This is a genomic window from Clostridium sulfidigenes (genome assembly GCF_000732635.1).
GTDB lineage: Bacteria > Bacillota > Clostridia > Clostridiales > Clostridiaceae > Clostridium_J > Clostridium_J sulfidigenes.
In genome coordinates this window covers 1-57,671 of the sequence record NZ_JPMD01000024.1, presented here as the reverse complement: position 1 = coordinate 57,671, position 57,671 = coordinate 1, and the positions used below count along the sequence as shown (strand labels likewise).

Annotated in this window: 49 protein-coding genes, 3 pseudogenes, 1 riboswitch and 1 other annotated feature (1 of these 54 running past the window's edge); of the genes and pseudogenes, 12 read left to right on the top strand and 40 right to left on the bottom strand. The window is 29.8% G+C overall.

Features of this window, described 5'->3' with window-relative positions; all coding sequences use genetic code 11:
• The 11 genes from purM to IO99_RS09845 form a co-directional block, all read right to left on the bottom strand.
• A protein-coding gene (purM, locus tag IO99_RS09895) for a phosphoribosylformylglycinamidine cyclo-ligase (protein ID WP_035132924.1) crosses the window boundary here: on the bottom strand, positions 1-111 show its 5' end (the start). The gene continues 888 nt to the left of window position 1, outside the view; the window shows 111 of its 999 coding nt (coding positions 1-111); it begins with the start codon at positions 109-111; its stop codon lies off the left edge, out of view.
• 16 nt (positions 112-127) lie between these two features.
• The gene (purF, locus tag IO99_RS09890) at positions 128-1,552 is read right to left on the bottom strand and encodes an amidophosphoribosyltransferase (RefSeq protein ID WP_035132922.1); all 1,425 of its coding nucleotides are present in this window, start codon (positions 1,550-1,552) and stop codon (positions 128-130) included.
• Positions 1,553-1,591: 39 nt separating this feature from the next.
• The gene (gene purC / locus IO99_RS09885) at positions 1,592-2,293 is read right to left on the bottom strand and encodes a phosphoribosylaminoimidazolesuccinocarboxamide synthase (RefSeq protein WP_035132920.1); all 702 of its coding nucleotides are present in this window, start codon (positions 2,291-2,293) and stop codon (positions 1,592-1,594) included.
• A complete protein-coding gene (gene purE, locus IO99_RS09880; protein ID WP_035132918.1) occupies positions 2,293-2,772 on the bottom strand; it encodes a 5-(carboxyamino)imidazole ribonucleotide mutase in 480 nt (159 codons plus the stop codon). The genes purC and purE overlap by 1 nt, the downstream gene beginning before the upstream one ends.
• A gap of 26 nt (positions 2,773-2,798) precedes the next feature.
• On the bottom strand, positions 2,799-6,569 hold the full coding sequence (locus IO99_RS09875) for a phosphoribosylformylglycinamidine synthase (RefSeq protein WP_035132916.1): 3,771 nt from the start codon (positions 6,567-6,569) through the stop codon (positions 2,799-2,801).
• A gap of 257 nt (positions 6,570-6,826) precedes the next feature.
• Positions 6,827-7,774, bottom strand: coding sequence for an ROK family protein (locus tag IO99_RS09870; protein ID WP_035132913.1), 948 nt, complete (start codon positions 7,772-7,774; stop codon positions 6,827-6,829).
• 95 nt (positions 7,775-7,869) lie between these two features.
• Complete coding sequence (locus IO99_RS09865; protein WP_051824039.1) at positions 7,870-8,628, bottom strand: YdcF family protein; 759 nt, start codon at positions 8,626-8,628, stop codon at positions 7,870-7,872.
• Positions 8,621-9,094 carry a VanZ family protein gene (locus IO99_RS09860; RefSeq protein WP_198028579.1) on the bottom strand — a complete coding sequence of 158 codons (474 nt, stop codon included), beginning with the start codon at positions 9,092-9,094 and terminating at the stop codon, positions 8,621-8,623. The genes IO99_RS09865 and IO99_RS09860 overlap by 8 nt, the downstream gene beginning before the upstream one ends.
• A 3-nt stretch (positions 9,095-9,097) precedes the next feature.
• On the bottom strand, positions 9,098-10,495 hold the full coding sequence (locus IO99_RS09855; RefSeq protein ID WP_035132911.1) for a Sapep family Mn(2+)-dependent dipeptidase: 1,398 nt from the start codon (positions 10,493-10,495) through the stop codon (positions 9,098-9,100).
• 586 nt (positions 10,496-11,081) lie between these two features.
• Positions 11,082-12,731: a carbon starvation CstA family protein gene (locus IO99_RS09850; protein ID WP_035132909.1), complete on the bottom strand. Its 1,650-nt coding sequence runs from the start codon at positions 12,729-12,731 to the stop codon at positions 11,082-11,084.
• Between the two features lie 93 nt (positions 12,732-12,824).
• Entirely contained in the window at positions 12,825-13,337 is a 513-nt protein-coding gene (locus tag IO99_RS09845) for a DUF8052 family protein (RefSeq protein WP_035132907.1), read from the bottom strand.
• A 286-nt stretch (positions 13,338-13,623) separates the two neighbouring features.
• Here IO99_RS09845 and IO99_RS09840 point away from each other — a divergent pair, with 286 nt between their 5' ends.
• The 3 genes from IO99_RS09840 to IO99_RS18395 all read left to right on the top strand — a co-directional run bounded on the left by IO99_RS09840 (position 13,624) and on the right by IO99_RS18395 (position 17,646).
• Complete coding sequence (locus tag IO99_RS09840; protein ID WP_035132905.1) at positions 13,624-14,859, top strand: aminopeptidase; 1,236 nt, start codon at positions 13,624-13,626, stop codon at positions 14,857-14,859.
• A gap of 244 nt (positions 14,860-15,103) precedes the next feature.
• On the top strand, positions 15,104-15,808 hold the full coding sequence (locus IO99_RS09835; RefSeq protein WP_035132903.1) for a response regulator transcription factor: 705 nt from the start codon (positions 15,104-15,106) through the stop codon (positions 15,806-15,808).
• Positions 15,809-15,822: 14 nt separating this feature from the next.
• The gene (locus IO99_RS18395) at positions 15,823-17,646 is read left to right on the top strand and encodes a sensor histidine kinase (protein ID WP_051824037.1); all 1,824 of its coding nucleotides are present in this window, start codon (positions 15,823-15,825) and stop codon (positions 17,644-17,646) included.
• Between the two features lie 60 nt (positions 17,647-17,706).
• Here IO99_RS18395 and IO99_RS09825 read toward each other — a convergent pair whose 3' ends face one another.
• Entirely contained in the window at positions 17,707-18,204 is a 498-nt protein-coding gene (locus IO99_RS09825; protein ID WP_035132902.1) for a metal-dependent transcriptional regulator, read from the bottom strand.
• Between the two features lie 316 nt (positions 18,205-18,520).
• Here IO99_RS09825 and IO99_RS09820 point away from each other — a divergent pair, with 316 nt between their 5' ends.
• Together IO99_RS09820 and feoB are read left to right on the top strand one after the other, a co-directional pair.
• Positions 18,521-18,787: a FeoA family protein gene (locus IO99_RS09820; protein ID WP_035132901.1), complete on the top strand. Its 267-nt coding sequence runs from the start codon at positions 18,521-18,523 to the stop codon at positions 18,785-18,787.
• Between the two features lie 209 nt (positions 18,788-18,996).
• Positions 18,997-21,156 (top strand): ferrous iron transport protein B, encoded by a 2,160-nt coding sequence (gene feoB, locus IO99_RS09815; protein WP_035132900.1) that lies wholly within the window; start codon positions 18,997-18,999, stop codon positions 21,154-21,156.
• Positions 21,157-21,217: 61 nt separating this feature from the next.
• On the opposite strand, the gene IO99_RS09810 is transcribed toward feoB, so the two are convergent.
• From IO99_RS09810 to IO99_RS09715, 21 genes and pseudogenes are all read right to left on the bottom strand, one after another.
• The gene (locus IO99_RS09810; protein WP_035132899.1) at positions 21,218-21,844 is read right to left on the bottom strand and encodes a DUF3793 family protein; all 627 of its coding nucleotides are present in this window, start codon (positions 21,842-21,844) and stop codon (positions 21,218-21,220) included.
• Positions 21,845-21,857: 13 nt separating this feature from the next.
• Positions 21,858-22,271, bottom strand: a complete 414-nt coding sequence (locus tag IO99_RS09805) for a flavodoxin (RefSeq protein WP_035132897.1) — start codon at positions 22,269-22,271, stop codon at positions 21,858-21,860.
• 265 nt (positions 22,272-22,536) lie between these two features.
• On the bottom strand, positions 22,537-24,147 hold the full coding sequence (locus IO99_RS09800; RefSeq protein WP_035132895.1) for a CTP synthase: 1,611 nt from the start codon (positions 24,145-24,147) through the stop codon (positions 22,537-22,539).
• A 392-nt stretch (positions 24,148-24,539) separates the two neighbouring features.
• Entirely contained in the window at positions 24,540-25,547 is a 1,008-nt protein-coding gene (asnA, locus tag IO99_RS09795) for an aspartate--ammonia ligase (protein WP_278245240.1), read from the bottom strand.
• 124 nt (positions 25,548-25,671) lie between these two features.
• Positions 25,672-25,937: a binding site (T-box leader), on the bottom strand.
• A 119-nt stretch (positions 25,938-26,056) separates the two neighbouring features.
• Positions 26,057-27,748 carry a peptide ABC transporter substrate-binding protein gene (locus IO99_RS09790; protein ID WP_035132893.1) on the bottom strand — a complete coding sequence of 564 codons (1,692 nt, stop codon included), beginning with the start codon at positions 27,746-27,748 and terminating at the stop codon, positions 26,057-26,059.
• 34 nt (positions 27,749-27,782) lie between these two features.
• Positions 27,783-28,760 carry an ABC transporter ATP-binding protein gene (locus IO99_RS09785; RefSeq protein ID WP_035132892.1) on the bottom strand — a complete coding sequence of 326 codons (978 nt, stop codon included), beginning with the start codon at positions 28,758-28,760 and terminating at the stop codon, positions 27,783-27,785.
• Positions 28,753-29,769 (bottom strand): ABC transporter ATP-binding protein, encoded by a 1,017-nt coding sequence (locus tag IO99_RS09780; RefSeq protein WP_035132891.1) that lies wholly within the window; start codon positions 29,767-29,769, stop codon positions 28,753-28,755. Before IO99_RS09780 ends, IO99_RS09785 begins: the two co-directional genes overlap by 8 nt.
• A gap of 11 nt (positions 29,770-29,780) precedes the next feature.
• Positions 29,781-30,718: pseudogene (locus IO99_RS09775) on the bottom strand (ABC transporter permease).
• A gap of 11 nt (positions 30,719-30,729) precedes the next feature.
• A pseudogene (locus IO99_RS09770) lies at positions 30,730-31,660 on the bottom strand (ABC transporter permease).
• Between the two features lie 312 nt (positions 31,661-31,972).
• A complete protein-coding gene (locus IO99_RS09765; RefSeq protein WP_035132890.1) occupies positions 31,973-33,217 on the bottom strand; it encodes a metal-dependent hydrolase family protein in 1,245 nt (414 codons plus the stop codon).
• 215 nt (positions 33,218-33,432) lie between these two features.
• Positions 33,433-34,299: an SDR family oxidoreductase gene (locus IO99_RS09760; protein ID WP_035132888.1), complete on the bottom strand. Its 867-nt coding sequence runs from the start codon at positions 34,297-34,299 to the stop codon at positions 33,433-33,435.
• Positions 34,300-34,364: 65 nt separating this feature from the next.
• Entirely contained in the window at positions 34,365-34,568 is a 204-nt protein-coding gene (locus IO99_RS09755; RefSeq protein WP_035132886.1) for a heavy-metal-associated domain-containing protein, read from the bottom strand.
• 164 nt (positions 34,569-34,732) lie between these two features.
• The gene (locus tag IO99_RS09750; protein WP_035132884.1) at positions 34,733-34,921 is read right to left on the bottom strand and encodes a DUF1858 domain-containing protein; all 189 of its coding nucleotides are present in this window, start codon (positions 34,919-34,921) and stop codon (positions 34,733-34,735) included.
• Positions 34,922-35,033: 112 nt separating this feature from the next.
• Positions 35,034-35,924, bottom strand: a complete 891-nt coding sequence (gene rocF / locus IO99_RS09745; RefSeq protein ID WP_035132882.1) for an arginase — start codon at positions 35,922-35,924, stop codon at positions 35,034-35,036.
• Between the two features lie 613 nt (positions 35,925-36,537).
• On the bottom strand, positions 36,538-36,822 hold the full coding sequence (locus IO99_RS09740) for a putative quinol monooxygenase (protein WP_035132880.1): 285 nt from the start codon (positions 36,820-36,822) through the stop codon (positions 36,538-36,540).
• 236 nt (positions 36,823-37,058) lie between these two features.
• Positions 37,059-37,994 (bottom strand): carbamate kinase, encoded by a 936-nt coding sequence (gene arcC, locus IO99_RS09735; protein ID WP_035132878.1) that lies wholly within the window; start codon positions 37,992-37,994, stop codon positions 37,059-37,061.
• Between the two features lie 148 nt (positions 37,995-38,142).
• Positions 38,143-39,138, bottom strand: coding sequence for an ornithine carbamoyltransferase (gene argF / locus IO99_RS09730; protein WP_035132877.1), 996 nt, complete (start codon positions 39,136-39,138; stop codon positions 38,143-38,145).
• Positions 39,139-39,298: 160 nt separating this feature from the next.
• The gene (gene arcA, locus IO99_RS09725; RefSeq protein WP_198028581.1) at positions 39,299-40,531 is read right to left on the bottom strand and encodes an arginine deiminase; all 1,233 of its coding nucleotides are present in this window, start codon (positions 40,529-40,531) and stop codon (positions 39,299-39,301) included.
• Between the two features lie 128 nt (positions 40,532-40,659).
• The gene (locus IO99_RS09720; RefSeq protein WP_198028578.1) at positions 40,660-41,553 is read right to left on the bottom strand and encodes a class I SAM-dependent methyltransferase; all 894 of its coding nucleotides are present in this window, start codon (positions 41,551-41,553) and stop codon (positions 40,660-40,662) included.
• Between the two features lie 94 nt (positions 41,554-41,647).
• Entirely contained in the window at positions 41,648-41,851 is a 204-nt protein-coding gene (locus IO99_RS18390) for a MerR family transcriptional regulator (RefSeq protein WP_051824035.1), read from the bottom strand.
• A gap of 262 nt (positions 41,852-42,113) precedes the next feature.
• Positions 42,114-43,139, bottom strand: a complete 1,026-nt coding sequence (locus IO99_RS09715) for a threonine aldolase family protein (RefSeq protein ID WP_035132875.1) — start codon at positions 43,137-43,139, stop codon at positions 42,114-42,116.
• A gap of 238 nt (positions 43,140-43,377) precedes the next feature.
• Between IO99_RS09715 and IO99_RS09710 the strand changes: the two genes are divergently transcribed.
• The 4 genes from IO99_RS09710 (at position 43,378) to IO99_RS09695 (ending at position 47,060) form a co-directional block, all read left to right on the top strand.
• Positions 43,378-44,238, top strand: a complete 861-nt coding sequence (locus IO99_RS09710; protein ID WP_156964328.1) for a metallophosphoesterase — start codon at positions 43,378-43,380, stop codon at positions 44,236-44,238.
• Positions 44,239-44,367: 129 nt separating this feature from the next.
• Positions 44,368-45,831: a UDP-N-acetylmuramoyl-L-alanyl-D-glutamate--2,6-diaminopimelate ligase gene (locus IO99_RS09705; RefSeq protein ID WP_035132872.1), complete on the top strand. Its 1,464-nt coding sequence runs from the start codon at positions 44,368-44,370 to the stop codon at positions 45,829-45,831.
• Positions 45,832-45,940: 109 nt separating this feature from the next.
• On the top strand, positions 45,941-46,732 hold the full coding sequence (locus tag IO99_RS09700; RefSeq protein WP_035132870.1) for an SDR family NAD(P)-dependent oxidoreductase: 792 nt from the start codon (positions 45,941-45,943) through the stop codon (positions 46,730-46,732).
• 22 nt (positions 46,733-46,754) lie between these two features.
• On the top strand, positions 46,755-47,060 hold the full coding sequence (locus IO99_RS09695) for a hypothetical protein (RefSeq protein WP_035132868.1): 306 nt from the start codon (positions 46,755-46,757) through the stop codon (positions 47,058-47,060).
• Positions 47,061-47,137: 77 nt separating this feature from the next.
• Here the strand turns inward: IO99_RS09695 and IO99_RS09690 are convergent, their stop codons facing one another.
• A complete protein-coding gene (locus IO99_RS09690) occupies positions 47,138-48,619 on the bottom strand; it encodes a nicotinate phosphoribosyltransferase (protein WP_035132866.1) in 1,482 nt (493 codons plus the stop codon).
• A 159-nt stretch (positions 48,620-48,778) separates the two neighbouring features.
• Entirely contained in the window at positions 48,779-49,234 is a 456-nt protein-coding gene (locus tag IO99_RS09685; protein ID WP_035132864.1) for a hypothetical protein, read from the bottom strand.
• Positions 49,235-49,589: 355 nt separating this feature from the next.
• Here IO99_RS09685 and IO99_RS09680 point away from each other — a divergent pair, with 355 nt between their 5' ends.
• The gene (locus IO99_RS09680) at positions 49,590-50,483 is read left to right on the top strand and encodes a D-alanine--D-alanine ligase (protein ID WP_035132862.1); all 894 of its coding nucleotides are present in this window, start codon (positions 49,590-49,592) and stop codon (positions 50,481-50,483) included.
• Between the two features lie 66 nt (positions 50,484-50,549).
• Here the strand turns inward: IO99_RS09680 and IO99_RS09675 are convergent, their stop codons facing one another.
• From IO99_RS09675 to IO99_RS09660, 4 genes are all read right to left on the bottom strand, one after another.
• Positions 50,550-51,239: a radical SAM protein gene (locus tag IO99_RS09675; protein WP_035132860.1), complete on the bottom strand. Its 690-nt coding sequence runs from the start codon at positions 51,237-51,239 to the stop codon at positions 50,550-50,552.
• A gap of 1 nt (position 51,240) precedes the next feature.
• Positions 51,241-51,801 (bottom strand): ECF transporter S component, encoded by a 561-nt coding sequence (locus IO99_RS09670; protein ID WP_035132858.1) that lies wholly within the window; start codon positions 51,799-51,801, stop codon positions 51,241-51,243.
• Between the two features lie 19 nt (positions 51,802-51,820).
• Positions 51,821-52,801: a nucleoside hydrolase gene (locus IO99_RS09665; RefSeq protein WP_035132856.1), complete on the bottom strand. Its 981-nt coding sequence runs from the start codon at positions 52,799-52,801 to the stop codon at positions 51,821-51,823.
• Positions 52,802-52,918: 117 nt separating this feature from the next.
• Positions 52,919-52,963: riboswitch (PreQ1 riboswitch) on the bottom strand.
• A gap of 90 nt (positions 52,964-53,053) precedes the next feature.
• Positions 53,054-53,659, bottom strand: a complete 606-nt coding sequence (locus IO99_RS09660) for a DUF445 domain-containing protein (protein WP_035132854.1) — start codon at positions 53,657-53,659, stop codon at positions 53,054-53,056.
• Positions 53,660-53,877: 218 nt separating this feature from the next.
• On the opposite strand from IO99_RS09660, the gene IO99_RS09655 reads away from it, so the two are divergent.
• Positions 53,878-55,341 (top strand): aminotransferase-like domain-containing protein, encoded by a 1,464-nt coding sequence (locus IO99_RS09655; RefSeq protein ID WP_035132852.1) that lies wholly within the window; start codon positions 53,878-53,880, stop codon positions 55,339-55,341.
• Between the two features lie 150 nt (positions 55,342-55,491).
• Positions 55,492-56,653: pseudogene (alr, locus tag IO99_RS09650) on the top strand (alanine racemase).
• A gap of 94 nt (positions 56,654-56,747) precedes the next feature.
• On the opposite strand, the gene IO99_RS09645 reads toward alr, so the two are convergent.
• Positions 56,748-57,341 (bottom strand): GNAT family N-acetyltransferase, encoded by a 594-nt coding sequence (locus IO99_RS09645; protein WP_035132850.1) that lies wholly within the window; start codon positions 57,339-57,341, stop codon positions 56,748-56,750.
• Positions 57,342-57,671 lie beyond the last annotated feature (330 nt).

Here is a 57,671-nt window from a genome sequence, read left to right as displayed (position 1 = left end):
AATCCCATTTAAAACCGATGAAGTTAAAGTTCTTGCTGTATATTCCTTCATAAGTTTTACCGCTTTATAACCTTCTTCTATATTAACCCCTGCATCTTTATATGTTATCATTCTATATCACTCCTTACTAAAATTTAACTGGTGCTGATATTGGATACTCTCCATCAAAACATCCACAACAAAATCCATGGTCACTATCAAGACATTCTAATAAGTTTTCTTTTGAAAGATAGACTAGACTATCTGCTCCAATAACTTCACCTATTTCTTTTTCATTCATTTTCTCACCTATAAGCTGACTTCTGTAAGGTATATCTATACCATAATAACAGGGATATTTAACCATAGGAGAGCAAACTCTAAAATGAACTTCTGAAGCCCCAGCTTCCTTAAGCATAGTTACCAATCTCTTACTTGTGGTTCCACGTACTATAGAATCATCTATTAAAACCACTCTTTTACCAAAAACATTTTCTTTTATCACATTAAGCTTTACATTTACAGAAGCTTCTCTCTCTTCTTGCGTTGGGGCTATAAAAGTTCTACCAATGTACTTATTCTTAATAAGTGCCATATCTATAGGTATACCTGATGCCTTTGCATATCCCATTGCAGCTGACATTCCTGAATCTGGTACACCAACTACTATATCAGCTTCCACAGGTGCCACTTCATAAAGCTTAATTCCTGCTTTATATCTAGAATTATTAACACTAATTCCATCTATAACACTATCTGGTCTTGCAAAATATATATATTCAAAAGAACAGGTGGCAAGCTTAGATTTTTCACCAAACTTTATGGATTTTACACCTTCTTCATTAATTACAACTACTTCACCAGGCTCAACATCTCTTATAAATTCAGCACCTGTAGCATTAAGTGCACAACTTTCTGATGCTAATACATAACTTTCATTTATTTTACCAAGGCATAGTGGTCTAATTCCATAAGGGTCTCTGACTCCTATTAACTCATTTTCAGTTAATATTACAATAGCAAAGGAACCTTTTATTGCTTGCATAGAATCAATTACACTTTGAAGTATACCTTTCTTAGCACCTCTAGAAATAAGGTTTATAATTACCTCAGTATCAGTAGATGTTTGAAACATACACCCTGATTCTTCTAACAGTTCTTTAATGATATCAGCATTAGTTAAATTTCCATTGTGAGCTATTGCAATGTTTCCTAGCTTAAATTTACCCATAAGTGGTTGAGCATTTTTTAATGAACTTCCGCCTGCTGTAGAATATCTTACATGCCCAATTGCACCATATCCCTTTAATTCCTTTAGGGTTTTCTTACTAAATATTTCAGATACAAGACCCATATCCTTATGGCAATTCATATCGCTTCCATCAAAAGTTGCTATTCCTGCGCTTTCTTGACCTCTATGTTGAAGGGCATAAAGACCATAGTATGTCCTTTTTGCCACATCTAAATTATCCTTTTTACTATATATACCATATACCCCACACTCATCATGAAATTTATCTTCATCATAACACTCATATCCATCGTAACTAGAAGCCTTAAACTTAAAATCCATTACTGTTTCCTCCTAAATAATACTCTTGCCAATGATTAATTACTTAATTCTTTCAAGCACCTTTGTATATCCTTCTACTAAATCTCCTAGCTCTCTTCTAAATCTATCTTTATCAAGCTTTTCTCCTGTTTTAAGATCCCATAATCTACATGTATCTGGAGAAACTTCATCTGCTAGTAATATTTGTCCATTAAGTTTTCCAAATTCCAATTTAAAATCTACTAATTTTATATCTTGATTCAAGAAAAATTCAGTAAGTATTTTATTTACTTTAGAAGCTTGGTCATATATATAATCTAGTTCCTCTTTTGTAACTATTCCTAAGGCCATAGCATGATAGTCATTCATTAAAGGGTCTCCTAAATCATCATTTTTATAACTAATTTCAAGTACTGTATTCTTAAGCTCTGTACCCTCTTCAACCCCATATCTTTTAGCCATACTTCCAGCAGCTATATTTCTAACTATAACTTCTAGTGGAATTATATCTACCTTCTTACATATTTGTTCTCTATCACTAATTTTTTCAACAAAGTGAGTCTTTATTCCTTTTTCTTTTAACATTTCAAAGATTATGGAACTGATAGTATTATTTAGTATTCCCTTTGAAGCTATTGATGCCTTCTTCTCACCATTAAAAGCTGTTGCATCATCCTTGTAGTAAACTAGTACTTCATCTTCCTTTTCAGTTTTAAATATTCTCTTTGCTTTTCCTTCATAAATAAAATTTTTCATATCCATTATAATTCTACCCCCGCTTCATTTTCTTTTATAAAATTTTCTTTCATATTTTTTCTATATTCCTTTAACTTATCTTTAATTTCTGGGTACTTTACTGAAAGCATTTGTACTGCCATCATTCCACCGTTATAACTATTATTTATTCCTACAGTAGCCACTGGAATTGATTTTGGCATCTGTACTATTGAATAAAGAGAGTCCACGCCATTTATAGCTGCATTTATTGGAACCCCTATTACTGGTATAATAGTTTTTGAAGCTATAACTCCTGGAAGATGAGCTGCTAACCCTGCTCCAGCTATAATTGCTTCACAGCCTTCTTCCTCTAACTTTTTTAAAACCTCTGTTAATTTTTCTGGTACTCTATGGGCTGACAACACATGAGCTTCGAAAGGGATATTAAATTCTCTTAAGCATTTCGCTGCACCTCTCATTACCTCTGTGTCTGATTTACTTCCAAATATAATTGCTACCTTCATTTTGTTCTCCTCCACATCTACAAATCTTATTTAAAATACTTAACTCCACTCTGGAAGATTTTCATATCATGTTCACCTAATACATTTTTAATAACACCATTTCCTACTCTCTCGCTATGAGCCATCTTTCCAAATACTCTTCCATCTATACTTGTGATTCCTTCAATTGCATATACAGATCCATTTGGATTAAAGTTTATATCATAGGTTGGATTACCGCTATTATCTACATACTGAGTTGTAACCTGACCATTTTTAAATAATTCTCTTACCACATTTTCATTAGCAACAAATCTTCCTTCACCATGAGAAATTGGAACTTTATAAATTTCACCTTCATTACACTCACTAAGCCATGGTGATTTATTACTCACTATTTTAGTATTTACCATTGTACTTTGGTGACTTCCAATTAAATTATGGGTTAAAGTTGGGCTATCTTCAGCAATATCTCTTATTTCTCCATAAGGTACAAGTCCTAGTTTTATAAGAGCTTGGAATCCATTGCAAATTCCTAGCATCAAACCATCTCTATTGTTTAATAACTCCATAACAGCATTTTTAACTCTTTCATTTCTAAATATGGCATTTATAAACTTACCTGAACCATCTGGCTCATCTCCCGCTGAAAATCCTCCGGGTAACATAATTATTTGAGATTCTTTTATATTTTTCTCCATATTCAATATAGATTGCCCTATATGTTCAGGAGATAAATTATTAAATATAACAGTTTCAACCAATGCTCCTGCTTTTAAGAAAGCCCTCTCACAATCATATTCACAGTTTGTTCCAGGGAAAATCGGAATAAGCACCTTAGGTTTTGCAATCTTAATCATTGGTGATACTTTTAAATTTTCATCTCTTTTGCTTCTATCAAATAAAATTTCGTCCTTCATTTCAAGATGATTTATTTTATCTTTTCCGTAGTTTTTATTGAAAATTTCTTCAAGGCCATCTTCATATGAACTAGCTAACTTATTTAAGTTAATTTTTTCATTTACTCTTACTATTGCATGTTCTTCTATTGTATCTCCAAGATAAATTATGTTTTCATTATCCATATTAAAATTCTGGTTAACTTCTAGTATGATAGATCCATACCCAAATCCTTGAAGCTGCTCCATAGATACTTTCTCATTTAACTCAATACCTATGTTATTTCCAAAGCACATTTTAGAAATAGCTTCTATGGCACCACCATAATTTACACTTCCACTTGATAAAATTTTCCTTGATTTTATTAGTTCACTTACCAATCTATAGTTATTATTTAACACTTTAAAATCTGGAGTAAAATCTTCCTTTATAGGAGCATTTACAACTATAACTTTACTTCCAACTTTCTTAAAGTCATTACTTATTGTATTGTCTATGTTTCCTGTAGTTACAGCAAAACTTATTAATGTAGGCGGAACCTTTAGGTCTTTAAATGTTCCAGACATACTATCCTTGCCACCTATTGCTGCTATTTCTAAATTGTGCTGTGCATATAGTCCTCCAAGTAATGCTGCAAATGGTTTTCCCCACTTTTTAGGGTCATCTCCTAACTTTTCAAAATACTCTTGGAAAGAAAGGTAAATTCCATTTATATCTCCACCTAAAGCTACTAGTTTAGTAACACTCTCTACCACTGCATATAATGCTCCATGGAAGGGACTCCATTTCGAAATTTTAGGATTAAAACCATGTGCCATTAAAGCTGTAGTAGTAGTCTCTCCATTTTCCACTGGTATCTTAAATACCATCCCATCCACTTGAGTTCTTTGAGTTTCTCCACCATATGGCATTAATACTGTATTTCCTCCTATGGTGGAGTCAAATATATTCATAAGACCCCTTTGTGACATCACATTTAAGTCCTTAGACAATTCTTCAAAAGCTTCCTTTAATGATAACTTAGTATTTTTCTTATGAAAGTAGTTATCTTCTTCTTTTGGTGCAGTAACCTGAACCTTACCATAAGTACTAGCACCGTTTGTATCTAAGAAATCTCTCTTTAGATTAACTATTTCTGTTCCTTGCCATGTAATAATCATGGATTTTTCTTCAGTTACAATTGCCACTACTGTAGCTTCTAAATTTTCTTCCTCACAAAGAGTTATAAATTTCTTTACATCTTTTTGTGAAACTACTACAGCCATTCTTTCTTGTGACTCTGATATAGCTAATTCAGTTCCATCTAAACCTTCATATTTTTTCTTAACATTATCTAAGTTAATTTTAATTCCATCAGCAAGTTCTCCAATTGCTACTGAAACTCCACCAGCGCCAAAATCATTACATCTCTTTATCAATGTTGTAACTTCATTTTTTCTAAATAATCTCTGGATTTTTCTCTCTGTAGGTGCATTCCCCTTTTGAACTTCTGAACTACAGTTGTCAATGGATTTTTCATTGTGCTCCTTAGATGATCCTGAGGCTCCACCAATTCCATCTCTTCCTGTTCTTCCTCCAAGTAATATTACTACATCTCCTGGAGTTGGTACTTCTCTAATAACATTTTTTGCAGGAGCTGCTCCAATCACTGCTCCCACTTCCATTCTCTTAGCTACATACCCTTCATCATAAATTTCTCTTACATATCCTGTAGCAAGTCCAATTTGATTTCCATAGCTACTATATCCTTTTGCTGCTTCCTTCGTAATCTTTCTTTGTGGAAGCTTCCCTACTAAAGTTTCCTCTATCGCTTTTCTTGGGTCTCCAGAACCAGTAATTCTCATAGCTCCAAATACATAACTTCTACCTGATAGTGGATCTCTTATAGCTCCTCCAAGACAAGTTGAGGCGCCTCCAAAAGGTTCAATTTCTGTTGGATGATTATGCGTTTCGTTTTTAAACATTAGAAGATACTTTTCTAGCTTACCATTGACATCCACATCGATAACTATACTACATGCATTTATCTCTTCAGATTGATCTAATTTTTCAAGTTTTCCATCTTTTCTTAGCTTCTTCATAGCTATAACTGCCATATCCATCAAAGTTATTGGCTTTTCTCTATCTTTATATACTTCTCTTCTGTAGTTCTTATATACTTCGAACCCCCTTTTAACAGGCTCCATATACTTTCCTTCCTCAAAATCTACATCTGTTAATACTCTTTGAAAAGTAGTATGTCTACAGTGATCTGACCAATAAGTATCTAATACTTTAATTTCTGTAATTGTAGGATTTCTATCTTCTCTTTTAAAGTAATCTTTTATAAGAACTATATCTCCAATACTTAAAGATAACCCTCTTTCCTTTAAAAAATCCTGCAATTCACTTTCTTTCATATTTATAAATCCATCTATTATCTCTACCTCTGATGGCAATTGTTGCTCTTCCATTATAATTTCTTTTTTCTTTAGTGAACTTTCCTTAGAATCTACAGAATTTATATAATAATTCTTTATTTTTCTAAGTTCTTCTTGGGTAACCTCTCCATATAAAGCTATTACTTTCGCTGTCTTAACTTGTGGAACTTCCTTTTGTGTAATTAATTGAATACATTGAGCTGCTGAATCAGCCCTTTGATCATACTGACCTTCATGGTATTCAACTACAAAGTAATTACTTCCTTCTAAATCTATATTTTCCTCATATATATTGTCGGTATTCTTTTCACTTAATACCGTATATTTTATTGATTCTAACTCTTCATTTGTAATACCACAAATGTCATATTTATTTATTAACCTTATATCATTTATGCTTTTTATTGATAATAAGTTTTTAACTTCTCTTAATAATTCTTGTGCATCCTTATTAAATTCTGATTTTTTTTCAACATAAATGGTGAATATTTTATTCATTTAACGTATCCCCCTTTAATATATACGAACATTACATAATATAATACATTTATTATTCGTCTTTATTTATATAATAATACAAACTTCAAAAAAAATAAACCTTTATTTGAAAATTTCATATTTTTTTTATATGTGCTATACATATAATTCAATTTTAGATTTTTTCGAAATATTTTATGAATAAATTGTGAACGAAATTAAAAGCACCTATGGAATACTATTTATATCCATAAATGCTTTTATTAAATATATATTTTTTATCTATATTTACACAGAGAAGCTGCTCCTATAATACCACCATCATTTCCAATGTCAGATAATAAAATTTTTCCTACATCCATACCTTTATAATAAGTTTTTTGAGATACTTTTTCCCTTAACATAGAAATAAGATACTCTCCTGCAGCTGATAAACCACCTCCTATGACAAATACTTCAGGATCTATTATAGAAATAATATTCATAATTCCTATAGCTAAATAATTTGTCATTCTACCAATTACTTTACAAGCTACCTTGTCTCCTGCCTTAGCTTGGTCAAATATAACTTTTCCATCAATACTATTTAAATTACCTTTAACTTCAGTGATAATAGCTGAATCATTTCCTTCTTCAATCAGTTTTCTTGCATGCTTTATTATAGCTGTAGATGAGGAAAAAGTTTCTAAACATCCATTTCTCCCACAATTGCAATTATAATAATTTTCCCCCACTATCATATGCCCAATTTCAGAGCCTATTCCGTGGAACCCATCATATACATGTCCATTAATTATTATGCCTCCACCAATACCGGTTCCTAAGGTTAGTAAAACTCCCGTATGATAGCCTTTCATAGCTCCAACTACCAATTCAGCTACTCCAGCTACAGTAGCATCATTACCTACGAAAACTGGAATACTTAATTTCTCCTCAATAGCACTCTTAATATCTACATTGTTCCACCTGAGATTTACACAATCAATTATGATTTGGCTTTTAGGATCCACTATTCCAGGTATACCTATTCCTATACCTTGTATATGAGATTTAGGTATATTATTAACATTTATAGTCTTAGAAATCAAAGCTATTATATCTTCAATAATGTCATTGAATTCATTTTCCCTTTTAGTAGGAATTGAATCTTTGTATATTAACTTATTTTCACTATCTACAATACCAATCCCTACGTTAGTTCCTCCTAAATCTATTCCTATATACATATAAATCTCCTCCTATAGATCCTAATATACATATTATTAAATTAATTACGTTAATATTTATCAATAATAAAATCAACATACAGTACTATTTAACTTTATTTTATATAATGATAAATTAACTCCTTTATATAAGCAAAACTTTCTCTTACATAAAAATTCAATGATGTAACTATTTCATTTTTAGCACTATAACAATATATCTTTAATCCCGTATTAATTCCTATGTACTTAGCTCTAAACATGTGGAATCTATTGGTTATTAAGGTAACACTTATATTGTCCTTTTCTTTACTTTTATTCTCCATTATTATTTTTGAAAACTTAAAATTCTCATAGGTATTAGTAGACTTTTCTTCCATTATAATATTATTCTCATCTACTCCATTACTTACTAAATATCTCTTCATAGCAAGAGCTTCAGTGATATCCTCATCTTTACCCATGCCCCCACTAACTATAATAGGTATATTATCATGGATTTTATTATATTCTATAGCTTTATCTAGCCTAAAACGTAAAGATTTAGATATTTGTTCCTTATTTATTCCAGCGCCTAATACTAAAACATAATCTGTAATACGGTTATCCTCAATAGTGCCAGTATATATAATTAATCCTTCCAATACAAAAAAAATTATAAGACCTATAGAAACAAGTGCAGTTAATATTTTTCCCCAGGAATTTTCTAAAAGATTATTTTTTAAAATCCAATGAGTTATATAACTCAATATAGCTACTATTAACCAGAACCCTGCAAAGGCTATACGGAAGTTAAATATCTTTAAAATACAATAATATATAATAGCAAACCATCCTATGTACACAAACATGTGGTATAATTTAAACTTATTCATAAAATTGTCCTCTTTTCACTATTTTTATATGGGTAGCTATATAGTTTACTATAAAGAATGTAACTACACCACTAAAATCAATTAGTACATCTCTTACTTCAGAGCTCCTACCTACAATAAAACTCTGCAAGAACTCATCGCTTAAAGCTACTAATACACAAGATAATAGAATAAAAGAGTTATTTTTCTTCTTATTGAAAGCTCCACAAGTAACGGTAACTAAACCACCCAAAATGAAATATTCTGTAAAATGAGCTCCCTTCCTAACTATCACAGTCAATACTTCTTCCTTAGATTCATCTAATTTAAAAATACTTAATATAACATTTACTATTCTAGAGCTAGAACTTGAAGATTCCACCGCTGGTTGAGATGACATATAAAATATAAAACTAATCCAGAAAATAGTTATAAGCAATAGTATGTTTTTTTTCTTAATATCCTCCACCTCTTTCAACAATTTCAAATTTTATTTCAATAGTTCATATATAGCCCTAGCATATATTTCTACTAAATCCATAAATTCATCCAAAGTAATAAACTCATCAACTGCATAATCTAACCCCTCATTTCTAGGAAGTATAGGTCCAAAGGATACCAGGTTACTCAAGACTCTTGCATAGGTTCCTTTTGAACTTACGTAAGGCTGTGATTCTTCATCACCAGTAACTTCTCTATAAGCCTTCATAAGTTTTTTTACTACAAAGCTATCCTTAGAAAAGGAAACTGACCTTAGATGACTTAGATTTTTTATTTTAAGAGAAGAATACTTAAAACCATCTTTAACTAATTCTAATACATCACTATATACATATGATATAGGATAGTTGATATTAACCTTTATATCAACTCTATCACTAGTTAAATTTATGGTGCTCACATTAAAAGTAAAGTTACCAGAATCTTCATCTTGTAATTTACAATTTATTTTTTCTCCATTGTATGAAGTAGAAATTAATCTATTATATTCATGAACAAATTCTCTTTTATCAATAAACTCTTCAAAATTCTCAAGGAACTTAAGTCCATAGGATATTGCATTTACTCCTTTATCCGGATTGTTACTATCAGCTTCCTTACCTATAAATTCTATATTCATAAGTTTATTTTGACTTATAGTTTCATATTTTATGTTTTGAAGTTTTGAAAACTTTTTTAGCTCCGTTTCAATTTTATCTTTAAATATATCTTCACAACTAAGTATAATACTAACTTTAGACGGTACAGTATCTATACTTTGTCCTCCAACTATTTGTACTATATTGATAGGCGCATCAAAGCCACCTGAAAATTCCATATGAAGATCGAAATTTATTATACCCTTTTCTCCATATATTACAGGAAATACACCGTCTGGAGTAAACCCTATATCTGGAGCTACTTCATATTCCTTATAATAGTTTATGCTTTTTATTCCAGTCTCCTTATCCGCCCCCACAATCATTCTAATTTTTTTTCCTTCTGGAATTAAATCTTCATCTTTTAAGAATTTCATAGCGTATAGACAAGCTATTAAAGGTGCCTTTGCCTTTACAATACCTCGTCCATATATCTTACCATCATAAATTTCTCCTGAAAATGGGGGTTTTGTCCACCCTGCTCCTTCTTCGTTCACATCTACATGACATAAAACACCAATTGTATAATCACCACATCCAGCATCTACTTGACCACAGTATCCGCAAAAGCTTTGACTTTTAAATCCCATATCTTTAGCTTTGTCTAACACAAACCTAAGACTCTTGTGAACTTCTTCCCCGAAAGGCATATTAGGCTTTTTATGAGAAGCCACACTTCTTATTTTTACTAATTCTATTAAATCTTTTATAATCTGCTCTTTATTTTCATCTATATGTTCCTTAAACATAAATAACTTTAGAAGTTTGTACTAATAAGTACTGTACTTACTAAAGTTCACCTCCTTATATTTGGAAAACTTTTATACCTTAAATAAACTGAGTTCTTAGCTTCTCCAAAGCTTAGAAATCGTTATCCAGGGACGTAACAGCTCTTAACTCCACTCTAAAAAAGAAGGAGTATTAGAACTGATAGTCATCGGATTAACTGAGTTCTTAGCTTCTCCGAAGCTTAGAAATCGTTATCCAGGGGCGTACCAGCTCTTAACTCCACTCTAAAAAGTGGGAGTATTAGAGCTGATAGTCATCGGATAAATCCATTGTAAACTTATTCATTCCATTAATGAATTGTGTTAGTAATTTGTCGTTATATATCCTATTAAATTCATTATTCATATTTATTTATAACATAAATATTCTCCATATGAAATACTCTTATGCAACCTTTACGTAATTTGACAACAAAATTTTATTATATATTTATATCGTCACATAATAAATATTCTATTATACCATAACAAAAGAGTCTATTAATTAATTTATAAATAGGCTCTTTTATTATAGATATTACTTTTTATTTTCTATAAAATATGCTAACTACTTTAATATAGTCTTATTAACATTTTTCTTTGAATTTTTATTTCGTACTAATGTGTTATACGCTTCAATTATTAAAACTATAGCAAGAATTAATAGTATTAGTGCAATTATACCTAATATATAATTCGGAGTTGATGAGAAAATATAATCTTTAATTAATAGACCTAAAGCAGCTAATGTTACAATAAACATTAATACCATGGGGATAATTGTTACTAAAGCTTTCTTTCCACTCTTAGTAAGCCATGCTGTTATGGCTAAAAGTGCAAGAGCTGCTAAAAGTTGATTAGCGGACCCGAATATTGGCCATATCTTATTATATCCATAAAGGATTAAACCAAAGGAAGATAAAACAGTTATTCCAGTTGATATATACATATTTTTACTAATAATATTCTTTTTACCCCCTTTTCCCTCACATAACTCTTGTAAAATATATCTTCCAATCCTAGTAGCTGTATCTAAGCTTGTAAGAGCAAAAGCTGAAAAGCATAAAGTAACAAACACTATACCTACTTGTTGAGGTATTCCGAATCCACTCATAAAATTAGCAACACCATTTGCAAATATAACAGCAGGTGTACCTTCTGCTTTGGTTACATAGCCTACAGCTATGAGAGCTATAACAGCTACTATACCTTCAATTAACATAGAACCATATCCTATAAGTTTAGCATCCGGCTCTTCTTTATCAATCTGTTTAGATGTGGTGCTTGAGCTCACAAGAGAATGGAAACCTGAAATAGCACCACAAGCAACAGTTACAAACAAGAATGGGAATAGAGTTTTTCCACCCATATTAAAACCATTAAAAGCAGCTAATTCCATAGCAGGTCTTTTTATTACTATTCCAAGCAGAGCACCTATAATGATTCCGTATAGTAGGAATGAGCATAAATAATCTCTTGGTTGTAATAATAACCAAACAGGTAATGTAGATGCTAAGAAAATATATATTAGTAATAATATTTGCCATCCAAGCTTTGACAACTTAATAATTGGAAATATATATCCTATATAAATACAAAATAATAATAGCACTATCCCTATTACTGAAGCTACTGATAACTTAGCACCTTTTTTATAAACACTAAATCCAAAAACTACTGCTAATATAATAAATAGCATAGATGCTGTTCCAGCTTGAGCACCCATCAAATTTTCTGGAATAGCAGGATCAAAAGCAAAGGTAGATGCACAAATATCTGTAAAGGCTGCTACTACCAATACAATTGTGACCCATCCAAATATATTAAATAATTTTTTCCCTTTCTCTCCAATGTTTACTTTAATAACTTCACCTATTGTTTTCCCATCATGCCTCACAGATGCAACTAATGATCCAAAATCATGAACTCCACCTATAAAGATACTTCCTATGATTATCCACAATAATACAGGTAACCATCCAAATATAGCTGCTTGGATAGGTCCTGTGATTGGACCTGCTCCAGCTATAGATGAAAAATGGTGTCCTAGTAATACCTTTGAATTTGTTGGACAATAGTCTACATCATCCCTTAGTGTATGTGCTGGAGTTTTTCTTTTGGGTTCAATCCCAAATTTTTTAGCAAGAAAGGCTCCATAAGTCACATATGCTACAATAAATATAGCTATGCAAATTAATAATAAAGCTAATGAATTCATATCAAAACCCCTTTATATTTAAAACAAGGTCATAAAATTATAAACCTTATTTTTAACTAAGTTATATTAAACAAAGAAAATGCCCATTATAGATTAAATTATATTAATCTTATCAAAGGATAAACTGTCAACTATATCTATTGATATTTTATTATGATATATTTTACCATTATTCAAATCTACTGCAATAAGCCTTAAAATACTCCAACCATAGAAACTCATTCTATAATTCTTAGTATAATTAAATCTTTTAATTTTTCTCATAATATCTTCATCATTTATGTTTTTTGTCACAAGTATTCCAGTTATGTAGGTAGTTTTATGATTCTTGTGTGGATTAACTAGACTTAACGTGCATTTCTTAAGATAATTTATAAAATCATCTAAAAATTTCTCATCAACTCTATCTTCACTTACTACCAAACAATGTTCATTACACTCATATTCATCAATTATTTTATTTCTAGAAATAAAGTTTCTTCCAAATTTCATATTCCAAACTCCATAAATATCTATCCTTTTATTCATTAGACTCTTATTTATTTCTAGATGGAAATTATTAGAAAATACTTTTGCAAGATGATTTAAATAAATTAATTTATCCATATATCCTCCTAAAATATGTTATACTTATTTTTATGCTCATTTTTGTTGATTTATAATAACTATGAAAAATAAATGTAAATACTTCGAAATTATATTTTTTTTAATCATTTCTAGTTATAATCTATGATATTTTTTTCGTATACGGATAACATAAAAACCTACAGTATAAAATAACTTTATATAGAAATTTAATAATTTTACATATATAATAAAAATAAATTAAGAATTTACTTTATTAGAATAATTTTAAATTATTACGCAATTATTAAAGAGAGGATCTGAGTATATGAAAATAAATGATGAGTTATTAAGAAAATATGCAAAGCTTAGTGTATCAATTGGTGTAAACGTACAGCCTAATCAAATTCTTGTTATAAAATCACCTGTAGAATGCGTTAATTTCACGAGAATGATTGTTGATGAGGCCTATAAAATTGGTGCAAAAGAAGTTGTTGTTCATTGGAGTGATGAAGAATGTGCTAAACTCAAATATCTCAACTCCCCTATAGATGTTTTTGAATCATATCCAGATTGGATGAAAGAATCCATGCTCACCTATGCTAAAGAAGGAGCTTGCTTTTTAAGTATAAGTGCATCAAATCCTGAACTACTAAAAGATGTAGATCCTAAAAAAATTGCAGCTGCACAAAAATCTTCTAGCATAGCTACAAGAGAATTTAGCGAAAGACTTATGAGTAATAAAAATTCTTGGTCTATAATAGCTCTACCAACTAAAGGTTGGGCAACTAAAGTATTCCCTAACCTTTCTGAGGATGAAGCAATAAATAAACTATGGGAAAACATATTTAATATAGTACGTGTGGATCAAGAAAATCCAGTTAAAGCTTGGGAGTATCACAAGAAAAATTTAATTGAAAAAATAAACTACCTTAATGAGAAAAGCTTTAAATGTCTTCACTACACCAACTCTCTAGGTACAGACTTAAATTTAGAGCTTGTGGATAATCACCTATGGATAGGTGGTGCAGAATACACTCCAGAGGGTATAGAATTTATTGCAAATATGCCTACAGAGGAGATCTTTTCAATGCCAAAGAAAACAGGAGTTAATGGTAAGGTCTTTAGCTCAAAACCTCTAAACTATGGAGGCAACCTAATTAATAACTTCTCTCTCACCTTTAAAGATGGTAGAGTTGTTGATTTTGAAGCTAAAGAAGGCTATGAGTCCTTAAAGTCATTAATTGAAACCGATGAAGGATCTCATTTCCTTGGAGAAGTTGCTTTAGTTCCATTTAACTCCCCTATTTCAAATTCCAATATAGTTTTCTTTAACACTCTATATGACGAAAATGCTTCATGTCACTTAGCCTTAGGTAAAGCATATAACTTATGTGTGAAAGATGGATCAAACAAAACTACTGAAGAAGTGTTAGCTCTAGGCGGCAATGACTCTTTGACTCATGTTGACTTCATGATAGGAACTTCTGATTTAAATATTACTGGAATTGGCTTTGATGATTCAAAAACTCCTATTTTTATAGATGGTAATTGGGCTATATAACTGTTAAATATCACTATATAAATATAAATTTGATTTTATTTTTATTTTTTTAGTATCAACTTCAATGTATAACTTATAGATAATTTATTAAGTTAAAATTATCTATAAGTTATTCTTTTTTTTAGTTAAAAGTATAGTTATTATAATTAGTAATAAAGTTTTAATACTTTTTGTGTAATTATGTTGTAAAATATTAATTGTAAATCATAAAAATGTTTAGAAATAAAAGGTGGTGCTCAATAGTATGTCAAATTTCAATATTTTAGTAGTAGATGATGAAGTTGAAATATGTAATGCTATAGAAATATATTTAAAACGCGAAGGATTAAACGTGTTAAAGGCCTATGATGGAATTGAAGCTCTTCAGATTTTAGAAGAAGAAAAGATTCATTTAATATTATTAGATGTAATGATGCCAAAACTTGATGGTATAAAAACATGTTTAAAAATTAGAGAAAATAGAAATATACCCATAATAATTCTATCTGCTAAATCTGAAAATCTTGATAAGATTATTGGATTAAATAGTGGTGCTGATGATTATATAACTAAACCTTTTAATCATCTTGAACTTATAGCTAGAGTTAAATCTCAATTAAGAAGATATGAAAAACCTCTTGATATAGAAAATGTAAATTTAAAAGATAAAATTGTAATTAAAGACTTAATTATTGATACAACCCTAAAATCTGTAACCCTAAGGGGTGAACCTGTGAAACTGACAGCTACAGAATATGGAATATTACTATTACTAGCTTCTAATACCGGTAAAGTTTTTTCTATAAAAGAAATATATGAAAATGTATGGAAAGCTCCATTTTACCATAGTGAGAATACAGTAACTGTTCACATTAGAAGAATGCGTGAAAAAATTGAAATTAATTCTAAAGATCCAGAATATATAAAAGTTGTCTGGGGAGTCGGATATAAAATTGAAAATCATAGTTAAAGGAGGGTTAAAACTTGAATTCTACTATAAAAAAATTAATTAAAAAATGGATTAATGCCTCTAACGAAAATATAAATTTAATTGAAATACTGATAGTTTTTATTATAGGTATAACTGTTCTTCCAAAATTTCTTCAAATAACTCTATATGATTATGATAATTATACCAATAGATATAGTTTTTATGGAACTGCTATTATTAACGAAAAAACTTTTAAGAATGAAATGCTACAAAATGATGTCATCAGTTTCAGAGAAAATTTACTAAGTGTTACAGAAGGATTTTCAAAAATTCTCTATTGTAAAACTGATGAAGATGCAAAAGTTATACAAAACTCCTTAGAAGCTTCTCTTACTGGTGATATTGGAGTTTTACTGATTGATAAAACTAATAATAGGTGGTTTTCTAATAGAACTTGGTTTTCAGATTATCCCTTCAATGAACTTCCACCTAAAGATGCATTAATAAAGTTATCTAAAGAAGATGATGTGATAGTTTATAGTTCTAATAATTTATCCCATTATTCAGCTCCACAAGGTTACTATAATGGTGCATATACCTCTCCTAATGCTGAATTAGAGGAACTTTACTTTATTCGTGGTGCTAAATATAGTAGTATGGCAAACTCAATAAGACTTAGATTTTATTTTTCTATTCCTTTATTAATCATATTTATAATTATAATAATTAAACACTTTTTTTGTATTAAAACCTTTGGAATAAAGGAATATGTAAATAATTTTAACAATCTACTTATTTTTAGGTTAATAAAATCTATTAATATTTTTTTTGTAAGTATTAAGGATGTATTTAGAAACTTATTTTTCGATACTACACTATTAGGACTTTTAATATTTTGGGTAATATATTTACCACTATCCTATGTGTTTAATTCTAATGATTACTTTTTTTACTTCAACAGGAATCTTAATAGTTTTCTTATAAAATCAACTTTCTTTATTACTATAGCAAGTACATGTGTTAGATATTTAGAAAGCATATATAATAAGAATAACTTAATCAAATATCTTAAAAAAATTGAAGATGGAGATATGGATGTAGATATAAATGCTAAAAATCTTGGTAATTTATCCAACTTAGCAATGGAAATAAACAATTTAAAAGTAAGCTATAACAAGAAAGTTGAAGAAGGAATTCGAAGTGAGAAGTTAAAAACTGAACTTATAACTAATGTATCTCACGATTTAAAAACTCCACTAACTTCTATAGTAAATTATGTAGATATACTTAAAGATGAATCCCTTGATAAAAGCGAAATAAAAGATTATGTTACCATTCTAGACAATAAATCAACTAAACTAAAAAAGCTTGTTGAAGACTTATTTGAAATGTCAAAAATGAACTCTGGACAAATTATTTTAAATAAAAGTGATGTAGATATTGTAGAACTAATTCATCAGAGCCTAGGAGAACTAAGTTTTTTAGGCGAAAATAAGAATCTTGCCTTTAAAGTAATTGCAATTAAAGATTGTCACCTACACCTAGATGGTGCTAGAATTTCAAGAGTTATGGATAACTTAATATGCAATGCTATAAAATATTCACTTGAAAACTCTAGGATTTATCTTGAAGTTATAGAATGTGAAAAGGAATGTGAGATAATAGTAAAAAATATATCAAAATATGATTTAGATTTTAATGAAGATGATATTCTTGAACGATTTGTTAGAGGCGATAAATCTAGAAATTCTACAATAGATGGTTCTGGTTTAGGTCTTGCTATTTCTAAAACTATTATAGAACTCCATAAAGGCACTCTTAAAGTGAAATGTGACGGAGACTTATTCAAGGTAATAATTAAACTTCCTAAATCTTAAAATATATAATTAGATAAACTTTACAAAGCTACCTTAAAGCTATAGCGTTTAGGTAGCTTTTTATATTTTCTCAATATCTTCATTTTTGTAGTACTTTTCTCTAAATGTTCTATACTCATCTAAAATATTTTTATTATCTTCTATAAAGCAATTAAATATATTCAAATTCTCTACAGTATCACTACCTATCACATGCTCAATTAACTCTGTTTCTATGAGTATATCACTATCAGAGCCTAAAAATTTCAAAAATCTTTCTATTGTATTATGTCTGCATAAAAGATATTTACCTACCTTTATACCAAGAGCAGTAAGTCTTATAATTCCATACTTTTCATAATCAATCAAACCTAACTTGCCAAGCTTCTGCATCATCTTAGAGGCTGAAGAATCCCTAACATTTAACATTGCAGACAGCTTATTAAGTCTTATATAATCCTCACCCTCCATAGTGCATCTATAAAGCATTTCTACATAATCTTCCATGGATGCAGTGATTAATCTATCATCAAATAGCTTCTGCTCATATGCTCTAACTGTATAAAACTTTTTATCCACTTACTTTATCCTCCATATTCTATAAATTATATTTTGTTCCTTAACAAATTTTCGACCTTCCATTTCTATTACATATTTATTTAGATTATAAACACTAAAATATAAATAATTAAAAACTATTAAATATTTCTACTTTATTTTTTAATAGTATTTTTAAAATAGTATCATGAATATATAAATAATCATATGTTAGAGTAGGGAAAGATTTTTTCCCTACTCTAACTAGTTAAATATATGATTAATTAAAAATAATTAGAAGTACTATAACTTACTTAATTAATTATAAATACAAAAAGTTTAAAAGGAGATTAACAGTATGAATAAAAATTCAAATGTTTATATAGAGTCATCTAAAATATTACCCTTAACAGATTTATCTATGGGCAAAAAATGCAAAGTAAAAACCCTTACCTCTAGTGGATCTATAAGACGCAGAATGCTTGATCTTGGACTTATATCAAATACAGAAATAGAAGTTCTTAATCAAAGTCCTTCTGGTGATCCTGTAGCTTATTTGATTCGTGGAGCAGTAATAGCAATTCGTAAGGAAGATGCTTCTAACATATTAGTTGAAGCACTTTAATGTGGTAAGCCTACTAAAGCATTTCATTATAAGAATAAAAATATATTAGTTTTATTCTTATTTGTAAAACATTATAGGCTTCAGATAGAATAGTAACTTCATCTGAAGCCTATTACTAGACATTACGTAATACAATCTATGCTTACCCTAAACTTTTCATAATTATATAAGATTAAATAATACAATAATTTATTATAGGAGGTTTTTTAATGGGATTAACTAATCAATCTACCGGAGTTAGCGCTCTAGAAAAAGAACTTAATATAGATCGTGCTTCCCCCTCAGATAAAATAATTGCTCTAGCTGGTAATCCCAATGTAGGCAAGAGCACAATTTTTAATAGCTTAACTGGACTTAACCAACACACTGGAAATTGGCCTGGAAAGACAGTATCCAATGCACAAGGTAGATATACTCACAAGGATAAATCCTTTATACTAGTTGATATACCTGGGACCTACTCCCTTATGGCTAATTCTGTAGAAGAAGAGGTTGCTAGAGACTTTATCTGTTTCGGTAATCCTGATGCCACTATAGTTATCCTTGATGCTACTTGTCTAGAAAGAAACTTAAACTTAGCACTTCAAACTATAGAAATAACTAACAATGTAGTAATATGTGTAAACCTACTAGATGAAGCTAAAAGAAAAGGAATTAATGTAGACTTAACAAAACTTTCCTTACTTCTCGGTGTTCCTACTGTAGGTACTAGCGCTACCACAGGATATGGTCTTAAAGAATTAATGGATATAGTATATAATCTCACAAATAATGAAGTGCCTATAAATCCTATTAAAATTAAGTATGATAAAGTTTTAGAAGATTCTATCTCACTAATAGAACCAGAAGTAAAAATAGCTCTAAAAAATATAGATTCTAAAATTAACCCTAGATGGATTTCTTTAAAATTATTAGAAAATGACCCTAGTCTAATTCAATCCTTGAATAAATATTTAAATATTAACATGTTTAATAATGAAATAATTAAAGAAAAGTTACTAGAAGCAACTAACCTTTTAACTACTTATAACATAACGGGAGAACATTTTAGGGATATATTAGTAACTACTTTAGTAAGTAAAGCCGAAAAAATCAGCATGAAAGTGGTTACAAAAGAGAATTATAAATATAATATTACTGATAGAAAAATTGATAGAATTCTTACATCTAAAATATATGGAATACCTATAATGATTTTACTTTTATGTGTTGTTTTTTGGATAACAATTACAGGTGCTAATTACCCTTCATCCCTTTTATCTACTGCACTCTTCTGGATTGAAGATAAACTTAGTGTATTTTTACTAGGTTTAGGTGCACCCTGGTGGCTAGAAGGTGTTCTAATAAAAGGAATTTACAGAACCTTAGCCTGGGTTATTGCTGTAATGCTTCCTCCAATGGCTATTTTTTTTCCATTATTCACACTTCTTGAAGATTTAGGATATTTACCTAGAATAGCTTTTAATTTAGATAACTTCTTTAAAAAAAGCTGTGCATGCGGAAAACAAGCTCTTACTATGTGCATGGGATTTGGCTGTAATGCAGCAGGAATAATTGGATGCAGAATTATAGACTCCCCTCGAGAAAGGCTAATTGCAATTATTACAAATAATTTTGTTCCTTGTAATGGACGTTTTCCAACTTTAATTGCTATAATCACCATGTTCTTTGCTGGCACTTTTGTTGGACCATCACAATCTATTATATCTTCATTAATTCTAACATGTGTAATCCTATTAGGAGTATTTATGACCTTAATGATTTCCAAAATTCTATCTAAAACTATACTTAAAGGAGTACCATCATCCTTTACTCTAGAACTTCCCCCTTATAGAAAACCACAAGTGGGTAAAATAATAATCCGCTCTATATTGGATAGAACTCTATTCGTTTTAGGTAGAGCAGTCGTTGTAGCAGCACCTGCTGGATTAGTTCTTTGGATAATGGCTAATATTACAATTGGAAACTTTAGTCTACTGGCTCATTGTGCTAATTTTTTAAATCCCTTCGCCAATTTAATAGGCTTAGATGGTTATATATTAATGGCATTTATACTTGGTTTTCCTGCTAATGAAATTGTAATTCCTATTATTATTATGAGCTATACAGCCACTGGAAGTTTATTGGAATTTGATAGTCTAATTCAACTAAGACAGCTTCTGACTTCAAATGGCTGGACATGGCTCACAGCATTAAATGTAATGTTATTTTCTTTAATGCACTGGCCATGTAGTACAACTTGTTTAACTATAAAAAAGGAAACTCAAAGCTTTAAATGGACCGCCATTTCCTTTGCAATTCCTACCATAACAGGTATTGTAATTTGTTTTACGATAACAACTCTAGTTCGATTTCTAGGCCTTGCTTAAACATTTAAATAAAAAAACAGAGTTTACACACTCTGTTTTTTTATTCATCGCTACTTTTGCCTTACCCATAAAAACTAAAATTATTTTCTATACTTTGCACTAAAGTACTTCCTTCAATTCCTTTAAATATAGAATTTACTGTATATTCCTTAACCTGATCATAAGATTGAAAAATTCTTTGAGCTGATATACAGTCATTATACACTTTCCAATATCCACACAATAAACACTTCTTATCATTACAGTTCATAAAATCTTTCACGTCATTAATTGGTATTCCTAAAAAAATACCTAATTCATGTGGACAGTTAAATTCTTTATATCTATTTTTTAACACATTTAAATATTCTACAATAGTTCCATTTTCTGAATAGCCTAGACCTATTAAAAACTCTTTATTTTCTTCTTTACCTATATATTTTTCAAGTAAACTCTGATTATAAATTAATACTACAATTGAATCATCAGATTCTCTTAGCTCTATAAAGTCAAGACCTATACTTTGAATAAATGCTTTTCCCATTGAACCCCAGTTACTATATAAATCTCTATTATATTTTTTAAAAGTAATAGTAGCAGCTGGTTTAACCTTTGCAATCACCAATGAAGTACTATAAACTAAAAAGTTTTTAATATATTCTTCACCATTCATAGATTCTAACTTATTATAAAATTCTAAACATGTCATTTTCATTACCTACCTATAAAAGTATTATTTTTTTACCAAAATCTATACATTCATCTTCATCTTCTGGTTCGCCACAAATTATTAAACAGTCCTCTTTTATTTCGCATCCATAAGAAAGCATTCTATCTTCCCAATCTCTCATCCACTTTCCATCACCCCAACCATAGGATCCAAATAAAACTACTTTCTTTTTAGATATTTTTGAAGATACCTCTTCAATAAAAGGTTCAAACTCAGATTCTTCTAATACTTCATCTCCCATAGATGGGCATCCTAGTATTATTATATCTTCATCATCAAAGATGCCACTGTTAGCATTAGCAACATTGATTACTTCTGCATTTTTCCCTTCTTCTCTGATTCCTTTAGCAATTAATTCTGCCATTTTCTCTGTATTACCTGTACCTGACCAATAAACTATTTTCATAACACATCCTCCTTAATTGAAAATTATTCTCAATTAAATAATATCGAATCTTCACATTATTGTCAATAGTTTTTGATAATTATTCTCAATTGAATTGTAACAAATAAATCATAATCCTATTATACTTGTATATGTATGGTTTTATACTTATTAAAGCTCTTTAAATAAATAATAAAAGGCATCTTTCTATTGAACTGCTATCAAATTTATAGATATTAGTTAATATTCTAGAAAAATGCTTCTTATATTATTTATATTATTTATATTATTTACTTTCCTTATCTCTAATTGCAGCTCTTATAAATCCTTTGAATAAAGGATGAGGATTATTAAGTCTTGATTTCAATTCTGGATGAAATTGCACTGATACATACCACGGATGATCTTTTATTTCAACAATTTCTACCAATCTATCATCGGGACTTGTCCCAGTGATATTCATACCTTTCTCAACTATTTCTTCTCTAAACTTATTATTAAATTCATACCTATGTCTATGTCTTTCATTTACCAATATTTCATCATATTCACTAGCCACTATTGAATTTTGGTCTAGTTTACATGGATATAAACCAAGTCTCATAGTACCACCTAAGTTTTCAATTTCTTGTTGATCTGCCATTAAATCTATTACTGGATATTTGGTATTTGGGTCAATCTCAGAACTATTAGCTCCTTCATATCCAAGTACATTTCTAGCAAACTCTATAACTGAACATTGCATACCTAAACATATTCCAAATAAGGGTTTTTTATTCTCCCTTGCCCATCTTACAGCTTCAATCTTGCCTTCTATTCCTCTATCTCCAAATCCCCCTGGTACTAATATCCCATTCACATCTGAAAAAATTTCATCCGAGTTATCTCTTGCTACCTCTTCTGCATTTATCCATTTCATTTCTATTATGCAATCATTAGCATATCCACCATGACTTAAAGCCTCAACTACAGAGATATACGCATCATGTAGTTCTACATATTTACCAACTAAAGCAATCTTAATTTTCTCATTTAAATTTTTAATTTTATTAACCATACTAATCCATTGTGAATTATCAATATCCGTACATTCTAGATTTAATCTTTCACATACTAACCTATCTAGACCTTCCTTATGTAACATTAAAGGTACTTCATATAAGTGCTCTGCATCTAGATTTTGTATTACATTTTTACCTTCTAAATTACAAAATAAACCTATTTTTGCCTTCAATTCATCTGATATTTCCTTTTCAGCTCTACAAACTATTATGTCTGGTTGAATTCCTATACTTCTTAATTCCTTAACTGAATGTTGAGTTGGCTTTGTTTTTAATTCACCAGCTTTTCCTAGATAAGGTACTAAAGTCACATGTATAAAACACACATTTTCCTTACCTACTTCATACTGAATTTGTCTTATAGCTTCCAAAAATGGTAAGGATTCAATATCTCCTACAGTACCACCAATTTCAGTTATTACTACATCTACTGACTTTTCCTTTGTTACCCTACATATTCTTTCTTTTATCTCATTAGTTATATGAGGTATTACTTGAACAGTTCCACCTAAATACTCTCCTCTTCTTTCTTTAGATATGACTGACCAATAAATTTTACCGGTAGTAACATTGCTACTTTTGCTTAAATTTTCGTCAATAAATCTTTCATAATGTCCTAAGTCTAAATCAGTTTCAGCACCATCATCAGTAACAAATACTTCTCCATGTTGATATGGACTCATTGTTCCTGGATCTACATTTAGGTATGGATCAAACTTCTGTATTGTAACATTTAATCCCCTATTTTTTAAAAGTCTACCTAAAGATGCTGCTGTAATACCCTTTCCTAAGGATGAAACTACTCCACCTGTTACAAAAATATACTTACTATTCATGTTATCTTCTCCCATACAATTTATTTTTATATTTTATTAATTTACTATTGACTTTTAATCTATACATTTGTATAATAAGAATTACCCCATAAATAATATGGGGTAGTCTGTACTTTTAACATAGAATTTATATTACCACACTTCCATATATATGGCTAGTGTTTTTTGTCATTTTATATATTTAACTTAATAATTAAAAATATAGATTATTGTTAGTATAAATCTAACTAATTTACATATTAATATGTGAGGCTATCTTAGAATAATAAAATAATATTCTAAGATAGCCTCACTTTTAACTATTTTTAAATTAATACGCACTTTAATAATTAAATTTATCATGATTCATTTCTTTATCATATAAAAATTAAATATACAAATCCACTTATGAATTAAAGTAAATTTATATTATTTTCCTTACAAATTTTTATATTTTTTTCATCCCATGTAGTAGCTTGAACTTCCCCAATATGAGCTTTGTTTAAAAAAAACATGCATATTCTTGATTGACCTATTCCTCCTCCAATTGTATATGGAAGTTCTCCTGCTAATAATCTCTTATGAAAATCTAGACATCTTCTGTTATCATTACCTGATACTGTTAATTGATAATCAAGGGCTTTTTCATCTACTCTTATTCCCATTGATGAAAGTTCTACAGCCCTATCTAATAAAGGATACCAAAATAATATATCTCCATTTAAATTCCAATCATCATAATCTGGACTCCTACCATCATGCTTTTCTCCCGATTTTAACGCTCCACCTATTTTCATTATAAATACAGCGCCAAACTCCCTACAAATTTCATCTTCTCTTTCCTTAGAAGTAAAGTTTGGATAAATGTCTTCTAGCTCCTGGGTAGTTATAAAATGTATTTCATTTGGTAAAGGATTTTCTACCTTCATTAAATTTTTATCAACAAATTCTTGAGTTTTCTTAAATACCTTATAGATTTTTCTTACAATATCTTTTAAATATTCTTCATTTCTATCTTCTTTTTTTATTACCTTTTCCCAATCCCATTGGTCTACATAAACTGAATGTAAATTGTCTAGCTCTTCATCTCTTCTTATAGCATTCATATCTGTATATAATCCATCTCCAACTTGGAAATTGTATCTATGAAGACTCATTCTTTTCCATTTTGCTAAGGAGTGTACTATTTCAACATTTTCTCCTGTAGCCAGCAAGTCAAATACTACCGGTCTCTCAACTCCATTTAAATTATCATTTAATCCACTTTGAGAGTCTACAAACAGTGGAGCTGAAACTCTAGTCAAGCTAAGACTTTCTGATAAAGTCCTTTCAAAAAAATCTTTTATCTTCTTTATGTGTACTTCTGTTTCAATTAATGTGGCATTAGATTTATATCCTTTCGGAATAACAATTCCTTCTATCTTCATAATAATTCCTCCTTAGATTTTAAGTTTAAAGTTAAAGAGTTGATAAAGTTTTATGGGCCCATACTTTATCTTTTTTATTTATATATAATAAAAAAACTCTCATCCCTATATAAAAATATAAAAGGACGAGAGTACTACTCACGCGTTACCACCTTAATTCATTGCTACTTTTCAATAACAATCTCTTCAAGTACGTCAATTAATGCAAATTGATTATACTCTAGCACTATATCGGGTGCAGATCCGGTACTGCCTACTGGTTGTTATCTTTCGGAGCACTGCTCAGAGATGTTATTCAAATCAACTTACTCTTCCCCCTCTCAGCTTATGGGGAATTCTCTGTAAAGATACATTAATTTTACTTCTTCTCTTCAACGCTTTCTACATTTCATTTTTTTAAATAATATCACAATTAATTTATTTTGTAAAGTACTTTTAAAATGCTATCTCAAAATTTCTTTTGAGATAGCATTTTGATTTTAAAGTTCTTTTTATTTATTTAACTACTCTACATAAGCATCTCTAAATTCCATTTGTCCTAATGGTGATTTATAGGTTCCTTTAACATTTTTGTCTATACATAATACATTTGTATAATAGTATAGTGGTATAATTGGTGATTCATCCATTAAAATATCTTCTGCTTTGTGTAATAATTCTGTTCTCTTAGCGTCATCTAACTCTACTTTAGCTTGAGCTATTAACTTATCATATTCTTTATTTGAATATCCTGCATTATTTTGTCCGTTACCAGTTGTCCACATATCTAAGAATGTCATCGGATCATTATAATCTGCTATCCATCCATGTCTAGCCATAGAATATTGGAAATTATTCCTTGTATCTTGGAATACTGCCCACTCTTCATTTTTCAACTCTACATTAATTCCAAGATTTGTTTTCCACATATCTTGTACTGCTTGAGCTATATTTTGATGACCTTGATCTGTATTAAAAGTAAATGTTATTGTTGGTGCTCCTTCTCCATTTGGATATCCAGCTTCTTCTAGCAATTTCTTAGCTTCTTCAATATTTGCACCCTTTGATGAATAATCCTTTTGAAACTCTTCTCCTATTGAATCAAGAATACCTGCTGGAACATAGCTAGTTGCTGGTGCTTGACCACCTTGAGCTACCTTATCAACTATTAGTTGTCTATCTATAGCTAGTGATAAAGCTTTTCTGAACTTAGGATTGCTTAATGCTTCAGCTGCTTTTGGGTCTACATCCTTAGCTTTGTCTGATACATTTATTACATAGAAGTAAGTTCCTAAATAAGGATATATTTTTGCTGTTCCTTCATCTAGTAATGTAGGAATTTCAGCCTGAGGTGGTGATTCTATTACATCTATTTCCCCACTCTTAAAGGCATTTAAATAAGTTATTTGATCATCTATTAATTTTACTTCTAATGTTTCAAGTTTTACATTTTTAGCATCCCAATAATTTTCATTTTTTACAAATGTAATACTTTCTTTTTCTTTCCATTCAGACATCTTAAATGGTCCATTAGATATATATGTGTCTGGCTTTAATGTCCACTTTTCTTCATTTCCTTCTATAATATCTTTTCTAACTGGGAAATAAGTTGGAAAAGCTGCCAATGATAAGAAATATGGAACTGGAGCTTCAAGAGTTACTTCTAAGGTGTTATCATCTATAACCTTTACACCTACATCCTCTGCTGTAGCAACCTTACCTCCTACTTTTTCCTGATTATAGTATGCAGCTCCATTTTTTATATAGAAAAGTTGATATGCATATTCTGCTGCCACTTTAGGATTTAATGCTCTCTTCCATGCATATTCAAAGTCCCCAGCTACTACCGGTTTTCCATCTGACCATTTAGCATCCTTCCTTATATGGAAAGTATATACAGTTCCATCGTCAGATACTTCATACTTTTCAGCAGTACCTGGTACTATTTTAGAATTTTCATCCTCTCTCATTAACCCTTCAAAAGCATTGTGAATTATTGTTGAACCATCTACTGCTGAATTTAGTTGTGGATCAATAGTTTTAGGATCTGCACCTAAATTATATACTATTTTTTGTTCTACTGTTTCTTCTACCACAGGCGTATTGCCATCACCAGGTTTTTCTCCTTCATTTTCTTTAGTCTTAGTACATCCTAAAAGTAATGTACCTGTCATTATTGCAGTCATTATCAGTGCCATTATTCTAGTTTTCTTCATTCATTGACCTCCTTATTAAATTAATTAATTTATTTTAAAATAAATGACAAGCTACGCAATGGCCAGGAGATACTTCCTTTAAAATCGGCTCCTCTTCACCACAGATTTGTTTTGCATATTTACATCTAGATTTAAATCTACATCCTGGTGGAGGATCAATTGGAGATGGAATATCTCCCTCTAAAATTATTCTTTGTCTTCTTTTAGCTTCATCTGGATCAGGAATTGGAATTGCAGATAGTAATGCATTGGTATAGGGATGAATTGGTTTACTATATACCTCATTACTCTCTGCTATTTCAACTAGTTTTCCTAAGTACATTATTCCAACTCTATTGGATATATGCTTAACCATGGATAAATCATGAGCTATAAACAAGTAAGTTAGGCCAAAGTCATTTTGCAAATCCTCAATCATATTAATTATCTGAGCTTGTATTGATACATCAAGGGCAGAAATAGGTTCATCACAAACAATAAACTCTGGATTAACTGCAAGAGCTCTTGCTATTCCGATTCTTTGTCTTTGACCTCCTGAAAACTCATGTGGATAACGATTTAAATGATTTTGATCAAGACCTACCTTATCTAAAAAATACTTTACTTTTTCTTCTCTTTCTTTGCCTTTACATATTTTATAAATATCTAATGGTTCACCGATAATATCTCCAACTGTTAGCCGTGGATTAAGCGATGCATAAGGATCTTGAAATATCATCTGCATCTTTTTTCTATAAGATAGCATCTGCTTATTAGTTAGCTTACCAATCTCTTCATTATCATAAAATATCTCTCCAGCAGTAGGATTATATAATTTTAATAGAGTCCTACCTAAAGTTGTTTTACCACATCCTGATTCTCCTACTAGGCCTAAAGTCTCTCCTTTTTTTATTTGAAGAGATACCCCATCAACAGCCTTTAATATTCCTTTATTCTTACTAAAAATTGATTTCTTAGTATTGAAATATTTACATAGATTTTTTACTTCTATTAGTTTCCCCATACTACTCATCTTCCTTCCTCCTCTTCAATGGAGTTTCAACCTTTGGTGCCCTATTATCATTTAGCCAACAAGCAGATTTATGTCCTGGAGTTATTTCATAATATTCAGGTCTATGCTCTTTACATACTTCCATAGAATATTTACATCTAACATAAAATGGACATCCCTTTGGAGGTTTAAATAAATCTGGTGGTTGACCATCTATAGGTCTTAATCTTTCTCTTACCAAGGTATTAGGATTAGGAACACTTTCCATAAGACCCCAAGTATATGGATGTTTAGAATTATAGAATATATCCTTTACAGTTCCTTGTTCTATAATAAGACCTCCATACATTACATTCACATTATCACAAATATCTGCAACAACTCCCAAATCATGTGTAATAAGAATTATAGATGTATTTAATTTTTCCTTTATATCCTTCATTATCTCTAAAATTTGTGCTTGTATCGTAACATCTAGTGCAGTAGTTGGTTCATCAGCTATCAATAGCTTTGGATTACAAGTTAATGCCATAGCTATCATAACCCTTTGTCTCATACCCCCAGAAAACTCATGTGGATATTGCTTCATTCTGCTTTCAGGACTAGGTATACCAACTAAGTGTAATAATTCTACAGCTTTTTTATGTGCTTCTTCTTTAGTCATCTTCTTATGGATTCTAAGCGGCTCCATAATTTGATTTCCTATAGTCATAAGCGGATTCAAAGAAGTCATAGGATCTTGGAAAATCATGGATATGTCATTTCCTCTTATGGTAGACATATCTTCCTCACTGATAGATACTATATCCTTATCTTCAAATCTTACTTTCCCCTCTTTTACTTTACCATTATCATCTAAAAGCCTCATAATAGACATCATTGTAACACTTTTTCCACTACCAGATTCTCCAACTATACCCATAACCTCACCATGTTCTAGATTAAATGAAACTCCCCCTACAGCTTGCACTTCTCCAAATTGAGTATAGAAAGATGTTTTTAAATTATTTACTTCTAACAAATTACTCATCCTTCCACCCCCTACTTTTTAATCTTTGGATCTAGAGCATCTCTAAGCCCATCACCAAGCATATTAAATGAAAAAATTGTTATACATATAGCCAACGTCGGAAATAAAAGCTGATACGGATATAATCTTAAAGTAGATAAAGCATCACTAGCTAAAGTTCCCCATGATGCAAGTGGTGGTACTAATCCCAATCCAATAAAACTTAAAAAAGCTTCTGAAAATATTGCAGTTGGTATTTGCAGTGTAAGAGTTACTATAATTGGACCTAAACAATTTGGAATTAGATGTTTAAATAGTATTCTCTTACCTTGAGCTCCTAAAGTTTTAGCAGCTAAAATAAATTCTTGTTGTTTAAGCTGAAGTATTTCTGCCCTAACAATTCTAGCCATACCTATCCAATAAGAAATAGCCAAGGCTACAATAATATTGAATAAACCACCTTTTTCAAGAATGACCATTAATAATATTACATATATTGTCATAGGTATAGAAGATATTATATCTACAATTCTCATCATAATATTATCTACCATCCACCTATAAGTCCAGCAATTCCACCATATACTATGCCTATAACCAAATTAAGTATAGATGCCACAAAACCAATTATTAAAGAATATCTAGCACCATACATAACCCTTACAAACAAATCTCTTCCTAGTGAATCTGTTCCAAACCAATGCTCTGCAGACGGTCCTTGGTTAGTAAGCATTAAGTTATTTGTCGTATAATCATGTTTAGAAAACCAAGGAATAAATATAGCTCCTAGAGTTATAAGAATAACAAAGATAAGCCCTACTATTGCTAACTTATTTTTTTTAAGTTTTCTCCACGAATCTTTCCAATAAGATACACTTGGCCTATTTATTGTATCCTTTTGTTTACTACCTTCATCTACAAAGACAAAATCCTTTTCTAAAATTTCATTAATTTCTTCATTAAATTCCATAACATCACCTCCTACGCTTCAACATTTTCTAATTTAATTCTTGGATCTATAATTACATACATAATATCCACAATTAAATTACATAGTATAAGAAGTGTACTATAGAATATAGTTACTCCAAGTATAGTTGTATAATCTCTATTTGTTATTGTAGTTACAAACTCTCTTCCAAGTCCAGGTATAGCAAATATCTTTTCTACTACAAAACTACCAGTTAATATCCCTGCAATCAATGGACCTACGTAGGTTACTATAGGAATTAATGTATTTCTAAGAGCATGTTTAAACATGATTCTTCTACCATTAACTCCTTTTGCCTTTGCAGTTCTAATATAATCTGATTTCAAAACTTCTAAAAGTTTAGATCTTGTAAGTCTAGATATAAATGCTATGGAATATCCAGCTAGAGCTACTGATGGTAAAATATAACTCTTTAAGTTATCTAAACCTGTTATTGGAACTAAGCTTAGTTTAACTCCAAATACATACATCAATAATGTAGCTATAACAAAGCTCGGCAATGTAACTCCCAGTGTAGCAAGTACCATACATATTGAATCTGGCCACTTATTATATTTAAGAGCAGCAATTATCCCTAAAAGTATTCCGAAAATTAAGGAAATTGCCACAGCTACTCCACCGAGTTTAGCAGATGCCGGGAAAGAATAACCTATTATTTCTTGTACTTCTCTTCCTTTGTATCTCATACTTGGACCTAGATCCCCCTTAAGCAAGTCCTTTAAATACATAGAATATTGCTCGCCTAAAGATTTATCTAATCCATATTTTGCTTCTAAACTAGCCTTTATTTCTGGCGGTAGTGGCTTTTCACCATCAAAAGGTCCACCAGGCATTAATCTCATTAAAAAAAAATGTCGCAGTGATAACTATAAATATAGTTACTACACTTATACCTAGTCTTTTTAGAATGTATTTAATCAAATTCTCACCCCCCATTTTTTATATGATATATATATATTGATTTATTCTCTCAATATTCCATTAATTTTTGTTTAATCCATTACTTTTTAATGATAAATTAATAACAATCTTCATATATATCTATATTTAACTATTTCTCAATGGGTTAGTGTGCTTTGTTGCTCAATAAACCTAAGTAATTATATTTTTCAAAAAAAGAAAAGTGCCTTAAAATTTTGCACTCTTTAAGATATTTATTCACATTTCATTAAGGAAGTGATACATAAACATCAATTTAAGATCTAGTGTATTTTAAGACAACTCTTTAAACTATTAATTTATATTTTTCTTTACAAAGGTACCTTCCTTCATAATTATCTGCATGTTACCACTTCTTATATCATGAATATCCTTTAATGGATTTCCATTCAATACAATAATATCAGCAAACTTACCTGACTCCAAAGTGCCTGTTATATCATCAATTTTTAGCATTTCTGCTCCATTTTTTGTAGCTGCTAGAATCACCTCCATATTGGTAAGTCCAGCTTTACAAAGAGTATACATTTCAGTTATTGCATATTCTCCATAGGGAGTTAAGCTACTACAGAAAGAATCTGAACCTACTGTTATTCTTATTCCCTTTTTATTTGCATTTCTTAGATTACTTATTATACGATTTAGCTCCTTTTCAGCTACTGTCTCTCCCTCATAATCATCTAAAATTTTTCTATAGGGAGGCTCGTACACTGTAAACCACTGATAGAAGAATTGAAGGGTTGGACAAAAGCTTATATTCTTTTCCTTCATTATTTCTAAACATTCTTCATTTAATTCCTGACCATGGATTATAGCAGAAACTCCTGCCTTACATGAATTTAAAGCTCCTTCATAACCTTCAGCATGAGACCAAACTGGTAATCCAACCATATTGCATTCATCTACCACAGCTTGTATCTCCTCCATACAATAGTGAGATGCTGCTTTGGCATCATGTCTCCATATGCCTCCTCCAGTAGACCATATTTTTATAGCATCAGGATTTTCACGTATTCGTTTTCTGATAGACTTACGCAATTCCCAAGGTCCGTCAACTCTTTCTGCCCATGGATGTGAATCTTCATTATAGACCAATGGTAAATTATGCGAATCTCCATGTCCTGAAGTTCTACAAAATCCTAAACCTGTTGCAACTATACGTGGTCCTGGTATTATTCCTTCTTCAATCATATTTCTAAGATGAATTCCAGAACGAGAAATTTCACCTACGGATGTTAGTCCATGCTCCAAAGCTTCTCTAGCTTGAGCAACAGCTACTATTGTCTTTTGTATCACAGGCTCTAATACCCATTCTGTATCACTATCTGTTCTATTTCCGCTAAAATGTAGATGAGAATCTATAAGCCCTGGCATAATAGTTTTTCCTGATATATCTATTATTTCATAATTCTCTTCTATTTCTTTCATCACTCCAGCATAAGTAATTTTCTTATTTTCAACAAGAACTAAGGAATTTTCTACAGGTTCAGTTCCTGATCCATCTATCAATAGTCCTCCTATAAATGCTATACTTCTCATATTTTACCCCCCAAAAAATTATTCATATTATTATGGCTTCACTTTAATATACTCCAATAGTTTGCCACAACTCATTATTATACCATATATGTAAAATTAAACAGGGTTAATTTTATGCTTTTTATAATTTATTTCATGACAATAAAATGAGTAGACAATAATTACATTATCTACTCATAGTCTAACTAAGTAACTTAATTTAATCATATAAATTATTAACTAGTTATAAATTGACCACCATTTATATGAATAGTTTCTCCAGTTATAAATGAAGCCCCATCTCCAGCTAAAAATACATAGCTCTCTGCAATTTCAACAGGCTGACCTGCTCTTTTAAACAAGGTATTACTGCCGAAAGTAGATACCTTATCACTATGAAAGGATGATGGTATAAGTGGCGTCCATACTGGACCTGGTGCCACTGCATTTACCCTTATTCCTCTTGTAGCCAATGACTTTGATAAACTTCTAGTTAAGGCTGTTAAAGCTCCTTTAGTACAAGAATAATCTATTAAAGTTTCATTTCCTTCATAGGCTGTTACAGAAGTTGTATATATTATTGAATCCCCCTTCTTCATATGAAAGAGTACTTCTTTTGTTAAATAGAAAGCTCCAAAGAAGTTTGTATCAAAGGTTTTATGTAATTGCTTACTAGTTATCTCATTAATTTGTTGACACTCATGTTGTTCTGCAGAATTTGATACAAAAATATTTATAACTCCATACTTTTGTACTACTTTTTTTATAGCTTCCTTACAGAAGTCTTCATTACCAATATCTCCAGAGATGAGTAAACACTCTCCTCCTCTTTCTTCAATAAGACTTTTTGTTTCCTTAGCATCTTCATGTTCATTTAAATAAATTATACATACCTTTGCTCCTTCTTTTGCATATAGTATAGAAACAGCCCTTCCTATACCACTATCTCCACCTGTAATTAAAGCTATTTTGCCCTTTAATCTGTCTGAAGTTTTATGATAATCATCTATTTCATAGATAGGTTTTGGTTCCATTTCACTTTCAATGCCTGGCTGTATACTTTGATGTTGAGACTTAAACCCAATTGGAAAATTGTAATCCATTTTAACACTCCTTATCTATATATAGAAATTAATATTTTAACTCCATTACTCTTGCTTTATCTTTTTTACTTTACTATATACCCTGTATGACAAATACAGTCCTTAATTTCTTCTGGAGTTGCTGGACTGTTATAATTTACCTCCACTGTACTCCTTGCTATATCAACACAGACCTGTTGTACACCATTAATTTTATCTAAAGAATTATTTAACTTAGTTCTACTTTCTGAATTTACTAATCCTGAAACATTATAATGTACTGATTTCATTTTAATTTACCTCCAATTATTAGTTTTCTAATATATTATCTTTTAAAAGAGCAATTTTTATGCATAGAAATACTAATTCTAAACTATCCACCTTTCATTTTTGTAAATTAATCTATAAAAAAAGACACTATCTATGTAGCGTCTTTAAATCTTATATTTTATTCCTAAATAGCTTGGAGTTTACTTAATAAGTCATCTATTTTTAATCCATGAACCATACATGCTTCTTCAAGAGTTTCCGCTTGTGCTGAAGGACATCCAACACAACCCATCCCAAAACTCATTAAAACTTCTGCTGCTTTCTCATTTTGTCTTATTACTTCCCCAATAGTCATTTCCTTTGTTACTTGCATAACTATTACCTCCATTTTTATTTTGATTAACTTAGATATAAATATATATCATTAAACATAGTATACTACATTTCTACAGATTTAATTATTTAATTTTTATATCTATATTAATTCACCTATTTTTTTTTATTAATGACATACAACTTTTTAACGTAGTGTCAGTATCATCTAAACATGGATTAAATTCTACAAAATCCATAGATTTAACTAATCTAGTATTAAATATACTAGTTAATAACTTCTCTGCATCATTTATATTAAATCCATTTGGAACTGGAGTTCCTGTGCCCTTTATTAATTCTGGATCTACAGAATCTATATCAAAGCTAATATGAATATTATTTATTCCTCGTGCTTTTAAACCTTCCAAAAGCTCCTTACATACTTTATCTACACCTATTTCTCTTACTTTATCCATAGTCCAAACAGTTAAATTTTTATCTTTAATTAATTGAAGTTCACCTTCATCTAAATCTCTTGCTCCAATTATAAATACATTTTCCTTTTTAACTTTTATACCATTAAAATATAAATTCGTTAAAGATTCATCTCCAAAACCCATGGATGCGGCTAATGGCATACCATGAACATTTCCTGTAGGACTTGTCTCAAAGGTATTTATGTCTCCATGAGCATCAATCCATATTACAGCTAAATCTCCCTTGAAATATCTACTTGAGCCAGCAACACTTCCCATAGCTAAAGCATGATCTCCACCTAAAGTTATAGGAAAACCTCCACTGCATAAGGAACTATAAACTGAATTAGCTAAATTCTCAGTTACTTCTATAATTTCATTAATGTATTTTGCATTTACTCCGGCCGCAAAAGGTTGCTTATCCTTTGTATTATTAACATAAATATTTCCTAAATCATATACCTTATTTTTATGATTTTCTAATAATTCTTTAATTCCGTTTTCTCTTAATTCATCTGGTCCATTTTCTACCCCTGCTCTATCACATCCATAATAAAGAGGTACTCCAATTAAGTTAATATCCATATAAATCCCCTCCGTTAAAATGCCACTTATGTTATATTAGCATTCAGTCAAATTTCACTTTCAAATCCCTATTTCTATTATGTATCTATCTAATATAACCTAGAAATTTATCAGCAATTATTACTTTATTCCAAAACTAATAAAATTACAATAGAAAACTAATATTTATTTTATCGAATACATATATTTTTACATAATAACTGTTATAATATTCACTGTTCTAATGGATAATTATGTGGTTAACTTAAAGGTTTTATAATATATGTAATAAACTTCATTTCATTTCAAAGAATATTTTATAAAAATTTCAATATATTAAACTTTTCATATATTCCATTGCCTGTTATTAAAATATGTATTTTTATACATATATCAAGTTATAATTAAGAAATTTTTTATATATAATAAATAAATTTATTATCTTATTCGAAGGTTACTAACAGAATTCTAAGTATCAGTATTTTCGATACTTAGAATTCGTTGTCCCTTAGAGGAAATCGTTATACAGAGATGTAGCAGTTATTTATTACCACTTTGAAGAACTTGGAGTATTAGTACTGGTAGTCATCAGATAAAGCCTATTTCAATATTATCTTTGAAATAGGCTTTCTATCTATATTTTTTTATAAAGAGTTATTTCTGTTTCTCCCTCTTGAAGTTTAGCTAGTTCTGGTACAAGATTGGAAAAATGTATTGAATTGTTATGTAACTTTATTGCTTCTTCACTCTCCCAAACCTCAATAAATGCAACTTTATCACTATTTCTTAAATCTTCGTAAAGATCATACTCTATACATCCAGTTTCTTTCCTACTTTCTTCTATAAGTTTATTGGCTAAATTTTTAAATTCTTCTTTTTTATCTTTTTTTATAGTCTTTTTTGCTACAATAGTAATCATATTCATATACCTCCAATATAAATTTTTTAGTTAATGTTCACAATAATATTTCCCCTACTTGCTTCAAGCTTCATAGATTTTAACCCTAACAGAATATAGAAATATAAAAATAGTTAAACAACCTATAAAAGAATTATATCACCTTTACTAAAATTTACATACAAAATAAGGACTTAAAACAGCTTTCACAGATGCTTTAAATCCTCATACTCTAGTTTTACCCAGATAAAATTCGATTATTTTTCTATTATAGTTCCTGTTATACCATGTAAAGCTTCTTTAGCTTTTTCTAGTGAAGTTATTAAAGCTTTACCATTATTACTAAACTTAACATAGTCCATACATGCTTCTACCTTAGGTAACATTGAACCCTTAGCAAAATGGCCTTCTTGTATATATTTACCAGCTTTTTCTAGATTAATTTCTGATAGTTCTTCTTGATTTGGTTTATTAAAGTTTATACAAACTCTATCAACAGCTGTTAAAATAACTAGCATTTCTGCATCTAGATCTTTTGCAAGTTTTGCGCTTGATTTATCTTTATCTATAACTGCTGCAACACCTCTAAGAGATCCATCAGATTCCTCTACTACAGGAATACCACCACCACCAACAGTAATAACTATAGTTCCTTGTTCAACTAATTGTTTAACTGTTTCAAGCTCTACAATTTTTTGCGGCTGTGGAGATGCAACTACTCTTCTATATCCTCTACCTGCATCTTCTACAAATGTAAATCCTTTTTCTGCAGCTATCTTTTCAGCTTCTTCCTTACTATAGAACATTCCTACTGGTTTACTTAAGTTTTTAAAAGCCTCATCATTTTCATCAACTACAACTTGAGTAACTACAGTTGCAACATTTTTTCTAATTCCTCTAGATATAAGCTCTGTTCTAATGGATTGTTGTAAGTGATATCCAATATATCCTTGACTCATTGCACCACATTCTGCAAAAGGCATTAATGGAGTATTTGCTCCATTATTTGCTGCAAATTCCATAGCTAAGTTTATCATTCCAACCTGTGGACCATTACCATGGCCAACAATTACATTATAGCCTTCTTCTACTAAATCAACGATGGTTTTTGCTGTATGCTTAACTAAATCTAATTGTTCTTCAGCTGTTTTTCCTAAGGCGTTTCCCCCTAAAGCTATTACTAGTTCCTTCATTTAATTCACCCCATATATAATTTAAATATAAAATATGTTGAGACTATTATATTTTTATCTATGACTTAAATATAATATTTTATTGTTTAGCTAATTAAATAATAGGGTAAACCCCTTCCTTTCTTAATTTTAAGAAGGGGTTTAATTATTATAGCCCTATAGTTGCAGCCATAACTGCTTTAATTGTATGCATTCTATTTTCAGCTTCATCAAATACTACGGATTGTTTTGACTCAAATACCTCATCAGTAACTTCCATTTCTGTCATTCCAAATTTTTCTCCCATTTCTTTTCCTACTACAGTTTTTAAATCGTGGAATGCTGGTAGACAGTGCATGAATATAGCTTCTGGTTTAGCATTTTCCATAGCAGCCCTATTTACTTGATATGGTCTTAGCTCTTTTATTCTTGCTTCCCAAACTTCATCTGGTTCTCCCATAGATACCCAAACATCTGTGTAGATAACATCTGCATTTTTTGTTCCAACCATAACATCTTCAGTTAATGTTACAGTACATCCATTTTCCTTTGCAATTTCCTTGCAAGTTTCAACTAGCTCCTCAGCTGGGAATAATTCTTTAGGTGCACAAGCTGTAAAATTTAAACCCATTTTTGCACAAGCAACCATTAAAGAGTTACCCATATTATTTCTGGCATCACCCATATATACAAAGTTAATTCCTTTTAATCTTCCAAACTTCTCTTCTATAGTCAATAAGTCTGCAAGCATTTGAGTTGGATGGAATTCAGTTGTTAATCCATTCCAAACTGGAACTCCTGCATAAGCTGCTAATTCTTCAACTATTTCTTGGTCAAAACCTCTATATTCTATACCATCATACATTCTACCTAATACTCTAGCTGTATCTGCAATAGATTCCTTTTTACCCATTTGAGAACCTGTAGGTCCTAAATAAGTAACACCCATACCTAAATCCATAGCTCCTACTTCAAAAGAACATCTTGTTCTAGTAGAATCCTTAGCAAATAATATTGCAACATTCTTTCCCTCTAAATTTTTATGAGGTACTCCAGCTCTTTTTAAATTTTTGAAGTCCTTAGATAAGTCTAATAAATATCTAATTTCCTCAGGTGTAAAATCTAATAATTTTAAAAATGAACGTCCTCTTAAATTAATTGCCATTGTTATACTCCCCCTAATATGTTGTTTTTTTATATAATTTTATTTTATTCTTCTTCAGTATTTAATCATTGGATACTTAAAGAAGATTTTTTATTTTACAAATATATTATATTTTTAGTCAATTTAAAATACAAAATAAATATTTGTTATATTTGTGTCATTAAACCTCACGAATCAAAGGCATAGACATACATCTAGGGCCTCCACGTCCCCTTGATAATTCGGATGATGGTATAACATGAGTTTTTATTCCATACTCTTCCAATATCTTGTTAGTTACATAATTCCTTGAATATACAATAACTTCACCTGGTCTTATACATAAAGTATTAGAGCCATCATTCCATTGCTCTCTTTGTGAAATTACATAATCTCCTCCACCACATCGAATTAACTTTACATCACATTCTAAATATTTTGACAATACCTCTTGTAATGTCATACTTTCCTTAGTAATTTTCACTTTTCCATTTTCCCCTTTAGTTAATTCAAATATTTCAAGAGGTCCTTCTATTTGTGGGTGAATAGTGAATTTATCATAATCAACTTGAGTAAATACTGTATCTAGGTGCATATATGCTCTAGTCTTTGGTATTTTAAATGCTAATACAGTTTCAATTTTGCTATCTGGTGTTTCAAAGAATATTCTCTCTGAAATTTTTTCAATTGCCTGTGGAGCTGTCCTTTGAGATATTCCAATTGCAAGAACCTTTTCAGATATATTAAGAATATCTCCCCCCTCTATATTATAATCAAAATCCCTGTCATAAAGCCTATTAGTTCCCTTAAAATCAGTATGATATTTAAATATAAAGTGTGCATATATAGTTTCCCTATTTCTTGTTTCAGAATACATCCTATTTAAGCTTATTGAATTTCCAATGGATGCAAAGGGATCTCTCGTAAAATAAAGATTTGGCATTGGATCTGTAATAAATGGATATGCCTCATTTAAAAAATCCTCTAAATGCCTTGCTTTTGCTTTCTTCAATTCTGACTTACTAATTCCAGCCATAGTCTTTCTAATTAACTCTTCATTGCAATTAAAACTAATTAAATAGTTATATAATTCTTCTTTAACTTGTTCACTCTCTACTTTAGCTTCTTTTATAAACATTTTAATAAATTCATCTTTAACATCTGGGTCTTCCATTACTTTTGCTGCCAATTCATGTAAATATACAACTTCTACTCCATTGTCTCTTAAAACCTGTGCAAAGGCATCATGTTCTTCCTGTGCTACTTTTAAATAAGGAATATCATCAAATAATAATCTCTCCAGATATTCCGGTGTTAAATTCTCAATTTCTGCACCAGGCCTATGCAACAAGACTTTTTTTAATGGTTTAATTTCGCTTGTAACATTTATTCCCATAATTCTTTCCTTTCTTATACAACATTTTGTTAATTAAAAATACTTTATTTAAATTAACAATTTTTTATTTATAATATCAATATCCCATAACCTAAGTAATAAATTAAATTATGTAATATTGTTTTACACAAGTAAAAGTTTACACCCTATTTATTTTCAGCCTTGAACAAACCTAAACTATTGGTTATAAAAATTTCTCCATTTTTATCAATTATTTTTTTTATATAACCTTCAAATTCTTTTTTCTTAGAATCAATAATGTCTAATATATTTCCAGGTATAGAATAGATATATTCTAATATATTATTGGTGTCATTAACTATAAGCTTATCATCATACAAAACTTTCTCTACTGTATTAAAATACTTACTAAGTATTTTTTCCCCATTCTCTAATCCAAATTTACAAGATAACTTATCTTCATATATGCGTATATTACTACTAAAGCTTAACATTAATTCTTGTAACTCCCTTAAATGATTACTTCCAATAGTAGAACAGTATACTACTCCATTAGGTTTAATAACTCTTTTTATCTCAGCCAGAGCTAAATCTATATCTTTCATAAAAAATAATATATGATTAGCAATTACTACATCAAAACTATTATCATCAAAGGGTAATGAGGTTAAATCAGTTATTATAAAATTAAACCTTTTAGAATTATCTCGTAAATTTAACTTTGCTTCATTTATCATATCTTCACATATCTCTGTTAGAGTAACCTCTATACTCTCATGTAGATTGTCCATATTTTTAGCCCATAGAACTCCATTACCACAACCTATTTCTAAAACCTTATCCTTCTTTTTGATTTTCATATTATCAAATACCCATGGATACCAACCATACCTATTTGTTGAGAATCTATCCATTAACTTCACGCCTTCATTTAAATTAGATGCATCTCTACTACGTTGCAGTAATTCCTTCTCACTCTCTAAAGATTTTATTACATCAATAGCCTCTTCCCATTTCATATTAGAGTTCTCATTCATACTAAATTCAGCTGTTTCTATAGCATTTAATACTACCTTCATATTATTCATCTTATTTTTAATAATACTTTTCTGAAGTTTCAGAGAATTCATCATATCTTCTTTCTTATAATCGCAATTTTCTGTGCTTATAATTTCATCTAAGGATAATCCCAAGTACTTTAAAGCTAAGATTTTTTTTTAATTTTATAAAATCTTCATCAGAGTAATATCTATATCCTAGGTTATTAGTATATGATGGCTTAAGAATTCCTTTGCTATCATAATATCTAATAGTTCTAATGGTAACTCCTGCTTTCTTTGCAAATTCCCCAGTGGTATAAAATTCATCACTATTCATATTTATCCCTCCAAAGCAATCGTATACCTTACCCTATATTAATATAATAGAAGGTTACGTAAGGTAACTGTCAATACCTTTTTATGAATTTTATTACATTTATACAACATACTTAGTGTTGTATGTAATAATTGTATCATAATTTTGCATAATATTCTTACTTTTTTAGTCAACTTCAAACTATCTACCTAATACTTATATTGTTATAAAATTAAAAAGACAGAATTGACTAGTTAAATCTAGTTTTCTATCTTTTTATACATTAATTATATAATTTCACATCAGCTATAAACTCCAATACTTTTTCCTCATTTGTTGCCCAAGATGTGACAAGACGAATAGCTGAATTCTCTTTATCAATTTTTTCCCAAATCAAAAATAAGTACTTTTTTTCAAGACTATTAATTAATTTATTAGGAAGTATAGGAAAGACTTGATTACTAGATGAATTTATCATAAAACTGTAACCAGCATCTACAATGCCCTTTTTAAGAATTTGTGCCATATTATTAGCGTGAGTTGCTAAATCAAAATATAGATTATCCTTAAATAATTCTTCAAATTGAATTCCTAGTATTCTTCCCTTTGCAAGTAGAGCTCCCTTTTGTTTAATATGGTATCTGAAATCCTTTTTTAAAGTATCTCTGCATATTACAAGAGCTTCTCCTATTAAAGCTCCTCCTTTGGTTCCACCTATGTAAAAGGCATCTACTAATTGAGCCAATTCATAGATTTTCATATTGTTTTCATTAGAACATAGTGCAGAGCCTAATCGTGCACCATCAACATAGAGATATAAATCGTGTTTTTTACACACTTCACTTAACGCTTCTACCTCTTCCCTTTTATATATTGTTCCTATTTCTGTAGAGTTAGAAATATATACAAGTTTTGGCTTTACCATATGTTCATCAGTGTGCTCTTCTATTACAGCTTCTATATTTTTTCTGGTTAATTTTCCATCTTCCACGTCTACAGAAATAACCTTATGCCCTGTAGCCTCAATGGCTCCAGTTTCATGAACTAGCACGTGACCAGTATCTGCTGCAATTACCGCTTCATGAGGTCTTAAGAAGGCTGATAAAGCAGTAAGATTAGTTTGGGTTCCTCCAACTAAAAGATGAACATCTACATCTTCTCTTCTTATTTTTTCCTTAATTAACTTAATAGCTCTTGCTGTAAATATATCTTCTCCATAACCTTCACTCTGCTCCATATTACACTTGATTAATGCCTCTATTATTCTTGGATGCGCTCCTTCACTATAGTCATTTTTAAAGCTATACATAATAATACTACCTCCATTTTTTCATATTCTATCACTTTGCCATAGAAATATCAATAAAGGCTAAATAGACTTATGAAAGGGGTTCTTATTATGATTTTGCACTTATTACATATATGTTAAATATTGTGCATTTGTCTTTAGTAAAGAAATTTATTTGTGTATACTATAAATGAATTAGTTTAAAAATTGCTATTTTATATAATAGAGCATGCTAATAATTATTATAAGGATGTGTAATATGAATATAAAAAAATTAATAATTGTAATGATTTTACTAATATTTATTATAACTTTCTGTTATTGGCAAAATAATAATATAGTTGTAACTAATATAGATTACGTAAACTCAAAAATTCCTAGTGGTTTTAATGGTTATAAAATTCTTCAAATTTCAGATTTACATAATAAAGAATTTGGAGCTAATCAAAAAAATCTAATATCCTTAACTAAAGAAATTAACCCGGATATAATTGTAATTACTGGTGATTTAATTGATAGCCGAAGAACAAATAAAGATAATATGAATATAGCTACTTCCTACATTAAATCAGCTGTAGATATAGCTCCCGTATACTATGTATCTGGAAATCATGAATCAAGATCAGATTTATATGAAGAATTAAAAATCATCTTTGAAGAGTATGGTGTCATAAATATGGATAACACTTATAAAAATATACAGTTAAATGGTGTTACTATTTCTCTTTTAGGACTAGCAGACATATGCTTTAATCCTATAGATAATTACGAGTACCCTAACTCTCCTTTTAGCTTTGATGAAATATTGAGAAACTTAAAAACTAAAAGTAAAAATAATTTTACTATTCTCCTTTCTCATAGACCCGAGTTAATTACACTTTATGCCAAAGAAAATATAGATTTAGTATTTTCTGGTCATGCCCATGGTGGACAAATTCGCCTTCCATTTTTAGGGGGAATTATAGCTCCAGATCAAGGCTTTTTTCCTCAATATACTAATGGAATCCACAGATTAAATTCTACATCTTTAGTAATTAGTAGAGGACTTGGTAACAGTCTAGCTCCTCAAAGAATATTTAATCGCCCTGAATTAGTAGTTGTAACTTTATCAAATGAATAATTATTTAACACTAAATCATTTTTTAATAAGCACTTTTTGCATTATTTTAAGCAATATAAACACTATTTATAGGAAATCTACTCCGTATAATAAGAATATACGAGTTTATTTAATTGCGGAGGAATAATTATGAAGTTATATAAATTGCTTAATCAAATTAGTTACACCTTAATAAATGGATATGTGGATATAAACATCGAAAACGTGAGTTATGATTCTAGAGAGATAAAGCCAAACTCCTTATTTATATGTATAAATGGTAATAATATTGATAGTCATAATCTTATCGATGAAGCAGTTGAAAATGGTGCTATTGCCATATTAGTAGAGAAAGATATTATTTATTCAAATAATGATATAGTTATGATAAAAGTGAAAGATACTAGAATTTCTTTGGCTAATATATGTAATATATTTTATAAGGAGCCCTCAAAAGGAATAGAACTTGTAGGAGTAACAGGAACAAATGGGAAAACTACAATTACACATTATATTAAAGATGTATTAGAATCCACTGGAAAAACTGTAGGTGTCATCGGCACCTTAGGATTCAAACTTACCAATCAAAAAGTAAATATTAGCAAAACTACTCCAACTACTCCTGAAGCTTTGGAACTTCAAAAAGCCTTTAGAGAATTTAAAGATAATAATGCCAACAGTGTCATTATGGAAGTTACTTCTTCTGCTCTAGCAAAACACAGAGTAGATTTTTGTGATTTTGATATAGGAATATTTACCAACTTATCTCAAGATCATTTAGATGAACATGGTACCATGGAAGCATATAAAAGAGAAAAAATGAAGTTATTTTATAAATGCAAATTAGGAATTATTAATATTGATGACAATGTTTCAAAAGAAATAATAAAAGAAGTGCCATGTAAAATACTAACTTATGGAATAGAAAATTCAGCTGATATTCAAGCTACTGATGTAATGTATAGAAGGAATTATATTAGTTTTAAAGTGAATTTTAAAAAAACTTGTAATGAAGTTAATGTAAAAATTCCCGGTAAATTTACCGTATACAATATATTAGCTACAGTAGCTGCATGCTATTCCTTAGGAATGAGCATTGAGAACATTATAACACTACTCCCCAATATTAACCCTGTTCCTGGTAGAATTGAATTGATAAAAAACAACTTAAATAAAAATATAATAGTAGATTATGCTCATACTCCAGATGCTTTGGAGAAACTCCTCATTATGGCAAGAGAAATAACCTGTGGACGAATTATTACCGTCTTTGGTTGTGGCGGAGATAGAGATACAACCAAGCGTGGAATTATGGGTAAAATAGCTGGCTCTTTATCAGATTATTGTATAATTACTTCTGATAATCCTAGAACTGAAAATCCAAGATTAATCATCGATGATATAGAATTAGGAATGTTATCTACAATGACTCCTTATGAAAAAATTATTAATAGAAAAAATGCTATAGAAAAAGGATTAAAAATACTAAAAGATGATGATTTGCTTATAATTGCTGGAAAAGGTCATGAAGACTATCAAATTATAGGTAAAAGAAAATTTCATTTTGATGATAGAGAAGTTGCTATAAATGCTATTAAAAACTTTTTAAAATAAGACAATCTATTATTGATTAATGGCTTATGGATAATTTTCCATAAGTCATTATTTGTATAAGAAGAATTATAAGTGAAATAAAACACATACTAACCTAGAGGTGATAATATTGAAACACATATTAATAACTGGTTGTGGTTCTGGTCTTGGACGTAAAGCAGCTATAACCTTGGCCAGTAGAGGTCACTATGTTTATGCAACCACTCATACCGATGAACAGGCATACAAATTAAATATGTTAAATAGAAAATGGAAACTTCCCATTGAAAGCTTTAAGTTAGATGTATTGTGTAAAGAGGATAGAGAAAAAGTAAGAGACTTACCTATAGACGTACTAATAAATAATGCTGCCATAGGAGATTCTGGCTCCGTAGCTGAGATAGATGTAAACAGATTTAGAGCTACTTTTGAAACCAATGTGTTTTGTCCTATAGAATTGACTCAGATTGTTTTAAAAGGAATGATAAAAAGAAGAAAAGGAAGAATTATATTTCTATCTTCCTTAACTGGTCGCATGGCTATACCATTTTTATCGCCCTACTGTTCTACTAAATTTGCCCTTGAATCCATTGGGTATTGTTTAAATAAAGAACTTAAGCAACTTCCAAGAGTGAATATTCCTGTAATCTTAATTGAACCTGGTTCCTATGCTACAGGTTTCAATCAATTAAATATAAGTAAACAGTTTAATTGGATGAAGGTAAACTCATACTTTAAAAATAAAATAAATAAATTACAGAGGAAACAATATCTATACTTTAAACTAACTGAATCATCTAATTTGGATAGCATAGTTATGAAATATGTAGCTGCTACAGAAGAACCTCACCCTAAATTTAGATACATAGCTCCTTGTGTTCAGGGATGTGCTGTAAAAGCTAAAAACATATTAAAAAACTAATTATATTATAAGGAGGCTCATAATGAATAGCAAATATAACAATAACTTTGAAGAAATTCTATTTAAGCCAAAAGATATTATTTCTTCTATGGATGATGATTTAGACTATGTAACTACTTTAAATAAAGATCTAGATCATATAAAAATTAATGATGATTTCTCCAACGAAGAACAGGTTAAGGATCAACATACAATTCAAACCCAAAACTCTAAAAATATACTAATAGATTCATTAGGTAAAACAGAGAAAGGTCATGAAACCCTAAGTAATCTTAGTGATAGAAAAGACTCTGTAAATCTAAATAGCTTACCTTTAATGAATAAATAAATGAAGCCATAAAATGACTATGTGACATTCATATCATATAGTCATTTTTATATTTATATATTAATAATTAACGCTTTCTAAGGATTACTTTCTTCATTGGAATATTTATTAATTAAATCATATTTTAGTGTCCATAGTTCTTCAGATAAATCTACATAGTACTTGTGAGGATTTTTAAGCCTCAAAGACTCCTCCCAGAGGGTTTCAACCTGTCCTTTGCAATACTCTCTAATTTCTTGAATACTAGGACATGAATATACACATTGTCCTTTATCAAAGATTTTCACTTGTAATTCTTTTACATAATAGTCTGTTAAAACAGTTTTCTTCCATGTATGAACAGGGTGAAAAAGAATATATGGCTTACTTTCATCTACAACTTCATCCCTTAAGGTAAGTAAGTCACCTATTGCTTTATTAGTTTTCTTATGATAAAACCTATACAATTTTTTAAAACCAGGATTAGTTACCTTTTCCGGATTTTCACTTAATTTTATTTTAGACTCTAATTTGTTTTCATTTTCTATAGCTACTAACTTATATACTCCTCCAAATACAGGATTAGATTTAGAAGTTATTAGATTTTCTCCTACTCCAAAGATATCTATCTCAGCACCCTGTAGTAACAAGTCACTAATAAGGTATTCATCTAAGGAATTAGATGCAGTTATTTTACAATCTTCCATGCCAGCTTCATCTAACATTTTCCTAGCAGCCTTTGAAAGATATGCAATATCACCACTATCTAACCTAATTCCCTTTAATCTATTTCCTTCAGGCTCTAATATTTCCTTAGCAACTCTTATTGCGTTAGGTATACCACTTTTAAGAGTATTGTAGGTATCTACAAGAAGTACACTGGAAGTTGGATAAACTTCTGCATAAGCCTTGAAGGCTTCATATTCACTATGAAAGCTTTGAATCCAACTATGAGCCATGGTTCCTAGAGATGGAATTCCATATAATTCTTCTACCATTGTACATGCAGTTCCAAAACAACCTCCTATATAAGCAGCTCTTGCTCCTAATAATGCTCCATCATAACCTTGAGCTCTTCTAGAACCAAATTCTAAAACATTTCGCCCCTTAGATGCTCTAACAACTCTGCTTGCTTTAGTAGCAATTAAACTTTGATGATTTATAGTTAAAAGTAGCATAGTTTCTATTAATTGACCTTGAGGAATTGGCCCCCTAACAGTTATTATAGGCTCATTTGGAAATACCACCGTTCCCTCTGGAATGGCCCATATATCACATTGAAATTTAAACTCTCTTAAATACGCCAAAAAATCTTCAGAAAATATTCCTCTTTCCCTTAAAAAGCTTATGTCTTCTTCAGTAAAACTTAAAGTATTTATATACTCTATAAATTGTTCTAATCCAGCAATTATTACATATCCCCCATCATCAGGGATTTTTCTAAAAAACATATCAAAATATGCTATTCTATCCTTCATCCCCTTCTTTAGATATCCATTACCCATAGTCAATTGGTAAAAATCCGTTAACATGCTTAAATTTCTCTTTATATTTACGCAATCACATACTATAGTACTCATATGTTAACAAGCTTCCTTTCCTTAGTTTTCCTCTTAACCCTTATTAAATCAAAGACTTATAACTAAAAATAAATATATTATTCTTAGTTATTTCTTAATTCTTGGATTATTATACTAAGGACTATTCTAACAAATTCTTATTTATATTGCCCTAAAGCATTACCCATCTTTTAGTAATACTTTAATCTTGTCCATACTAAAGTCTTCATCTACTATTTTATAATACCTTCTTTTTTGTCCTTTATAACTTATCATAATCTCTTTTTCATTAATCCAAGCTATATCAATTCTTATTGGACCTGTTGAACCCTCTTCCTTATATGATCCTATAATTGTCATCAAATATTCCATTCCATAATCACTACTTCTATTTTCCTTCATTTTCACATTCTTCATATAATCTATAAATTTCATTGTCTTTTCTTCTTTATATATATTCCATGATTCAGAAGAATCAATTCCTCCTTTTAAAGAAAAAAAGGTTACGCTGGTACAATTATCCATGTTATACCTATTTATAATAAACTCTTCAAAAGTTCCCTGTTTAGGATAAATGATATATATTATCCCTATTGCTACTATGACTAATATTCCTATAAATATCTTTCTTTTCATTTCTCCTCCTATATAAAATATGGATATGTTTTAAACACTTATTTTACCTATCCATAGATAAATTTAGATGTAATTCATGTTTGCTATATAAATTGTTCATACATACACCAATGTTATCCATTATATTCCTATATTGAGAATAATTATACACCATGCGGTACTTATATTCCATATAATTTATAATATAATGTAAACTCATTTGTGTACTAGCAATACAAATAAAATGACAATTTTAAAAATTAAGTTGCCTTATCAAACCACCCTTATCTAAAATCCATTACTTAATGGTACTTTCTATTTTTTTTCGTTGAAATATTATTATAGTATAAGAATATAAATTTGAGGAGATGTATATATGAGAGTTGGAGTATTAATGGGTGGAATTTCCTTTGAGCGAGAAATATCCCTTTTATCTGGAGAAGAAATAATTAAAAACCTAAATAAAGATAAATATGAAGTAATTCCTATGATTATAAACTCTAAAAACGAAGTTATAGATAAAATTCACGACTTAGATTTTGCTTTTTTAGCCTTTCATGGGGAATTTGGAGAAGATGGTGCTATTCAAAGTATCTTGGAAAGTGTAGGAATTCCCTACTCCGGAAGTAATCCTTTGACTAGTGCCCTTTGCATGAATAAAAAACAATGTAAGCGAATTCTTAAAGCTGAGGGTATTCCTATAGCAAATGGAATTAATCTATACAAACACGAAGGTGTAAATTTAAAAAAGATAGAAGAATTAAAATACCCTATGATAGTTAAACCTAACAGTGGTGGTTCAAGTATTGGAATTTCTTTAGTTTATAGCCGTGAAGAACTTAGGAATGCTATTTTAGAAGGATTTAAGTATGGTGATGAAATAATTATAGAAGAATATATAAATGGTAGCGAGTACACCGTTCCCCTATTGAATGGTGACACATTACCTATTCTATCTATAATCCATAGAGGAACTTTCTTTGATTATGAATCTAAGTACAATGATACAGATACCTTAGAGGAAGTAGCTATTCTTTCAGAATCCCTTGAAAATGAAATCAATGAAATATCTAAAAAATGTTATAGGCTCTTTGATTGTAAAGCTTACGCAAGAGTAGATATAATGGTAAGTAATGATAAACCCTATGTAATAGAACTAAACACTTTACCTGGTATGACCAAAAATTCTCTATTCCCCAAAAGTGCAAAAGCTGCTAACATGGAATATTCAACTTTACTAGATAAGATTATTGAATTTTCGTTAATATAATAATATACGAGGTGAGTAATTAGCTCACCTCGTATATTCTATCTTTTAATAAGGCAATTCTTAAAATTAATCCCCTACTCCAAAATCTGTATTTTCAAATAACACTTCAATTTTACTAACATCCTTAAGGAAATTATATTCCTTTTCAAACCAACTTATTAATTCTTCATCTCTCTTAATATCCGTAGTATTTTCTGTAAATATATTTATTGTTCCATAATCAAAATGACTTAATACTATATCAATATCTCTTTTAATCATTTCTTTACTTTGTCCTTTTATACCTACCATTAAGCATACTGAGCTAAAATACTTTCTAACTTCCTTATAATCTTTAAATCTAGCATTTTTATTTAACACTAAATTTCTAAAATTATTATCAAAACTTTCAACTCCAATTTTAAAAATAACTTCAATTCCAAAGAAATCTCTCATTTCTTGTAATCTACTTATATAGCACCAATGACTTTCTAAGAACATCTTTTTTATATTCTTTTCTATTACTATTTTTCTAATGCTTTCCAAGGTTTCAATAGGTAATTCAAAGCAGCTTCCTGAATTAATCACTTCTAAGGTACCATATGTTCCTTTTACTTCCTTTAACACATTTTTATTTATATCATTGATTTCTGAAGAGTTTGTTGAATTATCCTCTATATAATCACAAAATGTACACTTCCCCCAAACACATGGAAATGCCTTTAGTAATACTATTTCTCTTTTATTTTTCCCTGTTATTATATTATATCTATCCATACTATTCATCCCCAACAATATTGCTTTTAATATCTAATGGTAACATTTTAATAACTGTAAAAACTAATCCAAAGCTCACAGCTTTATCTAATAAATCTGTAAAAATCTGAGTAGAAAAAACTGCTGTAATAATACTAATTCCAGAGTTTTTAAGTATTGCAACTAAAATACTTGAACCTGAGGAAGTTATCCCTTGAAAAACAAAGGAAGCAATAACTGCCGCTGTTGCTGAACCTAAAACTGTAATTAATAATATTCTTAAAATCGACTTTAAAACTCCAACCTTCTCACCTTTAAATAACATTCCTGTACCTATCCCCACTACTAATTGTACTGGTAAAAAATAAAATGAAATAGGATCAAAGGTTATACCATTAATAATTGATGATAATCCTCCAACCACAGCTCCACTTACTGGTCCAAATAATATTGAAACTAAAATAGTTCCTATAGTATCAATGTAAATTGGAAGTTTTAATGATAATGCTATAAATCCTCCTACTAAGTTTATAGCTACTGCTAAACCCATAAAAATAATTCCCTTATTCTTTTTACTATTCATATTTCTAACCTTCCTCCTCTTAATTTAGTCCATATTTAGAATTATTTAAAATTGATATTATATCTTCTTTATGTTTTGGAAAAATTCTTGTTAGAAACATTTCCATAAAACCTTTTGAATTTACCTCTGTTAACACTAGACAATTTGGTTTTTCTCTATAAAAATCCCCTTCATCCACCAGTGTCATTCCTATAGCTTTTCCCTCTGTAACTATATCTACAAAATATTCCTTTCCAGAACATAATTCAGGATTAATAAAATATGCTATTGCTAGTGGATCATTAATTACACATCCTAAGGTTCTTTCTTGGTTCCAATGAAAGTCCACATAAAATTTAGTTATCTTTACAATTAACTCTCCAAGAGGTTCATTAAACTGCCTTATCATCTCAATATAATTGGGAGTTAAAACACATTGTCTAGTAACATCTAATCCCACCATGGTAATCTTCCTTTTTAATTCCTTAAAGACTTTTTCTACACCATGAGGGTCAACCCAGAAATTAAACTCTGCTACTTGAGAACAATTCCCAAAGCTCTTAAAAGCTCCTCCCATAAGAACTAACTCCTTCATCTTTCTTGTAACTTCACAATCTTTTTCTAAAGCTTTTGCTATATTAGTTAAAGGACCCAATGCGATAATTGTGATATCCTCTGATTTTAACTCATCTAGAATAAAATTTACTGCACCTTCTTTATAGGTTACCTCCTCTACCCTTGGTAAGAAACTTTCACCAAGTCCATCTCTTCCATGGGTATCCTCTGCAGTAATTAATTTTCTTTCCATAGGTTCGCATTCCCCAAGATACACTGGTATATCTAACCTATTTAGTTCTTTAAGTATCTTTAATGCATTCTCTGCCCCTTTTTTTCCATGGACATTCCCCGATACTATAGTTATCCCTTTAACATCTATCTCCTCTGATTTTAGTGCAAGAATTATAGCCAATGAATCATCAATTCCTGGATCACAATCTATTATTACTTTTCTCTTATCCATCTTTTCTCTTCCTTTCTTAATAAAAACATAAAAAAATGCCTTGAGCTCCATCCCAAGGCATAAAAAATACAACCTAAAAAAGGTCGCACTAAGGGTATAGCACGACCATATAAGTCTTATTCCCTAGTTTTTTATAGAGGGATGGTTACGAACCTCTCCCACAGAATTCTGTGGATTTTTTATTAAATTCTTAATTTAACATATCATATTTTATACTTCATATCAACCGCTTATCTATAATTATGTATATTCTTATTTAAAGAGCATAACCACTAATCCTTGAACTATACCTATTGCAGCTCCTAAGATAAAGCCCAAAACTTCAATATGTTTTAATTCCTTTTTAGCTACATTTATAATAATTCTTTCAAGTTCTTGTAAATCCAACTCATTTATTTTTTCTTCAACCATTTCTTTAATATCTACTTTATCTTTGATATGATTAACAGCTTCACTTTCCATTTCCTTTAAAGCCCCATCAACTTCTTCCTCTATAATGTTATCTATAGGTCCTTGAACCATGATTCTAAAGGGTGCTGGCACAAAATCCATCTTTCCTGCCACTAAATTTCTTATCTTATTTTTAACTAACTGACTAAATATAACCTTATCTTCTTCTGTGATTGCATTTTTTATTACATCATCAATTGACAATAATTCCTTTGCCACCACTTCCCCAATATTATGTGCTATTTCATTTTTTCTCTTTGGAATTAATCCTATTATCTCTAAATTTATTAATGGAATTTTAATTGGATTAATTGGTCTAAACATAAGCTTTATGGCTAATATGTTTGTTACCCATCCAATAACCCCTCCTACTACTGCTAATAAAAATACAATAACTAAACTATTCATGATGTCCTCCTAAGTATTTCAAAATTTCTATTAATATTCTACAACAATTATTCTTGTTTTTCTATTGAAACTAACTTATTTTTCTAATAAACTATTTTTAAGTGATTCTTTTGTTTGGTTTTGTAAAGATAACCAATGCAAACTTGAATCTTTTTTACTTTGTATTCTTATGATAACTTTTATAGGAATACAATTAATAAAAATAGGTGGTGTTAAATATGATATTTTCTACTCTAATTATAAATAAGGATGAACCTATTTATATGCAACTAGAAACACATATCATTAATGGAATAAAAAAGGGTGAATTAAAAAAAGATAGTAAACTGCCTTCCACAAGAGAAGCAAGTAAGCTTTTAAACATAAGTAGGAATTCTGTCATTGCTGCCTATGAAGAACTGGAAAGCAAAGGAATAATAACTACTAAGAGGGGTGTTGGTACCTTTATTTTAATGGAGACTAAAAACACCTGTGAAGAATATAATATTAATTTTATGAATATGATTAACAATTATGCTGATACCCTTAGAGATCTTGATATTATTAAAAGTGAACTTCCCTATAAAAACAATATGATTTCCTTTAAATCTATTGCCCCTGAACCTAGTCTCTTTAATATGGATGACTTTAAAAGAGCTCTCTTAGATGCTTGGACTTATGAGGAAGAAAACCTATTAAACTATGGATATGCTAAGGGATATGCCCCTTTAATCCAATATTTTCTTCAGTATATGGAGGAAAAAAGAGTTAATACTGAAGGTAGAGATATATTAATCACTAACGGTTTTACTGAAGCCTTTGATATTATTATAGGTTCTTTAACTAAAAAAGGAGATATAATCCTTTGTGAAGAACCTACCCATAATACAGCATTAAAAATTATGAAATCCCATGAAATTGAAGTTATCCAGGTAAAAATGAATGAAGAAGGTATGGATTTAGAAGATTTACAAATGAAGCTTGAAAAGTATAATCCTAAATTTGGATATATAATCCCTTCTTATAATAATCCTACAGGTATTGTAACTAAAACCAAACGAAGAAAAGAAATTTATAATCTTTTTAGACAGTACTCTGTACCTATAATTGAAGATGGATTTAATGAAGAGCTTCTATACTCTAGCTCTCCCATCGATCCCATAGCATCATTAAGTGGCATGGGTAATAGTATAATCTATATTGGCAGTCTTTCTAAAATACTCTTTCCAGGTCTTAGAATTGGATGGATTTTAGCAAGTAAAGATTTGATTGATGTTTTAGAAAGTGTAAAAAGAGGTAGAACCATTCACTGTTCTTTCCTTGATCAAGCTTCCTTTTACTATTACTTAAAAAGTGGAGCCTTTAGTAGGTATGTAAAAAATGTAAGAAAATATTATAGAGATAAGTATAATCTGGTTATGGAAATGATAAATGAGTACATCCCTTATGAATATGTTACTGGAGAAGGTGGCCTTCATATATTTATTAAGCTTAAAAATAATATAGATGCAAGACAACTTCTAGATATATGTTATAAGGATAATGTGCTATTTATGCCTGGTGATATCTTTTATATAAATAGTGGCAAAGGCAAGGACTGCTTTAGAATAGGCTTTGGTAGAGTAAGTGATGAAGATATCAAAGTAGGAATAAAAATAATTGGTGATAATGTAAAAAAGCTAAGTAAACCACCTTATCAATAAATCCTGTACTAACTGGTTCTTGTGATTTAATGTAATTATACTAAAATAATAGTATAAGGTAAGTTTCACTTGATATAACGAAGTAAATTCTTAATGAATATAACTAAAATAGCTTACTAGAAATAATGAAAGAAATTACGAGGTGTAACAATGGAAAAAATAATGAGACCTGTATGGGCTGAGATAAATTTAGATACAATAGCCACTAACACAAAAAATATAAAAAAAATTAGTTGGAGATAAAGAGCTCATTGCTATCGTAAAAGCAGATTGCTATGGACATGGAGCTGTAGATGTTGTTCCTACCCTTTTAGAAAATGGAGCCTCTAGACTCGCTGTAGCAATGCTGACAGAAGCCATAGAACTTAGAGAAAATAATATTAATGCTCCTATAGTAATTTTAGGATATACTCCTTTATACTTAGGCGAAGAGCTAATAAATTATGATATTGAGCAAACAGTATATGATTTAGATTATGCAAAGGAACTATCAAAAATAGCCTTAAGCTTTAATAAAAAAGCTAAAATCCATATTGCCATAGATACTGGTATGGGTAGAATAGGATTTCTCCCTGGTGATGATACCGATAAAACTATAAATGAAGTTTATAACTTAGAAGGTTTAGAAGTGATTGGAATATATTCTCACTTCTCCACCTCTGATGAAAAAGACAAATCCTATGCCAATGAACAACTTTTTAAATTTAAAAAGGTTATTGCGGATTTAAAAGCTCTTGGAATTGAAATTCCGTTAAAACATATTTCTAATAGTGGAGCAATTATAGATATGCCTGAAACTTATTTAAATGGCGTGAGACCAGGCATTATACTTTATGGTTATTACCCTTCTAAAGAAGTTTCTAAGGATAACCTTTCAGTAAAACCAGCTCTAACTTTGAAAGCAAAGGTAGCCCATGTAAAAGAATTGCATAAGGATATGTATATAAGTTATGGTAAAACCTTTAAAACCAATAAAAAAACTATTGTAGCTACACTACCAATAGGCTATGGAGATGGTTATCCTAGAGCATTAAGTGAAAATGCTAAGGTAATTGTAAATGGTAAATTTGCTAGCATTCTAGGTAGAATTTGTATGGATCAGTGTATGATTGATGTAACAGACATAGAAAATGTAAAAACTGGTGATGAAGTTATTATTTTAGGTGGAGAAGGAGACTTAAAATTTAACGCTGATGATATGGCAGAAGCCTTAGGCACAATAAACTACGAAATTCTTTGCAGAATTAAATCCAGAATTCCTAGAGTATATATTAAGAATAAAGAAGTATTTAAAGTTAGAAACAACATATAATGAAAAAAGTCTTGTCATTTCTAAATGACAAGACCTTTTTTCATAGGTAATATATATCATGGACATTTAGTCCTTATAATTTACATATATAACATTAAACCATTTTTACCATTCTATATAAATATTGAGAAAAATACTTTTCTTCTTTTTCAAATTTATAATCTAAGTTTTCATAGAACTTTCTTACTTTCTCATCCTTAGCTAGCAGTGAACAACCTTTATATCCTTTTTCTTTAGCTACCTTTTCTGCTAACTTCATTAGTTCTTTTCCTATTCCAAGACCTCTAACTTTTTTAGTAGTTGCTAAGTTTGCTATATAAAGCTCTTTATCTCCACCCTCTTTTAAGTACATTCCTAAAATAAGGTCCTTTATAAATTTTATTTTTCCTTTAATTCCTTTTATCATATGAAGTAATTCAAAACTAGTTTTTGTATCTAAATGAGATATTTCTTCACTGTTTAAAAGAATTATAGCTCCACAGGTCTTTCCATTTAGTTCTGCTACCTTTATATTTAAATATGAATATCTAGATTCCTGACTTAATACTAGCCATTGAATCCTATTTAAAATCTCCTCTTTAGTGCCCTGGCCCCAAATATGATCTGGTGTTTCCTCAGTATCATATATAAGACCAGCGATAATGGGGGCATCCACCTCCGTTGCATCTCTTAATGTTAAGTTTTTCATAATTATCCCTCTTTCATGAAATTTTTATTTAAATTTCTTAATTCTATTATATTATTATTAGAAACATTAATTAAGGCTTTAGATACGCAGTATTTAGTACTTTTATGCTATTATTGAATTCTTACTAATTTATACAATTGTCCTATTAGTACTTATTAATGCCTACAATAAGTATTTTCTATAATATCTACTTCTCACTTCATTCTCTTAATTACAAACTCTTTACTAGAATTAGTATGAGGACATGTTTAAAAGTAAAAGTTATTTTATTACTGTATTTACTTTTTCAACTACTATGGTATAATATTTATGTATATATGTAATAATAAA

What these genes read in the sequence shown, in the direction of transcription:
- purF (WP_035132922.1), bottom strand. Translation starts at nt 1,552, where the DNA reads ATGGATTTTAAGTTTAAGGCTTCTAGTTACGATGGATATGAGTGTTAT.
- purC (WP_035132920.1), bottom strand. Translation starts at nt 2,293, where the DNA reads ATGGATATGAAAAATTTTATTTATGAAGGAAAAGCAAAGAGAATATTT.
- purE (WP_035132918.1), bottom strand. Translation starts at nt 2,772, where the DNA reads ATGAAGGTAGCAATTATATTTGGAAGTAAATCAGACACAGAGGTAATG.
- IO99_RS09875 (WP_035132916.1), bottom strand. Translation starts at nt 6,569, where the DNA reads ATGAATAAAATATTCACCATTTATGTTGAAAAAAAATCAGAATTTAAT.
- IO99_RS09870 (WP_035132913.1), bottom strand. Translation starts at nt 7,774, where the DNA reads ATGTATATAGGAATAGATTTAGGAGGAACTAACGTAGGGATTGGTATT.
- IO99_RS09865 (WP_051824039.1), bottom strand. Translation starts at nt 8,628, where the DNA reads ATGAATAAGTTTAAATTATACCACATGTTTGTGTACATAGGATGGTTT.
- IO99_RS09855 (WP_035132911.1), bottom strand. Translation starts at nt 10,495, where the DNA reads ATGTTTAAGGAACATATAGATGAAAATAAAGAGCAGATTATAAAAGAT.
- IO99_RS09850 (WP_035132909.1), bottom strand. Translation starts at nt 12,731, where the DNA reads ATGAATTCATTAGCTTTATTATTAATTTGCATAGCTATATTTATTGTA.
- IO99_RS09845 (WP_035132907.1), bottom strand. Translation starts at nt 13,337, where the DNA reads ATGGATAAATTAATTTATTTAAATCATCTTGCAAAAGTATTTTCTAAT.
- IO99_RS09840 (WP_035132905.1), top strand. Translation starts at nt 13,624, where the DNA reads ATGAAAATAAATGATGAGTTATTAAGAAAATATGCAAAGCTTAGTGTA.
- IO99_RS09835 (WP_035132903.1), top strand. Translation starts at nt 15,104, where the DNA reads ATGTCAAATTTCAATATTTTAGTAGTAGATGATGAAGTTGAAATATGT.
- IO99_RS09820 (WP_035132901.1), top strand. Translation starts at nt 18,521, where the DNA reads ATGAATAAAAATTCAAATGTTTATATAGAGTCATCTAAAATATTACCC.
- feoB (WP_035132900.1), top strand. Translation starts at nt 18,997, where the DNA reads ATGGGATTAACTAATCAATCTACCGGAGTTAGCGCTCTAGAAAAAGAA.
- IO99_RS09810 (WP_035132899.1), bottom strand. Translation starts at nt 21,844, where the DNA reads ATGACATGTTTAGAATTTTATAATAAGTTAGAATCTATGAATGGTGAA.
- IO99_RS09805 (WP_035132897.1), bottom strand. Translation starts at nt 22,271, where the DNA reads ATGAAAATAGTTTATTGGTCAGGTACAGGTAATACAGAGAAAATGGCA.
- IO99_RS09800 (WP_035132895.1), bottom strand. Translation starts at nt 24,147, where the DNA reads ATGAATAGTAAGTATATTTTTGTAACAGGTGGAGTAGTTTCATCCTTA.
- IO99_RS09790 (WP_035132893.1), bottom strand. Translation starts at nt 27,748, where the DNA reads ATGAAGAAAACTAGAATAATGGCACTGATAATGACTGCAATAATGACA.
- IO99_RS09785 (WP_035132892.1), bottom strand. Translation starts at nt 28,760, where the DNA reads ATGAGTAGTATGGGGAAACTAATAGAAGTAAAAAATCTATGTAAATAT.
- IO99_RS09780 (WP_035132891.1), bottom strand. Translation starts at nt 29,769, where the DNA reads ATGAGTAATTTGTTAGAAGTAAATAATTTAAAAACATCTTTCTATACT.
- IO99_RS09765 (WP_035132890.1), bottom strand. Translation starts at nt 33,217, where the DNA reads ATGAGAAGTATAGCATTTATAGGAGGACTATTGATAGATGGATCAGGA.
- IO99_RS09760 (WP_035132888.1), bottom strand. Translation starts at nt 34,299, where the DNA reads ATGGATTACAATTTTCCAATTGGGTTTAAGTCTCAACATCAAAGTATA.
- IO99_RS09755 (WP_035132886.1), bottom strand. Translation starts at nt 34,568, where the DNA reads ATGAAATCAGTACATTATAATGTTTCAGGATTAGTAAATTCAGAAAGT.
- IO99_RS09750 (WP_035132884.1), bottom strand. Translation starts at nt 34,921, where the DNA reads ATGCAAGTAACAAAGGAAATGACTATTGGGGAAGTAATAAGACAAAAT.
- rocF (WP_035132882.1), bottom strand. Translation starts at nt 35,924, where the DNA reads ATGGATATTAACTTAATTGGAGTACCTCTTTATTATGGATGTGATAGA.
- IO99_RS09740 (WP_035132880.1), bottom strand. Translation starts at nt 36,822, where the DNA reads ATGATTACTATTGTAGCAAAAAAGACTATAAAAAAAGATAAAAAAGAA.
- arcC (WP_035132878.1), bottom strand. Translation starts at nt 37,994, where the DNA reads ATGAAGGAACTAGTAATAGCTTTAGGGGGAAACGCCTTAGGAAAAACA.
- argF (WP_035132877.1), bottom strand. Translation starts at nt 39,138, where the DNA reads ATGGCAATTAATTTAAGAGGACGTTCATTTTTAAAATTATTAGATTTT.
- IO99_RS09720 (WP_198028578.1), bottom strand. Translation starts at nt 41,553, where the DNA reads ATGAAGGTAGTATTAAATGCTATAGAAACAGCTGAATTTAGTATGAAT.
- IO99_RS18390 (WP_051824035.1), bottom strand. Translation starts at nt 41,851, where the DNA reads ATGAATAGTGATGAATTTTATACCACTGGGGAATTTGCAAAGAAAGCA.
- IO99_RS09715 (WP_035132875.1), bottom strand. Translation starts at nt 43,139, where the DNA reads ATGTATAGCTTTAAAAATGACTATAGTGAAGGAGCGCATCCAAGAATA.
- IO99_RS09710 (WP_156964328.1), top strand. Translation starts at nt 43,378, where the DNA reads ATGAATATAAAAAAATTAATAATTGTAATGATTTTACTAATATTTATT.
- IO99_RS09705 (WP_035132872.1), top strand. Translation starts at nt 44,368, where the DNA reads ATGAAGTTATATAAATTGCTTAATCAAATTAGTTACACCTTAATAAAT.
- IO99_RS09695 (WP_035132868.1), top strand. Translation starts at nt 46,755, where the DNA reads ATGAATAGCAAATATAACAATAACTTTGAAGAAATTCTATTTAAGCCA.
- IO99_RS09690 (WP_035132866.1), bottom strand. Translation starts at nt 48,619, where the DNA reads ATGAGTACTATAGTATGTGATTGCGTAAATATAAAGAGAAATTTAAGC.
- IO99_RS09685 (WP_035132864.1), bottom strand. Translation starts at nt 49,234, where the DNA reads ATGAAAAGAAAGATATTTATAGGAATATTAGTCATAGTAGCAATAGGG.
- IO99_RS09680 (WP_035132862.1), top strand. Translation starts at nt 49,590, where the DNA reads ATGAGAGTTGGAGTATTAATGGGTGGAATTTCCTTTGAGCGAGAAATA.
- IO99_RS09675 (WP_035132860.1), bottom strand. Translation starts at nt 51,239, where the DNA reads ATGGATAGATATAATATAATAACAGGGAAAAATAAAAGAGAAATAGTA.
- IO99_RS09670 (WP_035132858.1), bottom strand. Translation starts at nt 51,801, where the DNA reads ATGAATAGTAAAAAGAATAAGGGAATTATTTTTATGGGTTTAGCAGTA.
- IO99_RS09665 (WP_035132856.1), bottom strand. Translation starts at nt 52,801, where the DNA reads ATGGATAAGAGAAAAGTAATAATAGATTGTGATCCAGGAATTGATGAT.
- IO99_RS09660 (WP_035132854.1), bottom strand. Translation starts at nt 53,659, where the DNA reads ATGAATAGTTTAGTTATTGTATTTTTATTAGCAGTAGTAGGAGGGGTT.
- IO99_RS09655 (WP_035132852.1), top strand. Translation starts at nt 53,878, where the DNA reads ATGATATTTTCTACTCTAATTATAAATAAGGATGAACCTATTTATATG.
- IO99_RS09645 (WP_035132850.1), bottom strand. Translation starts at nt 57,341, where the DNA reads ATGAAAAACTTAACATTAAGAGATGCAACGGAGGTGGATGCCCCCATT.